The organism is Arthrobacter pascens, from assembly GCF_017052465.1.
GTDB classification, from domain to species: Bacteria; Actinomycetota; Actinomycetes; order Actinomycetales; family Micrococcaceae; genus Arthrobacter; species Arthrobacter pascens.
Map to the genome: position 1 here is coordinate 56,142 of NZ_JAFHKT010000151.1, position 57,671 is coordinate 113,812.

General features: G+C 64.2%; 46 protein-coding genes (2 of these 46 cut by a window edge). 15 read left to right on the top strand and 31 right to left on the bottom strand.

Annotated features, from left to right (window positions below; all coding sequences use genetic code 11):
- Nucleotides 1-130, bottom strand: the 5' end (the start) of a protein-coding gene (locus JYA52_RS18460; protein ID WP_307869440.1) for a TFIIB-type zinc ribbon-containing protein. It extends 239 nt beyond the left edge of the window; the window shows 130 of its 369 coding nt (coding positions 1-130); the start codon lies at nucleotides 128-130; its stop codon lies beyond the left edge, outside the window.
- Nucleotides 131-189: 59 nt separating this feature from the next.
- Nucleotides 190-816, bottom strand: coding sequence for a CE1759 family FMN reductase (locus JYA52_RS18465; RefSeq protein WP_205655265.1), 627 nt, complete (start codon nucleotides 814-816; stop codon nucleotides 190-192).
- A gap of 144 nt (nucleotides 817-960) precedes the next feature.
- Here JYA52_RS18465 and JYA52_RS18470 point away from each other — a divergent pair, with 144 nt between their 5' ends.
- Nucleotides 961-1,383 (top strand): DUF1801 domain-containing protein, encoded by a 423-nt coding sequence (locus tag JYA52_RS18470; protein WP_205654716.1) that lies wholly within the window; start codon nucleotides 961-963, stop codon nucleotides 1,381-1,383.
- 114 nt (nucleotides 1,384-1,497) lie between these two features.
- Here JYA52_RS18470 and rplI read toward each other — a convergent pair whose 3' ends face one another.
- The 5 genes from rplI to JYA52_RS18495 all read right to left on the bottom strand — a co-directional run bounded on the left by rplI (nucleotide 1,498) and on the right by JYA52_RS18495 (nucleotide 6,041).
- On the bottom strand, nucleotides 1,498-1,950 hold the full coding sequence (gene rplI, locus JYA52_RS18475; protein ID WP_205654717.1) for a 50S ribosomal protein L9: 453 nt from the start codon (nucleotides 1,948-1,950) through the stop codon (nucleotides 1,498-1,500).
- A gap of 17 nt (nucleotides 1,951-1,967) precedes the next feature.
- Nucleotides 1,968-2,207 (bottom strand): 30S ribosomal protein S18, encoded by a 240-nt coding sequence (gene rpsR / locus JYA52_RS18480; protein WP_003800144.1) that lies wholly within the window; start codon nucleotides 2,205-2,207, stop codon nucleotides 1,968-1,970.
- Between the two features lie 128 nt (nucleotides 2,208-2,335).
- The gene (locus tag JYA52_RS18485; protein ID WP_205654718.1) at nucleotides 2,336-2,911 is read right to left on the bottom strand and encodes a single-stranded DNA-binding protein; all 576 of its coding nucleotides are present in this window, start codon (nucleotides 2,909-2,911) and stop codon (nucleotides 2,336-2,338) included.
- 55 nt (nucleotides 2,912-2,966) lie between these two features.
- Entirely contained in the window at nucleotides 2,967-3,272 is a 306-nt protein-coding gene (gene rpsF / locus JYA52_RS18490; RefSeq protein ID WP_205654719.1) for a 30S ribosomal protein S6, read from the bottom strand.
- Between the two features lie 225 nt (nucleotides 3,273-3,497).
- Complete coding sequence (locus JYA52_RS18495; RefSeq protein ID WP_205654720.1) at nucleotides 3,498-6,041, bottom strand: hypothetical protein; 2,544 nt, start codon at nucleotides 6,039-6,041, stop codon at nucleotides 3,498-3,500.
- Between the two features lie 119 nt (nucleotides 6,042-6,160).
- Between JYA52_RS18495 and JYA52_RS18500 the strand changes: the two genes are divergently transcribed.
- Nucleotides 6,161-6,496, top strand: coding sequence for a YnfA family protein (locus JYA52_RS18500; protein ID WP_205654721.1), 336 nt, complete (start codon nucleotides 6,161-6,163; stop codon nucleotides 6,494-6,496).
- Nucleotides 6,497-6,637: 141 nt separating this feature from the next.
- Here JYA52_RS18500 and JYA52_RS18505 read toward each other — a convergent pair whose 3' ends face one another.
- From JYA52_RS18505 to JYA52_RS18580, 16 genes are all read right to left on the bottom strand, one after another.
- Nucleotides 6,638-8,059, bottom strand: coding sequence for an amino acid permease (locus tag JYA52_RS18505; protein WP_205654722.1), 1,422 nt, complete (start codon nucleotides 8,057-8,059; stop codon nucleotides 6,638-6,640).
- 246 nt (nucleotides 8,060-8,305) lie between these two features.
- Nucleotides 8,306-9,634 carry a M18 family aminopeptidase gene (locus JYA52_RS18510; protein ID WP_205654723.1) on the bottom strand — a complete coding sequence of 443 codons (1,329 nt, stop codon included), beginning with the start codon at nucleotides 9,632-9,634 and terminating at the stop codon, nucleotides 8,306-8,308.
- Nucleotides 9,635-9,655: 21 nt separating this feature from the next.
- Complete coding sequence (locus JYA52_RS18515; RefSeq protein WP_205654724.1) at nucleotides 9,656-10,591, bottom strand: intradiol ring-cleavage dioxygenase; 936 nt, start codon at nucleotides 10,589-10,591, stop codon at nucleotides 9,656-9,658.
- A gap of 87 nt (nucleotides 10,592-10,678) precedes the next feature.
- Entirely contained in the window at nucleotides 10,679-11,401 is a 723-nt protein-coding gene (locus JYA52_RS18520) for a response regulator (protein WP_205654725.1), read from the bottom strand.
- On the bottom strand, nucleotides 11,398-12,690 hold the full coding sequence (locus JYA52_RS18525) for a sensor histidine kinase (RefSeq protein ID WP_205654726.1): 1,293 nt from the start codon (nucleotides 12,688-12,690) through the stop codon (nucleotides 11,398-11,400). Before JYA52_RS18525 ends, JYA52_RS18520 begins: the two co-directional genes overlap by 4 nt.
- A gap of 20 nt (nucleotides 12,691-12,710) precedes the next feature.
- Nucleotides 12,711-13,592 (bottom strand): ABC transporter permease, encoded by an 882-nt coding sequence (locus JYA52_RS18530; RefSeq protein WP_205654727.1) that lies wholly within the window; start codon nucleotides 13,590-13,592, stop codon nucleotides 12,711-12,713.
- A gap of 4 nt (nucleotides 13,593-13,596) precedes the next feature.
- Complete coding sequence (locus JYA52_RS18535) at nucleotides 13,597-14,541, bottom strand: ABC transporter ATP-binding protein (protein ID WP_205654728.1); 945 nt, start codon at nucleotides 14,539-14,541, stop codon at nucleotides 13,597-13,599.
- Between the two features lie 140 nt (nucleotides 14,542-14,681).
- Nucleotides 14,682-16,184, bottom strand: a complete 1,503-nt coding sequence (locus JYA52_RS18540) for a bifunctional phosphatase PAP2/diacylglycerol kinase family protein (protein WP_205654729.1) — start codon at nucleotides 16,182-16,184, stop codon at nucleotides 14,682-14,684.
- A gap of 75 nt (nucleotides 16,185-16,259) precedes the next feature.
- A complete protein-coding gene (locus JYA52_RS18545; protein WP_205654730.1) occupies nucleotides 16,260-17,456 on the bottom strand; it encodes an MFS transporter in 1,197 nt (398 codons plus the stop codon).
- A 264-nt stretch (nucleotides 17,457-17,720) separates the two neighbouring features.
- Nucleotides 17,721-19,403: an ABC-F family ATP-binding cassette domain-containing protein gene (locus JYA52_RS18550; protein WP_205654731.1), complete on the bottom strand. Its 1,683-nt coding sequence runs from the start codon at nucleotides 19,401-19,403 to the stop codon at nucleotides 17,721-17,723.
- A 124-nt stretch (nucleotides 19,404-19,527) separates the two neighbouring features.
- On the bottom strand, nucleotides 19,528-21,531 hold the full coding sequence (locus JYA52_RS18555) for a penicillin-binding transpeptidase domain-containing protein (RefSeq protein ID WP_205654732.1): 2,004 nt from the start codon (nucleotides 21,529-21,531) through the stop codon (nucleotides 19,528-19,530).
- 169 nt (nucleotides 21,532-21,700) lie between these two features.
- Nucleotides 21,701-23,140: a phytoene desaturase family protein gene (locus JYA52_RS18560; RefSeq protein ID WP_205654733.1), complete on the bottom strand. Its 1,440-nt coding sequence runs from the start codon at nucleotides 23,138-23,140 to the stop codon at nucleotides 21,701-21,703.
- Nucleotides 23,133-24,602: a glycosyltransferase family 87 protein gene (locus tag JYA52_RS18565; RefSeq protein ID WP_205654734.1), complete on the bottom strand. Its 1,470-nt coding sequence runs from the start codon at nucleotides 24,600-24,602 to the stop codon at nucleotides 23,133-23,135. The genes JYA52_RS18560 and JYA52_RS18565 overlap by 8 nt, the downstream gene beginning before the upstream one ends.
- Before the next feature lie 201 nt (nucleotides 24,603-24,803).
- Complete coding sequence (locus JYA52_RS18570) at nucleotides 24,804-24,944, bottom strand: hypothetical protein (protein ID WP_205654735.1); 141 nt, start codon at nucleotides 24,942-24,944, stop codon at nucleotides 24,804-24,806.
- Nucleotides 24,945-25,552: 608 nt separating this feature from the next.
- Nucleotides 25,553-26,134 carry a histidine phosphatase family protein gene (locus tag JYA52_RS18575; protein WP_205654736.1) on the bottom strand — a complete coding sequence of 194 codons (582 nt, stop codon included), beginning with the start codon at nucleotides 26,132-26,134 and terminating at the stop codon, nucleotides 25,553-25,555.
- Nucleotides 26,135-27,652, bottom strand: a complete 1,518-nt coding sequence (locus JYA52_RS18580) for a CCA tRNA nucleotidyltransferase (RefSeq protein WP_205654737.1) — start codon at nucleotides 27,650-27,652, stop codon at nucleotides 26,135-26,137.
- Between the two features lie 195 nt (nucleotides 27,653-27,847).
- Here JYA52_RS18580 and JYA52_RS18585 point away from each other — a divergent pair, with 195 nt between their 5' ends.
- The 6 genes from JYA52_RS18585 (at nucleotide 27,848) to JYA52_RS18610 (ending at nucleotide 36,929) form a co-directional block, all read left to right on the top strand.
- On the top strand, nucleotides 27,848-28,348 hold the full coding sequence (locus JYA52_RS18585) for an NUDIX hydrolase (RefSeq protein WP_205655266.1): 501 nt from the start codon (nucleotides 27,848-27,850) through the stop codon (nucleotides 28,346-28,348).
- A 72-nt stretch (nucleotides 28,349-28,420) separates the two neighbouring features.
- Entirely contained in the window at nucleotides 28,421-30,571 is a 2,151-nt protein-coding gene (murJ, locus tag JYA52_RS18590; RefSeq protein ID WP_205654738.1) for a murein biosynthesis integral membrane protein MurJ, read from the top strand.
- A gap of 174 nt (nucleotides 30,572-30,745) precedes the next feature.
- Nucleotides 30,746-32,431: a protein kinase family protein gene (locus tag JYA52_RS18595; RefSeq protein ID WP_205654739.1), complete on the top strand. Its 1,686-nt coding sequence runs from the start codon at nucleotides 30,746-30,748 to the stop codon at nucleotides 32,429-32,431.
- Between the two features lie 257 nt (nucleotides 32,432-32,688).
- Nucleotides 32,689-33,645 carry a thioredoxin-disulfide reductase gene (gene trxB, locus JYA52_RS18600; protein ID WP_205654740.1) on the top strand — a complete coding sequence of 319 codons (957 nt, stop codon included), beginning with the start codon at nucleotides 32,689-32,691 and terminating at the stop codon, nucleotides 33,643-33,645.
- A 38-nt stretch (nucleotides 33,646-33,683) separates the two neighbouring features.
- The gene (gene trxA, locus JYA52_RS18605) at nucleotides 33,684-34,010 is read left to right on the top strand and encodes a thioredoxin (RefSeq protein ID WP_205654741.1); all 327 of its coding nucleotides are present in this window, start codon (nucleotides 33,684-33,686) and stop codon (nucleotides 34,008-34,010) included.
- A gap of 2,763 nt (nucleotides 34,011-36,773) precedes the next feature.
- Nucleotides 36,774-36,929 carry a hypothetical protein gene (locus JYA52_RS18610; RefSeq protein WP_205654742.1) on the top strand — a complete coding sequence of 52 codons (156 nt, stop codon included), beginning with the start codon at nucleotides 36,774-36,776 and terminating at the stop codon, nucleotides 36,927-36,929.
- A 3,692-nt stretch (nucleotides 36,930-40,621) separates the two neighbouring features.
- On the opposite strand, the gene JYA52_RS18615 is transcribed toward JYA52_RS18610, so the two are convergent.
- The 8 genes from JYA52_RS18615 to rpmH all read right to left on the bottom strand — a co-directional run bounded on the left by JYA52_RS18615 (nucleotide 40,622) and on the right by rpmH (nucleotide 46,262).
- Nucleotides 40,622-41,866 (bottom strand): ParB/RepB/Spo0J family partition protein, encoded by a 1,245-nt coding sequence (locus JYA52_RS18615; protein WP_205654743.1) that lies wholly within the window; start codon nucleotides 41,864-41,866, stop codon nucleotides 40,622-40,624.
- Nucleotides 41,867-41,933: 67 nt separating this feature from the next.
- Nucleotides 41,934-42,989: a ParA family protein gene (locus JYA52_RS18620; protein ID WP_307869441.1), complete on the bottom strand. Its 1,056-nt coding sequence runs from the start codon at nucleotides 42,987-42,989 to the stop codon at nucleotides 41,934-41,936.
- Nucleotides 42,990-43,076: 87 nt separating this feature from the next.
- Nucleotides 43,077-43,727 carry a 16S rRNA (guanine(527)-N(7))-methyltransferase RsmG gene (rsmG, locus tag JYA52_RS18625; RefSeq protein WP_205654744.1) on the bottom strand — a complete coding sequence of 217 codons (651 nt, stop codon included), beginning with the start codon at nucleotides 43,725-43,727 and terminating at the stop codon, nucleotides 43,077-43,079.
- 7 nt (nucleotides 43,728-43,734) lie between these two features.
- A complete protein-coding gene (locus JYA52_RS18630; protein ID WP_205654745.1) occupies nucleotides 43,735-44,298 on the bottom strand; it encodes a Jag family protein in 564 nt (187 codons plus the stop codon).
- A complete protein-coding gene (gene yidC / locus JYA52_RS18635) occupies nucleotides 44,298-45,272 on the bottom strand; it encodes a membrane protein insertase YidC (protein ID WP_205654746.1) in 975 nt (324 codons plus the stop codon). Before yidC ends, JYA52_RS18630 begins: the two co-directional genes overlap by 1 nt.
- Nucleotides 45,273-45,288: 16 nt before the next feature.
- The gene (gene yidD, locus JYA52_RS18640; protein WP_205654747.1) at nucleotides 45,289-45,684 is read right to left on the bottom strand and encodes a membrane protein insertion efficiency factor YidD; all 396 of its coding nucleotides are present in this window, start codon (nucleotides 45,682-45,684) and stop codon (nucleotides 45,289-45,291) included.
- A complete protein-coding gene (gene rnpA / locus JYA52_RS18645) occupies nucleotides 45,677-46,084 on the bottom strand; it encodes a ribonuclease P protein component (protein ID WP_205654748.1) in 408 nt (135 codons plus the stop codon). The genes yidD and rnpA overlap by 8 nt, the downstream gene beginning before the upstream one ends.
- Nucleotides 46,085-46,124: 40 nt before the next feature.
- On the bottom strand, nucleotides 46,125-46,262 hold the full coding sequence (gene rpmH, locus JYA52_RS18650; RefSeq protein WP_011776797.1) for a 50S ribosomal protein L34: 138 nt from the start codon (nucleotides 46,260-46,262) through the stop codon (nucleotides 46,125-46,127).
- A 470-nt stretch (nucleotides 46,263-46,732) separates the two neighbouring features.
- Here rpmH and dnaA point away from each other — a divergent pair, with 470 nt between their 5' ends.
- The 7 genes from dnaA to gyrA all read left to right on the top strand — a co-directional run.
- Nucleotides 46,733-48,154, top strand: a complete 1,422-nt coding sequence (dnaA, locus tag JYA52_RS18655) for a chromosomal replication initiator protein DnaA (RefSeq protein ID WP_205654749.1) — start codon at nucleotides 46,733-46,735, stop codon at nucleotides 48,152-48,154.
- A gap of 515 nt (nucleotides 48,155-48,669) precedes the next feature.
- The gene (dnaN, locus tag JYA52_RS18660; RefSeq protein WP_205654750.1) at nucleotides 48,670-49,794 is read left to right on the top strand and encodes a DNA polymerase III subunit beta; all 1,125 of its coding nucleotides are present in this window, start codon (nucleotides 48,670-48,672) and stop codon (nucleotides 49,792-49,794) included.
- Nucleotides 49,795-49,838: 44 nt separating this feature from the next.
- Entirely contained in the window at nucleotides 49,839-50,723 is an 885-nt protein-coding gene (gene gnd, locus JYA52_RS18665) for a phosphogluconate dehydrogenase (NAD(+)-dependent, decarboxylating) (RefSeq protein WP_205654751.1), read from the top strand.
- A 57-nt stretch (nucleotides 50,724-50,780) separates the two neighbouring features.
- Nucleotides 50,781-51,989: a DNA replication/repair protein RecF gene (gene recF, locus JYA52_RS18670; RefSeq protein ID WP_205654752.1), complete on the top strand. Its 1,209-nt coding sequence runs from the start codon at nucleotides 50,781-50,783 to the stop codon at nucleotides 51,987-51,989.
- A complete protein-coding gene (locus JYA52_RS18675; protein ID WP_205654753.1) occupies nucleotides 51,986-52,540 on the top strand; it encodes a DciA family protein in 555 nt (184 codons plus the stop codon). Before recF ends, JYA52_RS18675 begins: the two co-directional genes overlap by 4 nt.
- Before the next feature lie 408 nt (nucleotides 52,541-52,948).
- Entirely contained in the window at nucleotides 52,949-55,033 is a 2,085-nt protein-coding gene (gyrB, locus tag JYA52_RS18680; RefSeq protein ID WP_205654754.1) for a DNA topoisomerase (ATP-hydrolyzing) subunit B, read from the top strand.
- Nucleotides 55,034-55,092: 59 nt separating this feature from the next.
- Nucleotides 55,093-57,671: the 5' portion of a DNA gyrase subunit A gene (gene gyrA, locus JYA52_RS18685; protein ID WP_205654755.1), read on the top strand. Its footprint extends 103 nt past the window's final position; the window shows 2,579 of its 2,682 coding nt (coding positions 1-2,579); it begins with the start codon at nucleotides 55,093-55,095; its stop codon lies beyond the right edge, outside the window.

The following is a 57,671-nucleotide window of genomic DNA, read 5'->3' on the forward strand; positions in this document are numbered from 1 at the left end:
CCCCGAACGAGTCCGCGCGGTCGATGATCTTGTCCAGCTCGCCGCGGTCAAGCCATACCCCGCGGCACTGGGGGCAGTAGTCAATCTCCACACCGCTGCGTTCGCTCATGATCAGGTCAACAGAATCCACAGGACATTTCATGTCCCGCACAACGAGCGGCTGCCGGGAATAGTTCGCGGGGGCGCCCCTCAGTTCCCCGCGGTGATTCCGGCCAGCAACTGTTCAAACGGCTGGGACTCCAAGGACGGCTGTTTACTGCCGGGCTGCACACCGTCGAGAAGGTGGACAAACTCACCCGCCGCACGCTCGATTCGGTCCGAAAGCGGAGTTCCGCCGTCGTCCGTGTTTCCCCAGTCCTGGGGGCCGGCGAAAACGGCCGTCGCGGCCACACGGGCCCGCAGGTAGCTGAAGAGCGGGCGCATGGCGTAGTCGAGCACCATCTGGTGGCGGTCGGTTCCGCCCGTGGCAGCGAGCAGCACGGCCTTTCCGTCGAGCGACTTGGGGTCCAGCACGTCGATGAAGGACTTGAAGAGCCCGCTGTACGAGGCGCTGAAGACCGGGCTCACGGCGATGATGCCGTCCGACGCCTCCACTCCGGCGATGACCTCGGCGAGGCGGGGGCCCGCGTAGCCGGTGACGAAGTTGTTGGCTACGTCCACGGCCAGGTCACGCAGTTCCACCACATCGACGGTGACGGCGTAGCCGGCCGCGGACAGCTTCCGCGTGGCCCCATCTGCCAACTGGTCGGCCAGCAGCCGGCTCGACGACGGCACTCCCAGGCCAGCGGACAGAACGGTTATGCGGCGGGTTTCCACGGCGATCTCCTCAGGGTCGACTGCTTTGGACAGTACATGCGTTTGCATCTACCCCTGTCAACCCGGGCGCTCCGGCGTTTATTCCGGCTCAGAAGTTCAAAGGCTCTCAGCCCGTACCTGCAGAGACGGACGTACACTGCGTCCATGGCAGAAAACAAGACGCAGGTGACGGGCGCCTCGCCGGATGACTTCCTGGCCGCCGTGGACCACCCTGTCCGGCGCCGGGACGCGCTCCGACTCCGAGAGCTCATGGCAGAGCTGACCGGCGAAGAGCCCGAGATGTGGGGTCCGACGATCGTGGGATTCGGCCGGTACCACTACAAGTACGACAGCGGCCGCGAAGGGGACTCCGCGGCGGTCGGGTTCTCGCCGCGCAAAGCCAGCCTCTCCCTGTACGGCCTCAGCGCCGCACCGGAGGCCGCCGAGTTGCTCGCCCGGCTGGGCAAGCACAAAGTCGGCGCCGGCTGCGTCTATGTCAACAATCTCGAGGACATCGACGAAGATGCCCTCGCCGCGCTGATCCGCGCCGGTTACCGCTATTACACGACTGTGGTCCACCAGCCCTGAGTGCCAGCAGCTTAACGCGAAAGCCCCCGCCGCCAGATTCCCGGAGGAATCCGACAGCGGGGGCCGTCAGCAGTTCAGGACTGCGCAGCAATCAGGCGTGGGACGCCGGAAAGACTACTTGCCTGCGACTACGTCGAGTTCGATCACAGCGGCAACGTCGTCGTGCAGACGGACGTTGGCCTGGTAGGAACCAACCGACTTGATGTGCGTCGGCAGTTCAACCTTGCGCTTGTCGATGCGGCCAAGGCCAGCGGCCTCAACAGCGTCAGCAACGTCGGCCTGCTTGACCGTGCCGAACAGGCGGCCGCTTTCGCCAGCCTTGACAACCAGCTTGACCGGCTTAGCGGACAGAGCGGCGGCCTGCTTCTGAGCATCTTCCAGGGAAGCGTGCTCGCGGGCGACGCGGGCAGCCTTGATGGACTCAACCTGCTTCTCGCCACCCTTGGTCCAGGTCAGAGCGAAGCCGCGGGGCAGCAGGAAGTTACGTGCGTAACCGTCCTTGACCTCGATGACGTCGCCAGCAGCACCGAGACCGGTGACTTCGTGGGTCAGAATGAGCTTTGCCATGTTAGTTAATCCCTTCCTTAGCCGCGGCCAGCGCCGGAGTAAGGCAGCAGAGCAACTTCGCGGGCGTTCTTGATTGCCTGGGCGATCTTGCGCTGTTCCTGCACCGTGACGCCAGTGACGCGACGGGCGCGGATCTTTCCGCGGTCGGAGATGAACTTGCGCAGCAATGCTACGTCCTTGTAGTCGATGACGGTGATGTCAGCGGCCTTCAAGGGGTTGGACTTTGGTTTGGGCTTACGGAGTTCAGCCTTAGCCATCGTGGAGCTCCTATTCTATGGAGCCCGTGGATGTTGATCCACGGGATGGTGGTGGTCCGACGGCGGCAGTCACCTCGGTGCCTTATGGCACCCGGGCGGTCCCGGCGTCGGGCCTTTAATGTGTTGTTTTAGAAGGGAGGTTCGGAATCCGGGCCGTTGCCCCAGCCTCCGCCTGCACTGCTGACCCCGGGCGTGGCCCAGGGGTCTTCCTGCGCTGCGGGCTGGTTGCCGCCCCAGGTTCCTCCGGTATTGCCGCCCTGGTTTCCACCCTGGCCGCCACCGAATCCACCGCCGCTGTTGCCTCCGCCGAAGCCACCCTGGCCACCCTGACCGCCGGAGCGCTGGGTGCGGTTGACCTTGGCGTTGGCGTAGCGCAGGCTCGGGCCGATTTCATCGACTTCGAGCTCGATAACGGTGCGCTTCTCGCCTTCTTTTGTTTCGTAGGAACGGCTCTTCAGCCGGCCGTTGACGATCACGCGCATGCCCTTTGTCAGGGACTCGGCGACGTTTTCGGCCGCTTCGCGCCATACCGATGCGCGGAGGAACAGGGTTTCCCCGTCCTTCCACTCATTGGACTGGCGGTCGAAGGTGCGAGGCGTGGAAGCGATGGTGAAGTTCGCTACTGCCGAACCTGACGGTGTGAACCTCAGTTCGGGGTCATTGGTGAGATTACCGATGACCGTAATAGTGGTTTCGCCTGCCATCTACTGCCTCCTTGTTCGTTCCTGCGGGGTAAAGAATGAAAGCCGGGTGCTGAAATTACTCAGCAACGACCTTCTGCTCTTCGGGGCGGGTGATCTTGGTGCGCATGATGGTCTCGTTGAGACCCAGCTGGCGGTCAAGTTCCTTGGCGGTTTCCGGCTTGGCGGTGAAGTTCACCACGGCGTAGATACCTTCGGACTTCTTCTTGATGTCGTAAGCGAGGCGACGGCGGCCCCAGATGTCAACCTTTTCGATGGTTCCACCATCGTTGGTGATGACATTCAGGAACTTCTGAAGCGACGGCTCTACGGTACGCTCTTCGACCTCGGGGTCGATGATTACCATCAATTCGTAAGGACGCATATGTGAACCCACCTCCTTTGGGCTAAGCGGTTACGGCATTTCCGTAACAGGAGGTTCATTTGCGGTGCTGTGCATGCCCTTCTCCAAATTGGAGGGAGGACGCAGCACAGACTTCCCTATCCTAGTGCATCGCAGAGGGTTTCCGCGATTCATGAGCTGGTTTGAGGCTACCGCGGTGCTGACTCGGGCGTCAGCCGCGGCGGCCCGTATGTGGATAACGGCACGTCAGTACGCTGAGAGCTTCACCTGCACCTTGTCCGACGCTATCGAGACGGTGCCCCGGACGTAGAAATCCATCTGGTCCGTCTCCTTCTCCCACTCAGGACTGGTCTTACTGAAGGATGCATTCCGCTCGTACGCCACGGAGGCTTCGCCAGGCGTGCCGCCGCTGAGCCGCCACGTGCCGTCGAAGGACCGTTGCATCGTGTAGTCAGGTTCGGAGGTGATGGACCACTTCACGTTCCGGACATCTCCAAAGGCAAAGCGTGAAAACGGGCAGCCCTGCGGATCCATCTCCGTGGATTTCGCGCAGGCAGCCAATGCGGCGTCGACCTGCCGTGATGTCTCGGCCCGGAGTTGCTCCGACGCCGTCACCGTGAGCTTCGCATCGTCTGCAGACTGGGGTGCGGACCCGATGGCTACGAGCACTTCCTGTTGAGCGGCGGCGAGATACTTTTCGCCTTCAGGAAGACCGACGGAGTAGGAGCCCGGGAAGGCCGGCACGCTGAAGTATGTGGCGAACGCGTTCGGGTCCTCCTGCCCAGTTGGCACGGCGACACCGTTAATGGCGAGGGTCGGCACAGCCGCGTCGGCGGAAATGGCGACCCGCTGCAACGGGATGGTGCCGAGCTTCCAGTGGTCGTCCAGGAATTCCGGCCGGTTCTTGTAGAGACTGAACGCCTGCTCGTGCCGTCGCCCGCCCTGCCTGAGCTCGACGTGCACCACCGCTGAGTCACCGGAGACCTTGCTGGACAGCACCGAGAAGCCCTCGATGCGGTTCTCCGCCGCGCCGTAGACCTCGTTGGTCAGGAGGGACCTCTCCTCATTGGGAATGTCCGGATCCAGAATGGCAAGCGCCTTTTCGGCATCTCCGTCCACCAGGGCCTGAACGTATTCCCCCACCAGCTTGTCCGGGCCGGCCTTGACCGCGTTGACCGCCACCACCGAACCGACGGCGAGCACAATGACACTGCCGACGACGGCCAGCGCCACTAGGGCGTGCTTCTTTCCCCCGGCCGACAGCTCCCGGGCCGGGGCGGGTGGCGGAGCGGAACCAATCCCGGTTCCGTTCCCGGAAGCGGTTGCAAGTGCCACTTCCCCGCCGGAGGACGCCGAGCCGGAGGACGCCGGGCCGGAGGGCGAGGCTGCGGGGGCGGGGGCGGGCGGGAATGCGCGGACCAGCCGCTGCAGTCCGGCCGGCATCAACGGCAGCAAGTGCGGGGCGAGGAAGCGGGCGCACACTTCCACCAGCAGCCCCCAGGCGAGGAAGACCACGGGCGACCACCAGGCCGGGGCGAGAAGGTATTGCCCTGCAGCGAGGCCCGGGACGTCAAAGCCCGCCTGCGCGGTCAGGAGCGGCATCAGCAGCAGCCCCAGGACAAGGAAGCCTGCGGGCACAGGAATCCAGGACAGGAGGTTGGATGAGGCCACCTGTCCCCGGCGAACCAGGACAGCAATGCCGGTAGCAAGCGTGCAGGCCAAGGCCAGCACCAGGGCGGCCCAGGCCACGCCTGCCACGGCGCTGCCGGCGACGTCAGCGCCGAATCCGTACACCGTGTGATCCTCGCTCCGGCTCTCCTGGCCGCCCAGGATCTGCGATGTTTCCACCAAAACGCGCAGGCCCCCGAGATGCCCGGTCACGAGGCTGTAGCCCACCGCATTGCCGATCCACAGGGGACCGGACAGCAGGGCGGTCCAACCCCCGGACACGGCGGCGGTGATCCATGCCGCAGGAACGGCGGCCAAAGCAAAGAGGGATGCATGCACCGCGACGGCGGCCAGGGGCAGGTTCAGGATGCCAAGAAGGCGCACCGGATGGACGGGAGGAGTGCGGCGGGCAAGGACGCTGTTCCGTGACACCGCGGACACCCCCGCGCCGAGGAGGAACGCCACGAAGGCCGACCACGGATCCTCGGCGGAAATGGGCTCGACGGTGAACGCGTCAGTGACGGGAAAGCGGACGGCAGCCGCTGCCGCCACACCGTTGATCAGCAGGGAATACACCACACCGGTAACCACAGATTGGAGCAGGAGCTGGGGCCTGCCTGCAGAGGGAATTCTCCGTTCGGCGAGGCGGCTGCCGAAATAGACGCACAACACGCTGGCCAGCAGCAATGTCACGGGAACCGCATGGGCCAGCCCCTCCCCGCGGATCGTTCCAAAGAAGGGCAGCGCGCCCTGGACCACAGTGTCGATGGTGCCCAAATGCGCCATGGCAACCAGCTGGGCGGTGAGCTGCCCCAGCTGCGACCAGGCATCGGGAGTTTCCTGTGCGGGCAAGGCACCGTCAAGCGCAGGGACGAGCGTGCCTTGCCCGGCCGCGATGCCGGCAAGCGTGAGCACCATCAGGGCAAGGCTGAAGATCAACACCGCGATATAGGACGCCACCGAAACGGCGGCCCCTGCCCACAGCCGGCCGATATCCAGGGAGGCCGCACCCCGGGCCGGCTCGGAAGACGTTCCGGGCTGGTGTGATTCCGGAGGTGTTCCGGGCTGGTGCGGCGGCAGTTGCGGCGCGGCGTGCGCGGAAACAGGCGGTTGATGCGACATTTTCCCCAATTTTCTGTCGGACTCTGAGTGTCGCTGTGAATGTAGAGGGAAAACGGCTCTGGTTCCAGTCATATGACGGGTAAATGTGGATCAGTCCGGGTGATCGAAATACTGGAGCCATGACGATCGTGAAGTCGGTTCTGCTTTTCGCCCTTGCCGCGGCCGCTGAAATCGGCGGTGCCTGGCTCATCTGGCAGGCGGTGCGGGAAGACAGGGCGTGGTGGTGGGCCGGGCTCGGCGTCGTTGCGTTGGGAATCTACGGCTTTGTGGCCGCCTTCCAGCCCGATGCCAATTTCGGCCGCGTCCTGGCTGCCTACGGCGGGGTGTTCATTGCGGGCTCGCTGGTCTGGGGCATCATCCTTGACGGATTCAGGCCGGACCGCTGGGACCTTATCGGCGCCGCAGTGTGCCTGGCCGGGGTCGCGCTGATCATGTTCGCGCCCCGCCACAGCTGACTTGGCTGCGCCGGCGCCAGCGTTGAACTGCCCGCGTTTCGGCGGAGCAGGCGGGGAGCACAAAGCCGTCCGCCCGGCGGGCCGTTGCGGCCCGCCGGGCGGACGGTTCACTTGAGAGGTACAGCGCTGGCAGTCGGGAACCTACGACGCCGGCTCTGCCCCCACCTTGGCGGGTTCAGTTTCAGGGGCGGTCCCGACGGCGAGCCCGGCACCGGGCCCACCCTTGCGGTAGCGCCACACACCGAAGCCCACCACGACGGCGGCCAGGGCGAGCGACAGCATGAGCGACTCGCGGGTGGTGTCCAGGATCATCATGCCGATGATGAGCGCGACGATGCTCGCGATCGCGAGCCAGGTCAGGTAGGGGAACAGCCACATCTTCAGTGCGAGGTCCTTGGCGGCGGCACCCATCCTCTTGCGGAGGATCAGCTGGGACGAGGCAATCACGAGCCAGACGAACAGGGCGATGGCGCCGGACGTGTTCACCAGGAACAGGAACACCGTGTCCGGGGCGATGTAGTTCAGTCCCACGGTGACGAAGCCGACCACCGTGGAGGCCAGCACGGCTGCGGCCGGCACGCCGCGCTTGGAAATCTTTGTCCAGGACTTGGGCGCATCGCCGCGGGTGGAGAGTGAGAAGAGCATGCGGCTGGCCGTGTAGAGGCCCGAGTTCAGGCAGGACAGCACGGAGGTAAGCACCACAACGTCCATGATGGTGCCGGCGCCCGGGATCCCGAACAGTTCAATGACGGCCACATAGGGGCTCTTGGCAACGTTCGCGGAGTTCCACGGCAGCAGGGTGACCACGATGGCAATGGAGCCGATGTAGAACACCAGGATGCGCCAGACGGTGGACTTGACGGCCTTCTTGACGGCGTCGACCGGGTTCTCGGATTCGCCGGCAGCGATGGTAGCGATCTCCGCTCCGAAGAAGGCGAAGACCACCACGAGGATGCCGGCGAGCACGGCGCCCGGTCCGTTCGGCAGGAAGCCGCCGTTGCCAACCAGGTTGCTGAGCCCCGGGGCCGGAACGCCCGGGACGAGGCCAAGGATTGCTGCGACGCCGAAGACCAGGAAGAGGACGATGGCGGCCACCTTGATGGAGGCGAACCAGAATTCGAACTCACCGTAGGACTTCACGGATCCGAGGTTGGTGAGCGTGAGCAGCACCATGAGGATCAGGGCCCAGACCCACTGGTCGATGCCGGGCACCCAGCGGTGCATGATGGCGGCGCCGGCAGTGGCTTCGATGCCCAGCACGATGATCCAGAACCATGCATACAGCCAGCCGATGCTGAAGCCGGCCCAGCGGCCGAGTGCCTTGTCGGCGTACGTGGAGAAGGATCCCGTCTCGGGGTGGGCCGCGGCCATTTCGCCGAGCATCCGCATGACCAGGATGACCACGATCCCCGCAGCCATGTACGCCAGCAGGATGCCGGGGCCGGCCTGCTGGATTGCGGCTCCGGAGCCGACGAACAGCCCTGCCCCGATGACGCCTGCGATGGCGATCATGGACAGGTGCCGGGGTTTCAGGGATTTCGAGAGTTGCTGGTCAGCGTGCATGGATGCGCCGTCCTCTTGTTGATTTAAGGTCTTTTGCTGTGGGGCCGGAGCCGGCAGGGGCGTGTGCCGCGTCCCACATGGTGCGTCTCACACTAGGTGAGCAGCGGTCGGCGAAGTCTTATGCAGTCGCACAATTTACGTGCAGCCAAACCGGGCAGATCCCCAGGATGAAGCATCATGAGGCAACTTTGGTTGCCTGTTGTGCAGTTTTGTAACGGCGCGGAAATGTCCGCCCTCAGGGTGGAACTACGCCGCGACGCGGAAGAATCGCTCTGTCACCTTAGCAAGAGCGTAGGGATCCTCCACGCCGCACAGTTCCCGGGCGGAGTGCATGGACAGGAGGGGCACGCCCACGTCGACGGTCCTGATGCCCAGCCGCGTGGCCGTCAGCGGTCCGATGGTGGAGCCACACGGCATGACGTTGTTGGACACGAACTCCTGGTACGGAACGTCCGCTTCACCGCAGAGCCGCGCCCAGAGGGCGGCACCCGCTGCGTCGGTGGCGTACCGCTGGTTGGCGTTGATCTTCAGCAGTGGCCCCCCGTTTAGGACGGGGCGGTTGACGGGATCGTGCCGTTCCGGATAGTTCGGGTGGACGGCATGGCCGGCGTCGGCAGAAACACAGAACGACGCCGCAAACGCCTGCCGCCGCTGGCTCGCCGACGCTCCGAGGCCGTCTGAAATGCGGACCAGGATGTCCTCGAGGACGGGGCCGCAGGCACCTGAGCGTGACGCCGACCCGATTTCCTCATGGTCGAAGGCAGCCAGCACGGCGATCGGGGCCTGCTCTGTGCCCCGGCCCGCCCCTCCGGTTGAGCCTGCCGACGCGTGCGCGATAAGAGCAGCCAATCCGGCATGCGTCGCCGAAAGGTTGTCCAGGCGGCCGGAGGCAAAAAACTCATTCTTCGCTCCGAAAACCGCAGGTGGCTGCGTGTCCGCGATAACGACGTCGTATCCGCCGATCTGCGCCGGGTCAACGGGGCCGGTGCCGGTGACGCGTTCGGCCAGCAGTCCCAGCAGGTCCTCGCCGGCGGGGTCGCCGAGCCCGAAGACAGGGTTCATGTGCTGCTGCTTGTCCAGCGTGAGGCCCTCATTCACCGCCCGGTCCAGATGGACGGCCAGCTGCGGAAAGCGCAGGAGCGGGCCCGTGGCGGTGAGATGCTCGGCGCCGTCGAGCAGAACAAGGCGCCCGGCGAGCTGCAGTTCACGGTCCAGCCATGAGTTCAGCAGGGGTCCGCCATAGATTTCCACGCCGGCCTGCAGCCAGCCGAATTTGCCGGTGGTGGGCCTGGGCTTGAGCTTGAACGACGGGGAATCGGTGTGGGCGCCCAGGATGTTGAAGCCCGTGGTGGGGCCGGCGCCTTCCGGGGTCACCCATGCGATCAGGGCCCCGTCCCGGACAACGTAGAACTTGCCGGCCGCTTCGTCCCACTGGTCCAGTTCGGACAGCTCGGAGAAGCCTGCCTCATCCAGCCGGCGTGACGCCTCGTGCACTGCATGAAAGCTCGACGGCGACGCACTGACATAGTCGCCCAGGTCCCGGATGTGGTCTGTGGCAGAGGAGTGGAGAGGCATGGCTCCGAGTCTAGCGCTGCCCTAGACGGTGACGTTGAGCCCGGCGGTGTATCCGGCCTGCACTGATCCTGACATGGTGGCCAGCTGGTAGATGCCGCCGTCGTCACCGAAGACGTTGTCCGACTTCAGGGTGGTATTCGGGAAATTCCGGGCGCTGGTCTCGTAGCCGGAGGAGGCGTAGACCTCCTTGCAGGCGGCGTCGGTCAGTGCGATCTGCGAGACCGCCAGGACCTGCCCGGCTGCGGTGGCGTTGTTCATGGATTCGAAGACCTCGAAGTGGATGTGCGGCCAGCGGCCGTTGTAGGCACCCGGGTAGATGGTCTTGAAGGTGACCTGGCCGTTGGCGTCCGCCTCCTGCACGCCGCGGAGGTAGTTCTCGTTGTCCAGCCCGGAGTCGTACAGGGAGTACTTTCCGTCGCGGTCACAGTGCCAGGCATAGACGGCGGCGCCCGCCAGGGGCACGCAGCCGTTGGCGTTGTCGAGCAGGGTCAGCGTGACGGTCAGCGGCACGCCGTCGACCTTCGTGGTGGACGTGCCGAAGCTGGACGTGATGTCCTGCCGCACCACACCGGACGCCTCGAGGACGTTCGGCCCGTTGGACCCGTCGCCCGGGTACGGTCCGGCCGTTTCCTGCGGAATCTCCACGCCGCACTCGGCGATCGCCCGGGTCACCGTGGGGCTCGCGGTGGCGGAGGCAGCAGCGGAAGCCGCGGGCGCCGTCGTCGTTGCCGTGGATCCGGCGGCGGCGGACGTTGTTCCGGCAGGGGAGGAAGCGCCGGCGGTGGATCCGCCCGGCGTGCACGCCGCCACGGCGGCGGCCGCTGTCCCGGCGCCAAAGAACATGCCCAGGGAGCGGCGGGTCATCAACGTGGAGAGGTCGAACTCAAGGCCGCGGTCATGGTCGGGGTGTGGTTCCTGCTGGGGCTGCTGCCCGCCAGGGGCGTGTGTTGTGGTCATGGATCTATGAAACGCCAGGCGGCTATGGCCGGCATAGGGCAATCCTGTGAGGAAGCTGTGTTCGGCGGAAGCCCGCCGAACATCGGATCAATAATCGGGATTGCTGGGCGTCACGAGCCCCGTTTCGTAGGCGTAGACCACTGCCTGGACGCGGTCCCGCAAGTGCAGCTTCGTGAGGATCCGCCGGACGTGCGTCTTGACCGTGGCTTCCGAGAGGAAGTACCGGTGCGCGATTTCGGCGTTGGACAGCCCCTCGGCCATCGCTTCCAGCATTTCGGTTTCCCGCGGTGTGAGGTCCTCCAGGAGCGGGTCCCGGTGCGCCGGCGCCGCGGGAGCTACCGGTGCTGTGTCGCCGGAAGCGGCACCCGCACCGTCGCCGCGGACGTAGGTGTCCAGGAGCCGCTGGGTGACGCGGGGTGCCACGACGGCGTCGCCGCTGGCCACCACGCGCACTGCCTGGACGAGCTCGGTCGGTGCCACGTCCTTGAGCAGGAAGGCTGACGCTCCGGCCTGCAGCCCGGCGAAGGCGTACTCGTCCAGGTCGAAGGTGGTGAGGATGATGATCCTGGACCGCGAGCCGGATCCGGTGATGGCGCGGGTTGCCTCGATGCCGTCCACGACCGGCATCCGCACGTCCATCAGGACGACGTCCGGCTCCAGTTCGCGGGCCTGCCTGACGGCCTCGGCTCCGTCGGACGCCTCGCCCACCACTTCGAGATCGTCTTCGCCTTCCAGGATGAGCCGGAAGCCCATCCTCAGCAGCGGCTGGTCGTCCGCCAACAGAACCCGGACCTGTCCGGTTTCGCTCATTTTTCCCCCTTGTTGCCGTTCAGCGTCAGGACGGCCCGCACCCGCCATCCGCCGTTGACGGTCCGCCCCGCCTCCACCGTACCCCCGTAAATCCCCGCCCGTTCCTTCATCCCGGTGAGGCCATGTCCGCTGCCCAGACCGCCGGCGGCGGTCTCCGCGGCGCCCCTGCCGTCGTCGACCACTTCAATGCTGACCATGGAGCCGTCCCGCCGCACTGTGACGTCCACGCGGCTCAGTGCCCGGCCGTAGCGCAGCACATTGGTCAGCGACTCCTGCACTATGCGGTAGACCGTCAGCTGGAACGCGGCATCGGTCGGCAGCGCAGGTCCGGTGTGGGAGTAGTGCACGGGGAGGCCGGCCGTACGGAAGCCGTCGAGAAGCTTGGCGAAGCTGTCCCCGGAGGCCAGCGGCTGGCGGGGAGCCTGCCCGGCGGCGGAGGCGTCGTCGCGCAGGACACCCAGGACCCGGCGCATGTCCGCCAGCGCCATCCGCCCGGTCCTGGACAGTTCGGCCAGCACTTCCGCGGCGCGGTCAGGGTCCTTCTTGACGACGACGGCGGCCCCGTCCGAAAGCGTGACCATGACGGTCAGCGAGTGGGCCACTATGTCGTGCATTTCCCGTGCGATGCGGTTCCGCTCGTTGACGGAACCGAGGCTGGCGGCCTGGGCGGCCCACGCGGCGACCTCTTGTTCGTGCTCCCGGCGCTGGCGCACCGAGATCCCGATGCCGGTGGCGACGATGTTGGACAGCGCGATGCTCGTTCCCGCGGCAATGCTGGAAATTAGCTGAAATTCCTGCGGTGACGACGCGTGGGCCGGCAGTTCCCTTTCCAGCGGACCCACAGCCGCGAAGAAGTACAGCAGCGCCAGAGGGGCGGTCGCCAGGGCCAGGGTGACCAGCGCGAACCGCCTGGTGTGGACCACGGCCACGGCATAGAGCGAAAACCAGAGTCCTGCCGAAACATTGGATCCCCAGGGGTGCAGCAGTGTGACGGCCACCTCCACCGCTGCGATGAACGCAACGAGGGCCACCGGATGGCTCCGCCGGAACAACAGGGACAGTGCGACGGCGACGAGCAGGCCCGTCGCCAGCCATCCGCCGCCGCGCACCGCGTCCACCATCGTGGGTGTCACCAGCAGCAGGTAGCAGCCGGTGACCACCACGTCCATGAGGCGCGGGTGCCTGTGCAGGTAGCGGCGGAGACGGCCGCGGCGCCGGGCGGCGATATCTGCCAAGGACGCACCGGCCAGCCCGGCCGGTGCGTCCTTCACGGGTACAGCTTCAATCATGGGGCGAGCCCGGTGCGGGCCTACACATCCCGCTTTTTCAACAGGACCATGGCCAGGACCAGCGGCACCACTACCCAGGCACCCAGCACGAGCGCCGCTTGCCAGGCTTCGAGCGTGTCCGGGACGTGCTCCACGGCGGTCAGCGGATTGATGGTGTTGCCCGGCAGGTACTTGCGGGCTTCCTCGAAGAACTCGCCGGGAATCAGCTGGAAGGCGATGGGTGCCACGAAGAACAGTCCCACGAGGCTCATGATGCCGCCTGCCGAGTTCCGGACGAGCGTCCCCATGGCCATCCCGATGGCGGCCACGGAGGCTACGTAGACGCTGTTCACGAGCAGCAGCTTGACGGACTGTGCGCTGCCCAGATCCAGCTTGAGTCCGTAGTTGTCCAGGATGGGGACCGATACCAGGCCTGCGATGTAAGTGGACACGGCGGTGAGGAGGAAGGCGCTGACCATCACCACCACGAGCTTCGCGAGGAAGGCGGGGATCCGCTTGGGCACGGCGGCAAAGGTGGAGCGGGCCATTCCCGTGGTGAATTCCGAGCTCATCAACAGCACGCCGAGTGAGCCAAGGATCAGCTGGGCGAAAGCGATGCCGGAGGTGGGAACAGTGACGGCCAGGTCCCCGCCCTGGGCTGCCATGGCTTCCGCCGCCGAGGGGTCGGACGCGGCCGCATCAGCGAACTGGCCGGTTCCCCACGCGGACAGGGCGCCGAATCCCACCATGACCACAGCGGTGGAGGCGAGCAGGATCAGCGTGGACAGGAGCGTCCGGAACTTGATGAATTCCGAGTTCAGCACGCGGAAGAAGCTTGGGCCTGGTCGCGGGCGGGCGTTCCCGGAGGTGTTGACGGGGCCGGTACTGCCGGACCCTGGCTGGACGAAGGTTGATGTGCTCATGGCTTTAGTTGCCTCCGGGCTGGGCGGGAACAGGGGCTCCCGTGGTGATCAGCGAGTGGTATTCGACCTCATCCTTGGTCAGTTCCATGTAAGCCTCTTCCAGGCTGGCCTGCAGGGGAGTGAGTTCGTAGATCATGACGCGGTTGTCGAGCGCTGCGCGTGCGATCGTGCGGGGGTCCAGGCCTTTGACCTCGAGGAGTTCATGGTCCTGCACCTCAATGGAGACTCCGTTTCCGGCGAGGACGTTCATGAGCTGATCCGGCTGGTCGGTGCGGACGCGGGTCCGGCCCTGGCCGTTGCCGGTGATGATGTCCTTGATGGGTGCATCGGCGATGATCTTGCCGCGTCCGATCACGATCAGGTGGTCTGCCGTGAGGGCCATCTCGCTCATAAGGTGGCTGGAGAGGAACACCGTGCGGCCCTCGGAGGCCAGGTACCTGACGAGGTTGCGGACCCACACGACACCCTCGGGATCGAGGCCGTTGACGGGTTCGTCCAGGATGATGGTCTGCGGGTCGCCCAGCAGCGCGGCGGCGATGCCGAGGCGCTGCCCCATGCCGAGGGAGAAACCCTTCACCTTCTTCTTGGCGACGTCGCCCAGGCCCGTCATCTCGATGACTTCGCGGACGCGCTTCTTGGGGATGCTGTGGGTGGCGGCCATCGCCAGCAGGTGGTTGTAGGCCGACCGTCCCGTATGGACGGCCTTGGCGTCCAGCAGGGCTCCGATCTCACGCAGCGGGGCCGCGTGCCGGGCGAAGGGCACACCGTTCACGGTGACCGTTCCCGCCGTCGGGCTGTCCAGCCCCATGATCATGCGCATAGTGGTCGATTTGCCGGCCCCGTTGGGGCCCAGGAAGCCGGTGACCCGTCCGGCCTGGACGGTGAAGTTGACGGCGTCGACGGCGGTTTTGTCGCCGTAGACCTTCGTCAGGCCTTGTGCCTCAATCATGGAAGCGGTCCTTTGCGTGCTGCGGAGTGCCGGTTGGTGTGCACTGTCCACGCTACCGAGGGCTCGGGCGGATTTCGCCGGTCTCAGGGATGATTCAGGGTTGAATCAGGGTCCCCTGGTGTCATCCGGACGGATGAGCCTCAGCCCTCGCCGCGCGGTGAGTAGTAAGTCAATGCACCCAGCTTGAGGGTGAATTCGGCCCCCCTGACGCCGGGCACGGTTTCGCCGTCCACGGCGAGCACCATGGGTGCTGAGCCGGCTTCAATCCGGACATGGGTGGCCTCCCTCAGATGGGTGAGTCGGGAGGTGCCCACGGTGCCTGTCAGCACCGACCACAGCATGCGGACGCGGGCGAAGGATTCATCCGCGGTGATCATCCGGACGTCCAATACGCCGTCATCCAGCACCGGGCGGAGCAGCGGGGCGTGGTCCCTTGGGTAATAGCGGCCACGGCCCAGATACATGATCCACACTTTGTGCCGCACCTCGTCCACGACGATCGTGATGGGCTTTTCGGCGGCGAACGTCCGAAACATCGCCACCACACCGGCCAGCGGTTTGCCCAGTGCCGGCTGGAGTTGCTCGCGCCGGCGGACCAGGTTCGGGTAGAGGCCGATGCTCGCGGTGTTGAGCATGATGAGCTCTGCCCTTTCGGGGTCGTCCGCCAGTCCCCGCTCAACCCTGACGATGCCCACGTCCGCCCGGGCAGCCTGGCCTTCCGTGGCGGCTGCGACCGCATCCCTCAGCGACTGCGTGCCGGCGTCGCGGGCAAAGTGGTTGAGGGTTCCGCCGGCGAGTACCAGAAGCGGGAGGTTGAGCTGGATGGCGGCGGCCGCGGCGGTGCCAACCGTTCCGTCGCCTCCCCACACGCCCAGCGCGCGGATGCCGGGCCTGGTAGCTGCCACTTCCATCTGTTCGGCAACATCATGCTCAGGTTCGATGATCGTTATATGCGCCAAAGGGAATACTTCCCCGAGGGCTGCGGCGGTCTCCTCGGTAAACGAGCCGCCCAGTGTATTGACGGCGATACTGAGGCCCTCACCTCCGGGCAGCTTCGCCGCTTCGCCGCGGCTCCTCGTCGTGGGCGGAAACGGCGGACGGACGGGCCACCATGTCCTGGTCACCAGGGCGGCGCAGGCACCGATGGCCGAACCGAAAAGGACATCGGAAGGCCAGTGCGCTCCTGTATGCACGCGGGAGTATGCAACGCCCGCGGCGATGGGAGCCACGGCCGCTCCCAAGGCTGGCTGTACGAATCCTGTGCCCAGTGCGAAGGCAACTGCCGATGCCGAATGTCCCGACGGCATCGACGAACTCGTCGGCTGCGGATGCACGAAACGGAACACCGGCAGGTGCTCCGGCAGGGGGCGTCTGCGGGGCAGCAAAGTCTTGAAGCCGAGGTTGGTGACGGCGGATGCCACGCCCTGGGCAAGAAGACCGTGAACGGCTGCCCGGCGGGTGCGTCCGGGAACGAGGGCGGCCCCGGCGGCGACGGCGAACCAGAGCTTGCCCTTGTTCGCGGAGGCGGACAGCCTGCGGAAGAAGGCGTCATGGTGACCACCCGGGAAGGCCGAGATCGACCGCAGCAGTGCACGGTCCAGGCCGGCCACCCAGCCCGGGCCCCTTCGCAGCATTCTTCGCATTTCCCCACCCTACCGCCGGTGTCCCTGAAGGGAACTGCCCCTGAAGGGAACGGGCGCCACGGCGCGCCCGCGGGGCTACTTCCGGGAAGAAAGCGGCTTGGCCACGCCGGCAAGCAGCAGTGCCACCAGGATGGGGGCACCGATTGCCAGGAGTGCCAAGTGGATTCCGGTGAGGTCGCCCAGATAGCCGAGCAGCGGAGGGCCGGCAAGGAAGGCAACGTATCCGATGGTGGAAACGACCGACACCCGTGCCGCCGCGTGCTTCGGATCGTCCGCTGCTGCGGACATGCCCATGGGGAACGCCAGGGCGGCTCCAACGCCCCACAGCGCCGCTCCGACGGCGGCAAGCCAGACGTTGCCGGCGAAGACGAACAGCCCAAGCCCGGCAGCCGCCGCTGCCATGCTGGACCGCAGCACCGCCACGCGTCCGTACCGGTCGATGACGCTGCCGCCAAAGAACCGCATGCCCGTCATGGCCAGAACAAACAGCGCAAATAGCAGCGCGCCGGTGGACTCCGACGTGCCGAGGCCGTCGACGGCGGCTTTCGCGATCCAGTCGTTGCCGGCCCCCTCCGTCAGCGTGGCACCGAGCACCACCACGCCAATGAGCAGGGTCCGTGAGTCACGCCAGGCAGAGGGGCCACGGTCCGGTTTCGTCTCATCGGCGGACTGCGCCTGCGGTGCGGCATGCGGAAGAAAATAGCGCGGCGTGATGAAAGTCAGGACGGCAACCACCGCGGCGATGACCAGCAGGTGCTGGGGCAGCCCGACTCCCAATCCGGAAAGCCCGGCACCGATGAGTGCCCCCACAAAGGCGCCGCCACTGAAGGCCGCATGAAACTTGGGCATGACTGTGCGCCTCAGGCGATGTTCGACGTCGGCGCCTTCAACATTCTGGGAAACATCCCAGAGTCCGATGCCAATGCCAAAAAAGAACAACGCCACAGCGGTGCCCGGAACCGACTCCGCCAGAAGTGAAACGGAGATTGCCACCGCTGCCAGCGCGGCCAGAAAACCGCTGGCCCGCACGCTGTTCGACGTGCCGATCCGACCGATGACGTGCCCTGCCGTGGGCAGGGCAATCAGTGAGCCGACCGCGGTGCACAGCAGCAGCGTCCCCATCTGGCCGGACGAAATGTGAAGAGTCTCCGTGACCGCCGGAATACGCGCCGCCCAGCTGGCGAAAACCAGGCCGTTGGCGCCGAAAATGATAAACGTGGCGATGGCTGCGGAGGATACCTGCCGGTCGACAAGCTGCTGGGTGGTAGTCATTGGATAACTCTAGCGATCCGCCGCCAAGCGCAAGACCTTCAAGCAGCCCCGACGCTCCCTCACCTTTCGCTGCAAAACAGCCAACCCTCCCTCACTTTTCGCAGGAAATCCCAGAACCCTCCCGCAGTTGGTGCGGGGGCAATGCAGGATCTGCGGGAGCGTCCGCCGGAACGCTGCAGGATCTGCGGGAGCGTTCCCTCGGAGAGCTGCAGGATCTGCGGGAGCGTCCGCCGGAACGCTGCAGGATCTGCAGGAGCGTTCGTCTTACCGGGCGCGCTCTACCCGCTTTTCGTCCCACACGGGCTCTGCGGATTCGTAGACGCGGCCGTCGGAGCCGAACACCATGAACCGGTCGAAGGTGCGGGCGAACCAGCGGTCGTGCGTCACCGCCAGGACGGTGCCTTCGAAGTGGTCGATGGCCCGTTCCAGCGCCTCCGCAGAGTGCAGGTCCAGGTTGTCCGTCGGCTCGTCGAGCAGGAGGAGCGTGGCGCCGGAGAGCTGCAGCAACAGGATCTGGAAGCGCGCCTGCTGGCCGCCCGAAAGGGATTCGTACTTCTGCTCTGACTGGCCCGCGAGCCCATAACCGTCCAGTGCCCCGGCGGCCGCTTCGCGGGCGAGGCCGGAGCGGTGTTCGTCGCCGCGGTGCAGGATTTCGAGCAGCGTTTTGCCAAGCAGGTCGGGACGGACATGGGTCTGGGCGAAGAATCCAGGGCGGATGCGGGCGCCGAGCTTCACGGTGCCTTCGTGCGGCACCTCGGCGATTTCGACGTCGGACACCGGCAGGTGCTCCCGCTCCGGGTCGGTGCCGCCGGTGGCGAGCAGGCGGAGGAAGTGGGATTTTCCGGATCCGTTGGAACCCAGCACGCCCACCCGGTCACCGAACCAGATTTCCGTGGAAAACGGCTTCATAAGGCCGGTCAGCTCGAGCTTTTCCGCGACGACGGCGCGCTTGCCGGTGCGGCCGCCCTTCAGCCGCATCTGCACGTTCTGTTCGATCGGCAGGGCCTCGGGCGGGCCGACTTCCAGGAATTTCGCAAGGCGGGTCTGGGCAGCGTGGTAGCGGTTGGCCATGTCCGAGCGGAACGCCGCCTTGTTCTTGTACATGTTGACGAGTTCCTTGAGCTTGACGTGCTCCTCGTCCCAGCGCTTGCGCAGCTCCTCGAAGCGGGCGTTGCGGTCGGCACGGGCCTCCACGTAGGAGCCGAACCCGCCGCCGTGCACCCAGGCTCCGGCGCCGTTGATGCCCGGCTCCAGCGTGACGATGCGGCCGGCGGCGTTATTCAGCAGCTCCCGGTCGTGGCTGATGAAGAACACCGTCTTCTTGGACTCGTTCAGCTTGGACTCGAGCCAGCGTTTGCCCGGGACGTCGAGGTAGTTGTCCGGTTCGTCCAGCAGCAGGAGCTCGTCGGGACCGGCGAAGAGTGCCTCCAGCACCAGCCGCTTCTGCTCGCCGCCGGAGAGGCTCGACGCCGGGCGGTGCTGTGCGCGGTCGAACGGGAGCCCCAGCGCGGCCATGCAGACTTCGTCCCACACAGTCTCGACGTCGTAGCCGCCGGCGTCGCCCCAGTCGACGATCGCCTGGGCGTACTGCATCTGGGTGGGCTCGTCGTCGTGCTCCAGCATGGCCAGTTCGGCGTCGTCCACTGCACGGGCGGCGGCAGCCAGGCCTGCAGGGGCTGCCGAGACCAGGAGGTCCTTGACTGTGGAATCGTCCCGGACCTGGCCGACGAACTGGCGCATGATGCCCATGTTCCCGGACCGTCCGATGACGCCTTCATCCGGGGTGAGGTCGCCGGAGATGATGCGGAACAGGGTGGTCTTGCCGGTGCCGTTGGGTCCGATCAGCGCTGTCTTGGTGCCGTCTGGGACTTTGAAGGTCACCCCGTTCAGCAGCTGGGTGCCGTCGGAGAGGAAGTAGTCGATGCCGGAAACGTCAATATGGGCCACTGATCAATCTTCCCACGGCTGCCTCCAACCCTCCCTCACATCGCGTCGCCGTACGCCGAACCCTCCCGCAGTGAGTGCGGGAGGGTTGGCTGGAAGGCGGCGAAAACTGAGGGAGGGTCCCGGGTCAGCCGGCGGCCGTGAGGAACTTCTTCAGAAGCGGCCCGGACGTCGTGGCACCGAGGCCGCCGTCCTCCACAAAAACGGCCACGGCCAGGTCGCCGTGCGTCGCGATGATCCAGGCGTGGGTCTTGGGCGGGTTGTCGTTGCCGAATTCGGCCGTGCCCGTCTTCGCACCCACGGGTGCGCCCGGCACTTCAGCGAGGAATCCGGCGTGGCCCGACGTCACCACGGCGCGCATCATGTCAGCGAGGGACGCGGCTTCGGCTTTGGTCAACGGTTTTTCCGCGGCGGGGGCGGGAGTCTCGGCGGTAACGGTCGACGACGGCGCCGCACCATCTGCGGGCGGCGCACTGGCCGTCTCGCTTGGCGATGGAGAAGCTCCGGCGGCGGCGTCCGGGTTAAGGACCAGCACCGGCGAGACCGGCGCGCCCTTTGCCACCGATCCTGCCATGATGGCGGCAGCCAGCGGCGACATCAGCACCTTGCCCTGGCCGATCATGGCTGCAGCGTGGTCAGTGCCTTCGGCTTCAGCGGGAACTGACCCCAGGAACGCGTCTGCGCCCAGTTTCGGCGCCTCCACCGCCACGCCGAGGGACGTGGCCGCGGATTCCAGCTGGGCCTGGGTCACCTTGTCCCGTGCAGCCATGAACGCGGTGTTGCAGGAGTGCGCAAAGGCGTCGCGTAGCGTCACCGAACCCAGCGAATCCTTGGGGTAGCCCTCGGCGTTCTTGAACGTGCGCCCATCCACGGTGAGCGTGGGCGTGCACTCCACCTTCGACTCGGGGGTGAGCCCGTTGCGCAGCATGGCCAGGGAATCCACCACCTTAAACGTGGAACCGGGTGCATACTGCCCCAGCATGGCGGTGTTGTAGCCGTTGCTTCCTTCACCCGACGCTGCGGCGAGCACCGCTCCTGTGGACGGACGGAGGGCCACGATGGCGGAGGCAGGCTTGACGCCCGCCAGCGTGTCCTCAGCAATTTGCTGCAGCTTGGGGTCGAGGGTGGTCTTGAGCGGTGTTCCGGCCGTGGCCTGGATTTCGAAGACCGTCCGGCGCGGGTCTGTGGCTGCATCCCGGATCTCCGCTGCGGTGAGGTCGGCGCGCTGGACTCGAATGACGATGCCGTCCGTGCCGCGGAGCTGGGCGTCGTACTGCTGCTGCAGTCCGCCGGTTCCGATCACGTCACCGGCGGTCAGGGCGCCGTCGGACTTTTCGATCTGTTCCGCACTGGCCTCACCCACGGTCCCAAGAACGGCACGGGCGAAGTTGCGCGTGGGGGCGAGGGGCAACGAGTCCTTGATGGCGCGGCCACCCGGAATGGCCGCGATCTCCGCGTCGGTTACGGCGCGCCCGGCGGTATCGCGGAGCGTGATCGCGGGAACGAAGGCTTCAGGTCCGGACGCCTCGACCTGCTGGACGTAGGCGGCGGGGTCGGCGCCCACCAGTTTCGCCAGTTTCGTGGCCGAATCGGCTGCGTCCGCAGTGCCAAGCTGCGGCTTATTGATGCCGACGTTAATCACGGGCCGGTAGGTCACGAGCTGGACATCCTGGGCACCCAGGATGTCTGCCCGCTGCGGGGACTGCGTGGCTTTGCTGAGGATCTCGCCTTCGGCGAGGTCCGGAACGAGCATTCCCGGAGACCATACGGTGAGCCACTTGTCGCCGGACTTCCGCAGGTGGGCGTTGACTGTGTACTTCCATTCGCTGGACTCAATCTTCCAGCTGTAGTTCAACGGGATTTGGGCCGTGTCCCCGTCGAGCTGGAGCTCACCCGTGTCAACGGACGGCTTGACCGGCTGGAGCGCTTTGAATACCTGGTTCAGGTGGTCGTTGGCGACGGTGGAGTCGCGGCCGTCAAACGCGACCGGCCGCACGTCCAGCCCCGCCACGGCCGAGGCCAGTTGCTTGGCGGCAGCCTCGGCGCCGCCGCGGCCGTCGTCGCAGGCGACCAAAGCCGTTCCTAGTATCAGTCCAATGAGAGCGAGTGAAAGATTTTTGGTGTTCCCCATGGCGCCATTATCCCCCGGGGGGAGACGGCTGCCGGCCACGCCACCCGGGAGCGCCCAGCATCAGCGGGCACCCGGGCAAACCCTCCACCCCCTCAGGCGCGAACGGACACTTGGGGCCCTGGGATCCGCGGCCCTAGGGGGCTTAAATGCCCGTTCGCGCTCTGTGGGGTCAGATGCCGAGGGCGGGAACGCCGAGGCCGAATATGTCTTTCAGTGCATATTTCGCCGCATGGAATCCTGGCATCCCGGTGACACCGGGGCCCGGCGGCGTGGACGAGGAACAAAGGTACACGCCACGGGAAGGCGTTCGCCACGGGACCGGCGACACCACGGGGCGCTGCAGCAGGCCGCGGACATCCAGCAGGCCGGCGCTGAAGTCGCCGCCGATGTAGTTTTCGTTGTACGCCGCCAGCTGGGCGGCGGTGGTCACCTTGTATTGGAGTACCACGTCCCTGAAGCCCGGCGCGAAGCGCTCCAGCTGGTCAATGACGGACTGGCCCATGTCCACCGCGGAGCCGGGGGGAACATGGCAATAGCTCCAAAGGATGTGCTTGCCGGCCGGCGCCCGGCTGGCATCAACAGACGAGGGCTGAGACACCAGGACATACGGCCGCTCGGGATGCCGGCCCTCCGCAACCTCGTGTTCGGCCTGCGCTATTTCGGCCCGCGTGCCGCCGACGTGGACGGTGCCGGCGTCGGCGAGGCCCGGGGCCGCCCAGGGCACCGGGCTGGACAGGATGAAGTCCACCTTGCAGGCGGCACTGCCGAAACGGTAGGACTCCAGTGATCGGCGGTAGGACGAGGGCAGCCGGCTTCCTGCAATCCGGGCAAGCGCCGGCGGTGCCACATCCAGCAGCACAGCCTTGACGGGCTCAAGTTCCGCCAGCGAGGTGACGGTGAATCCTGGCTGGATTGTTCCCCCGTGTGCCTCAATATCCTTGACCATCGCGGCGGCGATCGCCGACGATCCGCCCACAGGAATCGGCCAGCCGTCCCCGTGAGCGAGGGCCGTCAGGAGGAGGCCCGCTCCCGCCGCCGCAAGGGACGGCAGGCGCCCCACCGCGTGGGCCGCCACCCCGCTGATAAGGGCCGGTGCCAGGTCCCGCCGGAACCTGAGATTCCAGAGCGGCGATCCCTGTTCGAGTGTCCGGATGCCGAGGACTGCGGCGGACAGCGGGTCGGACGGAATCCGCAGCAGCTGGTCCGATGTGGTCTCGACGATGCCGTCCAAGTGCCGGACCAGCGGAGCCATAAGCCTGCGGTAGGCGCGGCCGTCACGGCCCAGCTCGTCGGCCGTACGGTCCAGGGAACGGTATGCGAGTGCCGAGCGCGCACCGTCCAGCGGCGAACCAAACTGGATCTTGGGCAGGGCCAGCCCGATGCGACGCGGCAGCTCGAACGCCTTGAAAAATGGAGAGGCGAGTGCCATGGGGTGCACGGCGGAGCACACGTCGTGCCAGTGGCCCTCCTCGATCACCTGCGACGTCCTGGTGCCGCCGCCGATCTCTGCCGCCGCCTCGTACACATGCACCTTCAGCCCGGCGCGGGCCATGACCACGGCCGCGGCGAGGCCGTTTGGTCCGGATCCGACGACGGCGACATCAGGCACCGCGCGCCGCCGTCCGCCAGGGAAGCACTGACGCCGACGGGCGCAGGGGATCCAGCCGAAGGCGGTCCGGCGCCTCATCGAACGGTCCTCCATGGGGATCGTCGAGGAAGTGGCGGCGGATGGGGTCGTACGTCGGGTCCCAGATATCAAAGGCCACACGCATCATGAGATATGCCGTTGCGAGCATATGTGCGGCCACAGCCAGGACGTAGTAAGGCATGTCGATGTTGTGCTGTGAAACGCCGCCGCTGGTCACTTGGCCAAGATACATCCAGATGGCGGCCCAGTGCAGCCCTTCGATGCCCTGCCAGATGAGGAAGTCCCGCCACCGCGGCCGTGCCAGCGCGAGCAGGGGGACCAGCCAGATGACGAACTGGGGGGAGTACACCTTGTTGGTCAGGATGAAGGCCGCCACGATCAGGAAGGTCAGCTGCGCGAGGCGTGGCCGCGTTGGTGCCGTCAGGGCCAGCACGGCGATGAAGACGCAGGCCAGCAGGAAGAGGTTCAGGGCCAGCGTGTTGATGGCCTCTGGTGTGAGCACCGTCCACCGCACCCGCTCCGCCACGAGGTTATAGGCGAACCAGGGAGAGCTGAACCCTGCCGGCCGGTCCTGTGTGAATTCGAAAAAGTACTTCCAGCCGGCCTGATCCCTTAGCGCGAAGGGGACGTTGACGGCCAGCCATGTCCCGGCGGCCGCCACGGCGGGGACGACGAAGGCACGGATTTTTCCGGTGCGCAGGGCCAGCAGGAAAATCGCTCCGAAAACCAACACGGGGTAGAGCTTGGTGGCGGTCCCCAGCCCTATCAGGATGCCGGCCAGCGCCGGGCGGTCCCTTGAGAAGAAGTACATGCCAAGGGCCAGCAGGGCCACGGCCCACATGTCCCAGTTGATCACCCCGGCCAGGACGATGCCGGGGGCCAGGGCCACCATGGCGGCGTCCCACGGGCGGCGCCGGGTCATCCGGGCGGTTGCCAGCACGGTGACGATCCAGACGGCGGTTATCAGTGTTGCGTTGACGTCGAAGTAGCCCAGAACCCGAGCATCGGTGGCGCCTGTCCCCGGGACCATCCACGCTGTTGCGCCGGCAATGAGGCCCATCAGGACCGGATACTCAAAAAAGGTGCCCTCGGTAAAGAACGGGAAGGCGCCATCGCCGAGGCCGCGGCTGCGGAACAGCTCGGGATAGTCGGAGTAGCAGGTGGAGTAGTACTGGGAGGGCGTTGCCCAGCCGTTGACCCGGCAGTAGCCCTTGATGGCGATCCCGGCCAGGGCGGCGAGCACGGTGAGGATGATCAGTACCCGCTCGACCGTGAAGAAGCCCGGAGCGACGATCCCAGGCGCCGAATGCCTTCCCAGGGGGCCGCCGACCAGTTCCGTGAAGTTCTTCAGCAGGCGGTCGCTCCGGCTCGGCACCACCAGGCGCGCACGCTGACGGTGGGGCGGCGGCTGAGTCTCCTGCATGGCTCCGAGCTTACCGGTGCACTCCCGGGCGCCACGAAACACGAAGGCGGCAAAAACTGCAGGCGGAGCGGCTGTTTTCTCTCCGCGGCGGGAGCCCGCGCACAGTCGCGCGGGCCCCCGGGGCAATGCTGTCGCCGGTGCAGCCCATGAGGCCTCCCTGTAAAGCGCAAACGTGCTGATCGGACAGCGCGCTGAGCGGTCTCAGCGCAGGCTGCTCATCTGCTGGTGCATGCGGGCGTAGACGTCTTCCCGGTTCTGGTCCAGCAGCTGGCTGTTGAACTGTTGCTGCCGGTCTGCCGCGGTAAGGCGGCTAAGGAGAAGCTCTTGGAGTTTGCGGAGCATGGTCGGTTCACCTCCTTTCGGCTGGAGTTGGAGTTGGTGGGTGGCAGGAAAAAGCGCCGGGAATTACGGCATGACAAATAAAGCCATTTGCGACCGCCGGAAATGGGCACAAATGAACAAAGGAATGCCCGGAAATAGGGAAATGCGGCGATCCAGAATGGCGTGAAACGGAAGCGCTGAGACCCCAACAAGAAGCAGGTTCTGAATTATGGGGGCGCTGCGCAGCCGCCAGGGTTCCGAGAGGTCAGACGGTCAAGGTCAGACGGCCGAGGTCAAGAGCCTCTCAAGCGGGGCAGGATCATCGTCCTGTAGCCACTGGCCGGTGCGGGCACCGGGGGCAGGGGTCAGGAGACGGCGAGTCCGCGAAGAGGGCGCAGGCCAGCAACGGAGGCGGGGAACGCGGTGATGGTCATCTTCCATCCGCTAGTCAAAGTAATCATTTTCCCAACCTCCTTTTCTGCTCTGCCGTGTCCCGGCTGACTGGCCGGGCAACGTGCGCCCATGACCCCGGCAGATCGCTCTGGGGTCAAAAACAAAAGTACACCAGGAATGACGCAGTTGACTACCTAATTCTTAAACAATTTTCAGAATGAGGTACAAAGTATTTGTTAGAGGCCCCAGCGGACAATGGCCGGTGTCCTTTTATCCCAGCCCAAAGTGCAGACTTTAGCGGTGCCGAGAATGAAGTGCCGGCCTTCTTCGGGGGCGAGTTCCAGCCACCGTGCCGTGAGGATGCGCGAGAAGTGCCCGTGCGCCACGATCAGGACGTTATCCAGGCCAGACTCCAGGACCCTGGCCACTATCTTGTCCGCGCGGGCCGCCACGTCCTGCAGTTTCTCACCGTTCGGAACCCCGTGGGTCCAGATCAGGTAGTCCGGGTTGTCCTTGCGGATCAGGTCCGAGCTGATGCCCTCGTAGTCGCCGTAATCCCATTCGACGGCCAGAGGTTCGTGCACGGCGTCGGGGAATCCGGCGAGTTCGGCGGTCCTGCGGGCGCGGCGGAGCGGCGAGGTCAGGACGAGGTCGAAATCCACGCTGTCCAGCACCTTGCGGGCTTCCACCGCCTGCTGTTCGCCTTCTACTGTCAGCGGCAGGTCGGTCAGCCCCGTGTACTGGCCGCTCTTGGACCACTCAGTTTCACCGTGCCGCAGGATCCAGAGCTGGGGACGGGCGATGTGGGCGGCGTTCACTTAGGACTCCTCAGTTGGGGAAGGTTCGACGACGGCGGGAGGCACTGCGGGTCCGGACGCCGCGGGCTGTGCTTCGGGTTCAGATTCAGGCTGCCGCGCCCACCACGCGCGCAGCTTCGACTCCGCGACGGACGACTCCATCGGGCCGTTTTCCATTCGTTCCTCCAAGAGGAACTTGTAGGCCCGTCCCACGACAGGCCCGGGCTTGAGATCCAGCAGGGCCATAATCTGGGCGCCGTTGAGGTCCGGCCGTACCGCATCCAGGGACTCCTGCTCACGAAGCGCCGCAATCCGGTCCTCGAGGTCGTCATAGGCGAATGCCAGCCGCTCGGCCTTGCGCTGGTTGCGTGTGGTGACATCCGACCGTGTCAGGCGGTGCAAGCGCTCCAGCAAAGGTCCGGCGTCGGTGATGTAGCGGCGGACAGCGGAATCGGTCCACCCGGCGTCGCCATATCCGTAGAAGCGCATGTGAAGCTCCACGAGGCGCGCAACTGCCTTGATGGTGTCGTTGTCGAAGCGGAGGGTCCGCATCCGCTTCGCGGTGAGTTTGGCACCCACCATGTCATGGTGGCGGAAGCTGACCGCGCCGCCCGGTTCGAAACGGCGCGTAGCCGGCTTCCCGACGTCGTGCATCAGGGCCGCGAACCGCAGCACAAAATCGGGGCCGGGCACGGGGCCATCCGCGTCGGTCTCCAGGGTGGCTGCCTGTTCCAGGACCTGGAGGGAGTGCTGGTAGACGTCTTTGTGGCGGTGGTGCTCGTCGGACTCCAGGCGCAGCGCAGACACCTCAGGCAGCACGAATTCCGCCAGGCCGGTGTCCACCAGCAGATCCACGCCCACCCGGGGGTGGCGGCCGCAGATGAGTTTCACGAGTTCATCGCGGACCCGCTCGGAGGAAATGATGGCGATCCTGTCGGCCATCTGCGTCATCGCGAGCCGAACATCGTCGTGGACGGAAACGCCCAGCTGGGATGCAAAGCGGGCAGCACGCATCATCCGCAGGGGATCATCCGAAAAGGAAGCCTCGGGGGCGCCGGGGGTGGCCAGCACGGAACCATGGAGGTCGCGGACCCCGCCAAAGGGATCCACCAGCTCCATCGAGGGCAGCCGCAACGCCATGGCATTGATGGTGAAGTCGCGCCGCAGCAGATCATCGGTCAGCGAGCTTCCGAAAGCCACCACGGGCTTACGGGACTCCGGATCGTAGGCCTCGGCGCGGTACGTGGTGATTTCGATCTGGAAGCCGGCCTTGCGCATGCCGATGGTGCCGAAGGCGCGCCCGATCTCCCAGAAGTTGTCGGCCCACTTCTTGATGAGGGCGACCGTCTGATCCGGCGTGGCGTCGGTGGTGAAATCAAGGTCGGGAGAGGTGCGGCCCAGGAAGAGGTCACGGACCGGCCCGCCGACGAGCGACAGCTCATGTCCGGCGTCCACGAAACGCTGGCCGAGCTCCAGGACCACCGGGTCCACCTGGAAATCGACGGTGTGGAGATCAGTCTTTTGATGTGCGTGCGCCATAGTTACTTAAGCTTGTCAGAAAACCCCGCCCAACCACACCAATCACGGTGATCGCAGGCGTTTGGGGGGAAACGGCGTCATACGCAGTCCATCTTGAAGCCATGTTCCAGTCATCATCACGGGACAAGAGTCGTTAGAGTGGACTGCATGGCCCATCCAGTACCGAGCGCCCCCGGCAGGAGGACAAACCCACCGCTGCCGTCGGCAATCGGTGCACATGTCGCGCCTGCACCGCACTCGGCTCCGGCCTCCCTTCCGACCGTGGAGGAAATCTCTGCCGGCGGCGTCGTGGTGGACACGTCCGACGACGAACTGCGGGTTGCGATTATCGCCCGCCTTAATAGGGGCGGACGTCTGGAATGGTGCCTGCCGAAGGGCCATCCGGAAGGCCGGGAAAACAACGAGCAGGCCGCCGTGCGCGAGATCGCCGAAGAGACTGGCATCGATGGCAGGATCCTGGCTCCGCTGGGGAGCATCGATTACTGGTTCACTGTGAGCGGCCACCGTGTCCATAAGACCGTTCACCACTATCTGCTGCGCGCCACCGGCGGCGAGCTCACCATCGAAAACGATCCTGACAAGGAAGCCGTGGATGTTGCCTGGATACCCATCCACGAGCTCGCCCGCAAGCTCTCCTTTCCCAACGAGCGCCGCATCGCGGATCTTGCCCGCGAAGTCCTGCCCGAACACCTCTAACGTCCCCTTAGCCCGGGACGGGTCGGCCGCGGGTTACCGCAATATGTCCGCCCGGGTGAGACGATGAAGACGATGTCAGCAGCCAATCCATCATCCGAGCAGCCCGGCCAGTCCGGCGAATCGCCTCCCGGCGTCCCGCCTGCTGCTGCCGCGCCTGCCGGCGAGGCCGCCTCCAGCGCCGCCCAGCCCGGCGAAGCCCGTTCCAGCGCCATCATGGCCGCCGGGACTCTGGTCTCGCGCATCCTGGGCTTCGGCAAGACCTGGATGCTTGGCGCGGCCCTGGGACTGGGTTCCACGGTCAATGACACGTTCATCAATGCAAACAACCTGCCCAACCTGATCTTCCTGCTCGTGGCCGGCGGTGTCTTCAATGCCGTGCTTGTGCCGCAGATCATCAAGGCAAGCAAGGCGCCCGACAGGGGAGCGGACTACATCAGCCGGCTCCTCACGCTGGCCGTGCTGGTACTGCTGTCCCTGACCCTGCTGGTGACGCTGCTGGCTCCCTTCGTCATCGAACTGACTACGCAGGGATATTCACCGCAGCAGAAGGCCCTTGCCGTCACGTTCGCCTTCTGGTGCCTGCCGCAGATCTTCTTCTACGGCCTCTATGCCCTCCTGACGCAGGTCCTGAACGCCAACGGCGCCTTTGGCCCGGCCATGTGGGCGCCCATCCTGAATAACATCGTGGCCATATTCGGTCTGGGCATGTTCATCTGGATTTTCGGCGCAAACGTGGCCAATCCGCATACCTTGGACAGCTGGGGCGACACCCAGACCTTCTTCGTGGCCGGTTTCTCCACCATCGGTGTCATCGCCCAGACTGCCATCCTGCTGATCCCCGTCTTCCGGCTGAGGCTGGGGCTGCGGCCTCGTTTCGGCTGGCGTGGAGTGGGACTTGGCCACGCAGCGAAGCTGAGCGTCTGGACGCTCCTGACCGCCGCCGTCGGCCAGCTCGCCTTCCTGTATGTGATGCGCATCGCCACCATTCCGGGTGCCGAGCGGCTCCGCCTCCAAAAGGCCGGCGACGTCGACGCCGCGGCGCTGCTTCCCGGCAACGCCGTGCTTGAGGTGGCCAGCCAGCTCTACCTGCTGCCGCATTCGATCATCGCCCTCTCGCTGGCCACGGTGCTCTTCAACCGGATGACCCACGCCTCCCAGGAGGGGAACCGCGACGAACTGCGCAATGCACTGTCCCAGGGGCTGCGCACCATGGCGGTCGCGACCGTTTTCGGTGCTCTCGCCCTCTTCGCACTGGCGGGGCCGCTGGGCATGTTCTTCTCCGGCGGGCTGCGGACGGACGGGATCATGCTGGCGCAGACCCTCACCATCCTGGCGCTCAGCACGCCTTTCATGAGCGCAAACTTCATGATGTCGCGGGTTTTCTACGCCAACGAGGATGCGCGGACCCCGTTCTACATCCAGCTGGTCCTGGCGCTGGTGAACGTGGTGGCGGCGTTCTTCATCCAGTTCCTCCCGTTCGACCAGATCATCTTCGCCATCGCCATTCTTTACACGGGCGGCAACATTTTCTCGGTGATCGTCAGTGCGTTCTTCCTGCGCCGGCTCCTGGGGCATCTGGACGGGCCGCGGATCGCCAACTCGTATATACGCATGGGGTACGCCGCCCTCGGTTCCGCCGTTGCCGGCGTCGGCGCCCTGTGGCTGCTGGGCAACTACAGCCCGGTTGGCTTCGCCTGGAGCAACCGCCTGACGGCGCTGGTGACCATCATCGTCGTCGGGCCCGTGATGCTGGCAGCCTACCTGCTGCTCCTCAAGCTGTTCCGCGTCACCGAGCTGCGAGACCTGCTCCGCCCGCTGCTCGGACGGCTGGGCCGCGGCGCCCCGCCCGCAGTACGGGGTGAGGCTGCTGCCACCGCCGCGGATGCGGCGCTGCACACCGATTCCGCCACGCCCGGGCCGGGTTCCGGTTCTACGGAACGGCCGACGGCGGAACGCGCCACGGTCTCAGTGGATACCGGCTTGATTCCGCGGATCTCGGGCGAATTCGATGCGGCGTCATTCCGTGCCGGACCGGCCCCGATGCCGGAGGGAGAGGACGGCGGACGCTCCGGCAAATCGACGTACCTGCCGGAGGAAGAGTCGCCCAGCAGCGCCCGCGGCAGCGCACTGCGCGAGGAGATCCCCTTGCCGGGCCGGAGGACGTTCCAGGGGAAACCCGGGCAGAACCCCTACTTCAGGCGCGGACGCAACAAGAAAAAATAAGACGCCGGCCGGGGCTCATCCAGCCCCGTCTCACCCGGCCGTTGCACAGCATCGGATAGGATCGAAAAAGAACAAGGGTAGTTGCGGGTCAGGTATCAGCCGGCTTGCCGGATGTCTTTCCGCGGTGGCGGCACACCCAGCCCGCGCAATTCCCGGACAGCCTAGGAGGAACACGTGTCCCACCCGATCGATGTCGGATCAGTACTTGGCGGCCGCTACAAGGTCACGGCCACAGTACTGACCTCGCATGACGAGGATCTGGTGCTGGATGGTACGGACCAGGTGCTCAACAGGCCGGTCAGCATTCTGGTGGCCGGTCCCCACAACGCTGACCAGGTGGCGCAGAGCGCCCGCGAAGTGGCCACCGGGGAACGCCCGGGCAGCGTGCAGATCCTTGACCTCGGCGTCAGCGACGCCACCACGTACCTGATCACCAACCACACGTCGGCCGCGGACCTGCTGGACCTCGTGGTTGCATCCAACCCGCCGTATGTTGAACCGTTCTTCACTGACACACTGGGCAGTGAGATTTTCGGGCAGGCCCGTTCTCACGAACCGGAACTTTACGATGACGAGGAAGAGGTCGACGCCGGCTACATCACCTACGGCGACGCGCACCGGAGTCAGGGTGACGCGTATCTTGCGGCCCGGCCCGGCCGCAGCTCTGGCCACAGTGCGGAGCAGCAGGCCGGCGCCGCCGCTCCGAGCGCTCCGGCCCGCAAGGCTCCCATCGTCCCTCCGCTGCCGCCAGGCCGCCCGGGCGTACCGGCGGCAGGCGCCGGTACGCCCGCAGGCACCGCCGCAGCCGCAGGAGCTGCAGGAGCCGCAGCTGCATCCCAGGGAAGGCCGCGGACTGACGTTCCGGAGACCACGGCGCCGCAGCCCGTCCAGCGCGAGAACGTCGAGCAGGCGCTGCTCCACCGTGAACGGAACCGTTCCGCGGACACCACCGACGGCTCACACGAGAGTGACGCAGTGGCGGCTGGTGGCAGGGATGAACAGCCGAAGGTATCGCTGTGGTCCCAGGACGACTATGTCGAAGTCCCCGATGAGCAGTACACAGAGGGTCATTACACCGACGATCATTACACCGACGGTGTGGACAGCCGCCACGGGGACCGGCACGCGAGTAGCTTCCCTGCTGCTGCCGGGACCGGCCTTGCTTCTGCCGGCAGCAACTACGACGATGACGACGATGAGCCTCGGCAGGAACCGCGATCCATGCGGTGGCTGGTGGGCGGCTTGCTGGCTGCAGTGCTGGTTGTCGGACTGATCTTTGCCGTCACCAACCTCGGCAGCCTGATCAAGCCTGCGCCGCAGTCCCAGGAAACCCCGGGATCAGTGGCAACGACGCCAGGCGAGGCAGCCACTGGAAGCCCCTCGCCAAGCCAAAGCACCGCTGCAGCGGCCGGACCGCCGGCCGTGGAAGGCGTTACACGGCTGGGGACCTTCGACTTTGCCTCCACCTACGACGGCGACCTCACCAAGACGTTCGACGGCAACTCGGCCAGCTACTGGTCGGACATGGAGTTCGCGACGGACAACTGGGGTGGTCTGGCGCCCGACGGCGTGCCGCTCGTGGTCAAGCTGAAGGATCCGTCCAAGATCTCCTCCATCACCCTGAACCAGCTGGGTGCGTCGGGCGGTAACATCAGCGTCTTCACCAACGACCGCCCGTCGCTGGACGGTGCCAAGCAGGTGGGCACCAACAGCTTCACCTCGCCCGATCTGACCATGCCGCTCGCTGAACCTGTCACGGCCGAGTACGTGATCGTGTCCATCAAGAACCTGCCCCGGCTCGCTGCGCCGAAGACCCGCTACGGCTTCGGACTGCGGCTGGCGGAAATCAAGGTTCAGTAGGGCGGTTCAGGAGGTCGGTTCAGGAGCCGGTCTGCCGGCTGCACGTTTCGGCCCGGGAGCCATGCCAGGTAACGGGCATGCTCTGACACAGCCCGAAACGGTACCCTTGGGGAACGTCTTGTGATGGCGCATGCTTGCAGGTTCCAGACCCTGCACCTGGCCTCCAATTCGTCTGGAATATTCGGCACCGCTATTCAGTTGTGCCATGTGGCCGGTCGAAAACTGGCTCATCGACTAAGGAAGAGGTTCACCGTTCAGTGAGCAACGCAGAAAACAGCGCGTCAGACGTACGTGATGTCATCATCGTCGGCTCCGGTCCGGCAGGCTACACCGCGGCCGTCTATACGGCACGTGCCAACCTTAAGCCGCTGCTTCTGGCCGGTTCCGTCACTGCCGGCGGCGAACTGATGAACACCACCGACGTCGAAAACTACCCCGGCTTTCCCGACGGCATCATGGGTCCGGACCTGATGGAGAACTTCGAAAAGCAGGCCGCCCGTTTCGGAACGGAAATCCAGTTTGAGGACGTCACGGCGCTGGATCTCGACGGTGACATCAAGACGGTCACCATCGCTACGGGGGAGACTTTCCGCGCACGGGCCATCATTCTGTCCACCGGCTCGGCATACCGTGAACTTGGCCTCGCCAATGAGAAACGTCTCTCTGGCCACGGCGTGAGCTGGTGTGCAACCTGCGATGGTTTCTTTTTCAAGGACCAGGACATCGCAGTCATTGGCGGCGGCGACTCTGCGATGGAGGAGGCCCTGTTCCTGATAAAATTTGCCAAGTCCGTAACGGTTGTCCACCGCCGCGACACGCTGAAGGCGTCCAAGATCATGGGTGACCGCGCCCAGGCTCACGAGAAGATCAACTTCGTCTGGAACACGGCCGTGGAGGATGTGCTCGGCGGTGACAAGGTGACCGGTCTGAAGCTGAAGAACCTTGTCGACGGCACTGAGTCGGAACTGGCCGTCACAGGAGTCTTCGTCGCCATCGGGAACGATCCCCGTACGGAACTTGTCAAGGACACCCTCGAGATGACCGACGCGGGAACTATCGCCGTGGAAGGCCGCAGCTCCCGGACAAGCATCAGGGGCGTCTTCGCCGCCGGCGACGTCGTCGATCCCACCTACCGCCAGGCCATCACGGCGTCCGGATCCGGCTGTGTTGCCGCGATCGACGTCGAGCACTACCTTGCTGACCTTCACGCCTGAGCGGCGCTGAAAACCATCCGAAAGAGAGAGACAGGATTATGAGCAACGCAAAAGATGTGACAGACGCAAGCTTCAGCACAGACGTTCTCGCTGCTGACAAGCCGGTAATCGTGGATTTCTGGGCCGAATGGTGCGGCCCCTGCCGCAAGCTCGGCCCCATCCTGGACGAAATCTCGGTGGAATACGGCGAAAAAGTCGAGGTCGTCAAAGTGAACGTAGACGACAACCCGGCCATCGCAGCTGAATACGGTATCACCTCGATTCCGGCCGTGTACCTGTTCCAGGGCGGCGAAGTAAAGAGCACCGTCATCGGCGCAAAGCCGAAGCAGTTCTTCGAAAAGGAATTTGCAGACGTCCTGTCCTAACCAGGCGTCCATCCTTACTAATGGGAAATCCTGCCTCCACCAGGGGCAGGGCTCGGCCACCACTCCAGGGGAGTGGTGGCCATCCTTTTGTGCGGCCATGGGCTTCGGGCTTCCGTGGAGATTGAACGGCGGGCGGCCGGTAGGGGCGTGCAGAATTGCCGGCGAGCTATGGCGGTCCGCGGAATGGGGGCAGCGGAGGTACTTGCCCCTCACTGTTGATCTAGCTGGGAACTCCGGTTTCTGCGGTTTTTCCCAGCTGCTGATCTGATCCGAGGGCAGACGTGGCGTGAGCCGCATGGCGGATACCAGGCACTCGACAGCACACTGAATGAGAGAAGCCGTCCGCTGGGTCGGAGCCGGGTCTCCGCTGGTGCTGGTGCTAGTGGCGGCGCTAGGTCGTGCTGAGCCATCTGATGGGCTAACTAAACCGAATTTCATTTCCCAGACCTACTTACTTCACTGAGATGACCTGAGAGTTGTGCTGTCGCCCCGCGGCAGTGCGGGCTAAGGTGATTTGGGCTGCGGGACGAGGTGAGGGCGTCTCAGACCGATGGGGCGGGTTCTCGTCTAATCTCTTCACGGCGTCGATGTGCTGCCGTCGGATACCAGTTCATTGTTGCCGTTTCACGTGAAACGGGCGCAGACGATGGGGGACTCCTAAGGCCGCCCCCAGGGAACGGCCAGCATGCGCCTTTTGACCACCGACAGCGGGTCATGCCCACTGCACGGACCTTGCGACTATCAGCCCCATTGCGCGAATAGTCAGATGCTCCTAATTTCGCGCGACTAAACTGTTCACTTTTGGAGACTACCGTCTGGCCCTGCGTTCATTTGCATGGCGTGTTTTGGCAGTTGGACGTGGCGCGTGTGGGTCTTGGCCCTCCGCGATGATCGCTTCTTCACAGAAGATCGCACAGATATGGTTACCGCAACCAAGGGAGAAGGACACAAACGCGATCCAAGTCAGGGCTTCCCGTCCCGCTCCTCTGCTGTTTCTCAGTCCTCAACCCCGCATGCGTGCATGCTCCCCACGGCGTCCCCGCGTCTATGCTCTAGGCAACAGCACCGGGAACAACATAACCACGGCCCCTGACCAATCCATGCGCCGACATGGTTTCACGTGAAACGCACCGTGCAGCCACGACGAAACTGTGAGTTCGTAAGGTAGAGGCGCACGGCACAACTCCCGGCCACGCACCTACGCCCCTACGCACCTACGCACCTATAACGCGATCGTTCACGGTTGCCGTGCCCCGCTGCCGTTCACCGTTTCACGTGAAACATCCACCCACGGCAGCTGTAAACGATAGCTACCAGTCCGAAGACACCGCTGGGCTGGAGAATCTCATCAGACGAAGCAGATCTGATTTAGACGAATCTCCCTGGAAAGCCACTTTCAACCGCAAAGCGGCAAACACTGCACGGACATCAGCAGCGGTTCCTCACCCAGCGGCCACAACGCCGTTTAGAACAACGACTAGGTATTACGAAAGCCGGCTTAAAGTCCGCGCGCCAGCGATCGGCAGCGCGCCGCAGCGGACGCTTTCACGAAGTCCACCCCAGCGCACAACATGGCTTCGATTCCCGGGAATTTGGGCCGACTCCGACGCCTCCGGACCATCACAACCTAAGAGCCGGGCACTTTCTATTGGTGCGGCCGGGAGCGACGCAAGCTGGCGCCGGCGCAACGTGGCGCTCCCGACTGGGCCAGGGCAACGGAGCGGAGGTGTTGCGAACCCGGCGTCTCGATCAGGCCGCGGCCATTTACTACCAAGTTGCACGCGTTTCGTTGTCTCGAGCGGGCCCGTCCGGCGACTCGGGGTCCAGGATGGAGTGCAACGTAGTCTGGCAGGGGTGTTGCGGATGGGGGAGCCATTCCCCGCAGCCCTGTACCTTGCAACCCTGTCCCTTCCAACCCCGTCCCGCCTATCTGTTCCTCTTGCCGTCGCGGATTGAAGCACGGGAGGAAATAGCCACACAGCGTACATAGATACGTGAATTAATGATCAGTCGGTCGCGCACTGACCGTACTTCCCCTGGCCAACACCGCAAAACTGGTGGCCGCCGCCGTTCCGCCGGCTGCGCGATGCTGCTCTGCTGCTTTGCTGCGGCAGCCTGACCGCGGCAAGGTTTCACGTGAAACAAGCCTCCAGCCGTGTTGCCACGTCTCTCTCCAGAAGACAAAAATGCGTTCAAGGCTGGGACCAAACTCAGTCCCGCAATTTGGGAGGGCTCCACGCGCTTTTACGGGGCCGAGAGGAGCGAATGCAGACCGAGGACCAGAAGGTCGTGCCGGAGGGCGCAGAACTCCCGCACGGCAGCTGCCTGCCGCCCCTGCGCGGTGTACCCCCTTCAACTCAGAGCTGCCACAGGAAGTCCCGACGCTCGCGAGCCTGATCCGTCAGCTGGAAGAGATGCGGAACATGCCCGGATGCCAGTCCCATGCACCCGGCCGGATCCTGCGTGCCCAGGGGCAAAAAACGCGACTGTTCACCGGTGAACAATTGAAGCGAAAGTCCGACTGGAATGCCCGATCAAAGTCCCGTCACCTGGCTTGCACAAAACAACTGAGCCACATGCTCGGCCGGTCTCACACAGTCGGTCTCACACAGTCGGGATTCGACGAGCGGTGGCGGGGTCCACTCCAACACAAAAGCCCGCCCCCAACAAGGCTGTCCACTCCCTGGCATGCCGACTGCCGGCTAGCGATGTTTCACGTGAAACGGTGGATGGAATTTAACGGACGCCAAGGACACTGCCCGAGTGAAGATCCTTCGCCGCGCGTCTTGCTGGACCCGCGCCCCATTGGCAGTCCGGGACGCCGCCTCCGTGGACCCCGGAGAGCTGCGCGCCCCAACGTTCGAGGTAGCCGCATCCCACAGGTCCGACCTACGCCAGTACGACAAGCTTCACGCCTAGCCAAGCACACACCTCGCGAAACATACGGCGCCCAGGGATACGGCGACAGTCCAGACCAGCCTTGGGGGTTACAACAGCCTATGCCCAGTCGCCGAGACTCACAGCCGGTTGCTGGTTTCGGAAACTGAGAAAACACACAGACGCTTCCGAATATTGAATGAAGCCCCGGCCGCCGACGATGGCCTAGGGCACAGTACGCGCCCGGGTCTTCAGTGGTTGGTCGTTATGTTGCTGGGGTGTCCCGCTGCGACAACAGGCATCCCGCGTGGTCCTGTAGCGACTTCCAATGGTGACGATTCCTTGTCCCCACCGGTTGGTCATTATGTTGCTGGGGTGTCCCGCTGCCACAAAAGCCATCCCCGTTCGCTGCACCCGCAGCGTCCTCCGACGCTGGAGACCCCATGTCACGACGGGGATCCGGTTCAGGAGCGGCGCCCCCACAGCCGTGAACCCGGCCATCGACCGGCCCTCATCGGATCGGAGAGTAGTCGGGCTGGACTGGAATGCGGATCGGGAATGGAGGCGGAAGCACAGTAGCCACAGATATTTGCCCGGAGCCGACGTTGCCAGACTAGGTTTACGACAGGCTTGCCGCCAGCGGATTGCCCGACTCCGGGGGATTTTCCGATCGTTGGCCGTGACATTATTCACACCGTTATCCACAGGTGAATCCACAGGCTTCTACACAGCAGCCCCCGCGGGCGCGGATTGATGCGGGTCTACTGGGGCCTGGGGTGCACGACCGAACTGCCGGCTTCAACGACGGGATCGGACCGTCGGCACTTTACAGGGCTCTCGGCGTCGCCTCCACTAGCAGCACAAACCGTCCAGGAGTAAACCAAATTCGCTCAACTGCCGCCTTCCTGCGCCCGGTTCCGGGGGTGTCAGGGATAGGAGGTAGATCCTGCTCGCCGTTTCACGTGAAACATTTGCCACGGTTGCCGTGCGTCTGCTTCGCTCGAAGCTCAGCCGGTGACGCGAAAGTCTTGAATTGAGGCACACGCTGAGTGGCATCGGCCGGTACTTATCCCCAAAGTTATCCACAAGGTTTTCCACCACGATATCCACACACTTTTCCACACGTGAGCTGGGTGACTTGGAGAGGGATCCTACGTCGCAGGGAAGGCGGATGGGCCGGCCGGCGGACCGCGTCGTTGAAGTTGGAGTAGCCCTGCGCTTCCCTTCTCGTGGCGTCCCTCCGCTACGATCATTATCACCAAGACGGAATGCGGTGCTCTAGCCCAGTTCCACAGACTCGCGCTGTCACACAGGCTCTGCGTAGGGTCTGCAGGTCGCCCTTGCTCCAGGGCATATCGCGGTTCAAACCGATTGCCCGGGCTCACCTGACCGGCTGCAACCGGAAGCAGATCCGGCAAGCTAGGCAATGCGACTCGGACCGTACACTGAACATGCGCGCTGTAGGATCAACGGCTGCGCTACGTCCTGCAGATTGTGAGAACCGACCCCGGCCGGATGAACACAGAGCCCGGGGGAGCCGCTCCGCATCGGAGCCAGCACGACTCGCAACTTTCGATCGACGGAGACTGGCGCTACCAGCGAAGGCGCGAGGGTAGGAAGAACTCACAAGCTAACAAGTCGAGGTTACCTGCCATGCAGCCGCACACGAAGTAGTACCGGCTACGCGGCTACCGTCAGCGTCCACAACACCAGTGTTACCTATCCGGAGATCCATCTCGACGAGAAGGACGGTGCACTCCAAAGGGAGAAGGGCGGGCGGCTACCGAGCCTGCACGGAGGCCGCACCACCAAACGCGTACTGGCAGACGCCTACGGAACGTTTCACGTGAAACGGGAACCAAGGGGTTTCACGTGAAACACACTGGCCGTCCGGTTATCCGTCCATCGGTTCACGCTACCGTCACCGGCACGGAGGAGAGGCCATGAGCATACGCGCCTGCCCGGAAACTGCTCCAGAGGTGCCGTACCCGACCCGACGCATGTACAAGTCTGCTTGGACGAGCCCGTCGAGTGGGCCACCGACTATTCCACCAATCTTCAGTGCCTTGACCGTGCACCACCACGGACTTGCCTGATGCGGAACGGACAGGCCAAATCTCGAAACTACCGCCCACGTGGGCCTGGGGGACTACGGCGAACTGTCCGAGGCTGGATGGTGCACCTGCCGAAGGCGCCTCTTTCGTTCATGGGACATACCGACCACAGGAGTCGCCTCCGCTGCTGGACCAGCCGAGGCTGCAGCTCCGCACGTTGTCCGTCCAGCTCGACAACGGCACCAGCAAGAGGACCCATCCCGGACGGAGGAGGTAGGCGCCAAACAGCTTCCCGAGCGTCACATCGCAATTCTTCGAGCTAAGGGCGTGGAGTCCACTAGAGCACTTCCAGCGAGTCTCGTCCTAGGAGCGGGAAGCCGTTGCGGAGACCGACCTACTACTTATCCGTTCATCGCTCTGCAGCCTCGCACCAAGAGAAGGGGTGCTCGGAGTAATCCCGCCGCACGAAGCCCGGGATGCCCCGCGCAACTGCAGAACGAGGACGGGATCTCATTCCTGAATATCCCTGAGCCCAGGAGACGGATCTACTCCAGGCAGGCAGGCGCATATCTCCAGGGCGCCTTTCACTTGTTTCACGTGAAACGTAGACCGTGTTGGGAACACATCTTGCTGGATATCCAGGCTCGTTATCGCACCCCTTCGCTTCAGAGCGGGGAGCCTTTGCCGACCTGCTAGCCCGAAAGTAGACAAGGCTTCGTTACGCGTCGTGCCACGTCGCGCGGCGAAATCCTCTACGGACGGCCCGTCGAAGAACCTCTTCAGCGGCGTTTCACGTGAAACAAGCGGTGGCGAAAAGCCACGAATAGCTATGTCGCGCGCCGCCGCCCCCGCCAAATCCAGCATCCGAAGACGCCTTTTCCCTGAGAGCAGCCCGGATACACGGCCATGCAGGTCGGCCGGTTATCCAGTTTCGTACAGGGGGAGCGATTAGGGGGCGGCATCAGGGACATCAGAGCAGCTCGTACTGGGTTAGGGGCGCCATAAGGCTACCGGACGCAGAAAGAGCACTGAGGGACGCTCCCGCGCCAGGGAGGCGCTGTCGCCGTCTCAATCAGCACCTGAAGGGTGCTGTGGGCAACGGGAGGGATTCAGGCCCATTGAACCTCGCCCACTATGGTGGAGAGCTTCGAAGGACCGACCAGCGCCGCAAAAGGCCCCTACACCCGAGAAAGGTGGGCGCCTAGTCCGCAGAATGGCGTCTGGTTGTCACCATCATCAGGCTTCTCATCGCATTGACGCCATTTCGAGTGTTTGGCTGACCGTCGTGGCGTGCGCGTACTCAGCCTTCGGAGCGCCGGCGCACGCTCTAAGCCCCATCACCGCGTCCGTTGTAACAAAGCCTGGTCCGCTGAGTGCACTTTCACCTACAGCACACTCGCCAGCAGCACAGTACCGCTTGCGATCACGACGGGTAGGTCAGCACGTACATCCAAGACAATGAGGGCCTACCAAACAACAGGGTGTCGACCTATTAAACAGCAGAACCGTCCTTATTGATCAGCATGGTGGCGCCCGTGTAGACAACGGGATAGGCGCTCGAGCGGACGCACAGGAGCAAATCAACGCATCGCGGGCGAAACCGAGCCCCACCAGAAGCCGAGCCACACAAAAAAAGGGGTCCGTTTCACGTGAAACGGACCCCAGACGAAAACTCAGAATCTAGCTCTCGGACCCCGGAGCCAGGACGTCCATGATGCGATTTAGGTCCTCGACGCTCGCAAATTCGATGCTAACGCGGCCCTTCCGCGCACCCAGAGAAATCTTGACGTTCGTGTCCAAACGATCCGACAACGAGGACGCAAGATAGTCCAGGCGCTCATGACGGGCACCGGGACGAGGAATGTTATTCTTGGGCTGAGCCGACGGCTCACGGTGCAGGGTTACTGCTTCCTCGGTGGCCCGCACAGACATGCCCTCAGCAACAATCCGCTGGGCGAGACGTTCCATCGCGGCGGCATCGGGCAGGGACAGAAGAGCGCGGGCGTGGCCGGCGGACAGTACGTTGGCGGCAACCCGCCGCTGCACCAGCGGCGGCAACTTAAGAAGGCGCAGCGTATTGGAGACCTGCGGACGGGACCGGCCGATGCGATCTGCCAGCTGCTCGTGCGTGGTGCCAAAGTCTTCCAGCAGCTGCTGGTAGGCAGCTGCCTCTTCCAGGGGATTCAGCTGGCTGCGGTGCAGGTTCTCGAGCAACGCATCCCGGAGGAGGTCGTCGTCGGTAGTATCGCGGACGATCGCGGGGATCGTGGCAAGGCCAGCGGCCTGGACCGCCCGCCACCGGCGCTCACCCATCACCAGCTCATATGGTTCTCCACCGGATTCGGTTGAAGTACGCACCACAATTGGCTGGAGGACGCCTATTTCGCGGACAGAATGCACGAGCTCCGCCATGTCGTCCTCATCGAAGACGGTACGAGGCTGCTTTCGGTTCGGATGGATGTCCGCCACGGGGATTTCGGCGAAACGCACGCCGGGCACCTCGACGAGTTCCACATCGTCAGCTGTCCTTGGACGGCCGCCGTCACTGGAGTCCGATTGCTCCGCCGGCGAACCCGCTTCACTCTCGGTCACCCCGGCAGTATCAGCAGTTTCAGCAGCTGGCTGTGGTTTCGCCCGGCCGGCCGCGTCTGTTTCCTGGCCAGCTGTCTTGGTGGCCTTCGCCCCTACCTTGGTGCCAGCCGGTCGAGGTGCGGCAGTCTTGGCGGCAGGCTTTTCAGTCTGAGCCTCAGCAACTTCAGGGTCAGTGGCATCGGGGGCGTCGGGGCGTGCAGTCTTGCGGGCTTCCGGAAAGAAGAGATCCACTGGGCGTGACGGCGCTGCTCCGTTGCCGGAAGCGCTTGCGGCGGCGGAACTTGGAATGAGTGCGCCAAGACCGCGACCGAGCCCGCGTCGCTTATCGCTCATGGATAAATCCCTCCATTGGAAGAGCCCGGCTATGCCGGGCTCCGGCTGTTGCAGTGTTTGGAAAATTCTAACGCTCAGCGATTTCCGCTGCGGCTTCCAAATAGGAAAGTGCACCGCTGGAGGACGGATCGTACGTCATGACTGTTTGCTGGTAACTCGGTGCTTCCGAGATCCGTACGGAGCGGGGGACAACGGCCCCCAACACCTGATCGGGGAAATGCTGCCGAACCTCGGCCGCCACCTGTGCGGCCAGGTTGGTGCGGCCGTCGTACATGGTCAGCAGAATTGTCGAGACGACCAGATCTGCGTTCAGGTGCTTCTGGATCATCTCGATGTTCTTGAGGAGCTGGCTCAGCCCCTCAAGGGCGTAGTACTCACACTGGATCGGGATCAGGACTTCGCCGGCAGCGCAAAAGGCGTTGACCGTCAGCAGACCGAGACTCGGCGGGCAGTCGATGAAGATGTAGTCCAGCCGCTGTTCGCCCTTTTTCTCACGTGCCTTGGCGTAGACATCGATCGCGCGGCGGAGTCTCTGCTCCCTGGCCACCAGGGACACAAGTTCAATTTCCGCGCCGGCAAGGTGGATGGTGGCGGGGGCACAAATGAGGTTGCTGATGTCGGGGCACGGGGCCACGACATCTTCCAGCGGAACGTCGTTGATCAGGACGTCGTAGATGCTGTCCACGTCCGCATGGTGTTCAATGCCCAGCGCGGTGGAGGCGTTGCCCTGCGGGTCGATATCTATGACCATGACGTTCAGTCCGGCTGCCGCGAGCGCGGCTGCGATGTTGACCGTGGTGGTGGTCTTGCCGACGCCGCCCTTTTGATTCGACACCGTGAAGATACGGGTTTTCTCGGGTTTGGGAAGGTTGCGGCCCAGCAGCCTTTCGCGGCGCCTGTTCTCGTGCGCAAGCTCGCGGGCGATGGGGCTCGAATCGTCCAGCGTGTCCAACACGTTCGTCCGGCCACCTGTTTCACGTGAAACTTTCGCCACATCTGTCTTGCCTGCAACCGGATTCAGGTGATTGGAGGCTGCAGCGACGGTGGGTGCAGCTACGGCGCGTGCCGACCCCAGAGACACGAACGGGGGTATCCGCTGTGTGAAGGTTTCGCTACTGGTCACTGGGACACACTCACTCTCGTTCGGCTTTTGCTGCCGCTCTCTAGCCTAACCGCTCCGCCGTCAAGACCTGCGGCAACGGGCCTTGGGCTAGGCGATCTTTTGGGACTTCTTCACGACGATGCGCACCACTGTAGTCGGTTCCTCAAGCAGGTCCTCGCCTACTGTTACGACCGAAGTCTGTACGCCGCCGAGCTTACGGATCACCTTGGTGGCCTTCTCGATTTCATCTGCGGCGCTGCGCCCCTTGATGGCCACGACCTCACCCTCCCCGTCAAGGAGGGGGATGGTCAGCCCTGCCAGGTTGCTGAGTGCCGACACTGCCCGGGCCGTGACGACGTCCGCCTTCACCATGCCCACAGCCTGCTCGGCCCGAGCGCGCATGATGGTGACATTGTCCAGCCCGAGGTCATCGACCACTTCCTGGAGCCAGATCACCCGGCGTTCGAGCGGCTCAATAAGAGTGAGTTCCAGATCCGGACGGGCTATGGCAAGGCAGAGACCCGGCAGTCCGGCGCCGCTTCCGACGTCGGCCACATGGCTTCCCTGAGCAATCTCGCTCTCGATGACAGCGCAGTTCAGCACGTGCCGCCCCCACAGTCGCGGTATTTCCCGCGGACCGATGAGTCCGCGCTCGGTTCCCGATGTGGCCAGGTGCTCGACGTACCGTTCCGCCAGGGCGAGACGGTCGCCGAAAATCTTCTCCGCCGCCTGGCGCTCAGCAGCCGTAATTTCTACCATCAGTTAGTCAGTCGACAGAGACGACGATGTGGCGGCCGGCGCCTTCGCCCTCGGACTCGCTCACGAAACCCAGATCGGCAACGGCGTCGTGAACGATCTTGCGCTCATAGGCACTCATGGGTTCAAGGGCCACGGGCTCACCGGTTTCCTTGGCGGTCGCGACAGCGTCCTCCGCGATCTTCTGCAGGTGGCCGGCACGTTCCTTGCGGTACCCGTTGATGTCCAGGACGAGGCGGGAGCGGTTTTCCGTGGCGGAGAGCACCGAGAGCCGGGTCAGTTCCTGCAGCGCCTCGAGGACTTCGCCGTCGCGGCCTACCAGGCTCTCCAGTCCAGCGGATTCTTCCTCGGTGACGATGGAGATGTAGGTGCGTCCGTTGCGGACCTCGATGTCGATGTCGCCGTCGATGTCGGCGATATCCAGCAGTTCCTCGAGGTAGTCGGCTGCGACGTCGCCTTCTTCTTCCAGGCGGCTTACAGCAGTTCCCTTGTCGGTAGCCACAGCCTCGGTGGTGTTGTCCTGGTCTTCGCTGGTTGCAGCGGAAAGTGCTTGTTCTGAGCTTTCAACAGACATTACTTCTTCTTCCTGTTCTTGCGTTGTGGCTGGATGCGCTGGGCCTTGGCTTGCGCTACCGCAGCGGCTGCAGCGGCCTCTGCCTCGACGTCGGCCTTCTTGCCTCCCAGGATGGGGAGGGCCGGGAGGCCCTTGGCGGCGCGGCGCTCGGCGAGGGCCTTGGCGGCGGGGGATCCCGGCGTCGGCATACGGCGGATCACGAAGAACTGCTGACCCATGGTCCACAGGTTGGTGGTGGTCCAGTAGATGAGGACACCGATCGGGAAGTTAATGCCACCCACGCCGAAGACGATGGGCAGGATGTAGAGCATCATTTTCTGCTGGCGCATGAACGGGCTGGCCATGGCTTCTTCAGACATGTTCTTAGCCATGATCTGCTTCTGCGTGATGAACTGCGACGCTGTCATCGCAAGGATCATGATGATGGAGAGGATCCACACAGCAGTGAGGTTGCCTTCGCCGCCGTGCAGCAGCGATGCGGACAGCGTGGCCCCGAAGATGGTGGACTCATCGAACTGCACCACTTGGTCGTGGCTCATCGCACCGATGCCGTTGCCTTGGTCACGGGCCGTGCTGATGCCGGAGAGCACCGTGAACAGCGCGAAGAAGAACGGCATCTGGATGAGCATGGGCAGGCAGGCCGAGAACGGGTTGGTGCCGTGCTTCTTGTACATGGCCATCTGCTCCTGCGCCATGGCCTGGCGGGACAGCTGGTCAGTCTTGCCCTTGTACTTGTCCTGCAGCTTCTTCAGGTCCGGCTGCAGCAACTGCATCCCGCGCTGTGCCTTGATCTGCTTGACGAAGACGGGAATCAGGGCGGCGCGGATCACCAGCACGAGCCCGATGATGGACAGCGTCCACGTCCAGCCGCTGGCCTCGGGAAGTCCGATGCCGCTCAGGCCCTCATGGAAGCCCACCATGATGATGGACACAAGCCATTTGAACGGAAACATGATTGTTTCAAAGAAGTCCATACGATATCCCTATTCGTTAGGCCGCAGCGCGGCCTTCTCCATCAGTCCGAGCAGCCAGGTACTTGTCCGGGTTGTTCAGCACAACAATTGTGGGGGTCTGGTTGTCAGGCCACTCCCGGTGACCGGCGGGGACGTGGTCCACACCGCCGGCATTCCAGGGATGGCAGCGCGCCAAGCGCTTCGCCGCGAGCCAGCTTCCTTTTACGGCACCGTGGACGGTGATGGCCTCAAGCGCGTACGCCGAGCACGAAGGAAAGAATCGGCAGACCTGTCCGTACAAGGGTGAAATCACCTTGCGGTAGGCCATGAGCAGAAGAATGAGGATATTGCGAGGCAGGTTCCAGACGAATCTGCCGGCGGCCGCTGCTGCGGACTTTGCGGAACGGACGACGGCGGCAGTCAGGTCAAGCACGCTGTGTCCCTTCCTGTGTTGTTCCGTTCGAACCAGTTCCAGCCGACCGTTGGCGGCCCTGCAGCCGCTTCATGGTGGCTTCCAAGGCAGCGTTGTAATCCGCTACCAGTTCCTGCCAGCTGGCAGTCGCAGACGCGGGCAACGCACGCACCACAATAGCGAACCCGGTCCCGTACTCGCGCAGCGAGACAGCACCGGCTTCCCTAAGTCTCCTCTTAACGAGGTTCCTGGCAACAGCGTTCCCGACACCCTTGGAAACGATGAACCCGATCCGGCTGGGTTCATCGGCCCCGATGGTTGCCGTATATAACACTACGTTCCGGCGTCCATTGCGGACACCGGAACGTACAGTTGTTGAAAAATCGGTTGAGGTCCTAAGACGGTTCCTGGTGGCCAGCACCGTTAAACTCGCAAAGGAAGGATCACCGACGAGTCAGTATTTAGGCCGACAGTTCGACGCGGCCCTTGCCGCGGCGGGCAGCCAGGATGGCGCGGCCGGCGCGGGTACGCATACGAAGGCGGAAGCCGTGCTTCTTGGCTCGACGGCGGTTATTCGGCTGAAAAGTCCGCTTGCTCACGTTAGTTACTCCAGTGGATCAAAGGTGCGCCCACCCGATCAAAGGGGAAGAACTGGCCGACGCTAAGTTTTTGTATGTGTCTGCATTCCCCCGGTTTTCCGCAACGCTGGGCGTCCGGAAGATCCAAAATGGGGTCAGAAAGCAGGCACAAAGGACTCCACAACGTTAGTTCAAAGCGCGTTGCTGAGTCAAACCGGCAGCGCCGGCCACGCCTATCCCCAGCTGTGGTTAAGTACCGGCTCCAGCCTGTGGATGAAGTGGCTCACAAGGGCCGATTTCGAACCACAACGGTGTAATTATCCACAAGCTGCTTCCCAGCTATCTTCTGGCCTTTTCATCCCCTAGAGTGTCCCAGTAGCCGATTATCCACGGACTGTGCATAACCCTGTGGATTGAGCCGGGCCAGCACCCTGGTTTCGGGCTTGTGGCTGCATGTAATGCAGGTAAGCAAGCTTTGAGGAACCCGATTGATGACAGTAGACGAAGCCAACCACGCCAATACTGTCGGAAGTTCCTGGCGCCGCGTGGTGAACCTTCTCGAACAGGACGACCGGGTGTCCCCGCGGCAGCGCGGTTTCGTTATCCTCGCCCAGGCACAGGGCCTCATCGGGTCGACGCTCCTTGTGGCGGTACCCAACGAACTGACGCGCGAAGTGCTCCAGACCCAGGTGAAGGATGCACTCGACGACGCCCTGCACAACGTCTTTTCGGATGACATCCGGTGCGCGATCGACGTGGATACCGATCTGGTGCCCCTCCACGAAGAGCCCGAACCCGCCGTCGAGCTTTCGCTCGCAACTGACCAGTCTGTTGAACTGAAGCCGCAGCCGATGCTGCCGAGCACGTCTCACGAGTTCGGCAGGCTGAACCCCAAGTACGTTTTTGACACGTTCGTCATCGGCTCCTCCAACAGGTTTGCCCACGCCGCGGCCGTGGCTGTGGCCGAAGCTCCGGCCAAGGCATACAACCCGCTGTTCATCTACGGAGATTCCGGACTGGGCAAGACCCACCTGCTCCACGCGATCGGCCACTATGCCCGGCGGCTCTACAGCGGCATCCGTGTCCGCTACGTGAACTCCGAGGAATTCACCAATGACTTCATCAACTCGATCCGTGACGACGAGGGCGCCAGCTTCAAGACCACGTACCGGAATGTCGATGTTCTGCTGATCGACGACATCCAGTTCCTGGCGGGCAAGGACCGGACGCTCGAGGAGTTCTTCCACACGTTCAACTCCCTGCATAACAACAACAAGCAGGTGGTGATCACCTCCGACCAGCCGCCCAAGCTGCTGGCAGGCTTCGAGGACCGCATGAAATCACGCTTCGAATGGGGCCTGCTGACGGACATCCAGCCTCCGGAGCTCGAAACCCGCATCGCGATCCTCCGCAAGAAGGCACTGAGCGAGGGCCTCTCCGCTCCGGACGACGCACTGGAGTACATCGCCTCCAAGATCGCCAGCAACATCCGCGAACTCGAGGGCGCCCTGATCCGGGTCACAGCGTTCGCCAGCCTGAACCGCCAACCCGTCGATGTGGCCCTGGCCGAGATGGTTCTCAAGGACCTCATCACCGATGACAACGCGCAGGAGATCACGTCCAGCCAGATCCTCACGCAGACCGCGGATTACTTCAAGCTCAGCATGGAAGAGCTGTGCAGCAAGTCCCGCACCCGCACATTGGTGACTGCGCGGCAGATCGCCATGTACCTCTGCCGTGAGCTGACAGACATGTCGCTTCCCAAGATCGGCCAGGAACTCGGCGGCCGCGACCACACCACGGTCATCCACGCGGACCGCAAGATCCGCGAGCTGATGGCCGAGCGCCGTGTGATCTACAACCAGGTCACCGAGCTCACCAACCGGATCAAGCAGCAGCAGCGCGACTCCTGAGCCCAGGTTCTTAACCTTATTAACAGGCGCGTGTGGATAACCCTGTGGACAGTTAAGGGGACAACCGCGGTTAATGGGCTTAAAACCCTTAAGGTGTCTGTGGATTGCCGAAACGGCCAAAAATGTTATCCCCATCCACAGCCTGTTTAAAACCTGCTCCACCCACAGCCCATGAACAGGGCTTAACCCCGGATTCCTGCCGCCAGAGGGAGTTATCCACAGTTTCCACAGCAGTTATTAACACTACTAATCCCAAAAAATCGAAATCCCTCAAACAACAATCTCGGTTCCCTGCCCATGTCGCCCCCAGCCGCAGACCAGGAACGGGCTGGCTGGTGGGGAATTCCCCGGTCTTCGGGCTAAGCTGTCAGCAGCGCTCCCATCCTTGGGTCTTCCTGTGGTTCAGCAAGCGCGGACCATGCAGGTTCCGGTGGTTGGGGGCACAGGTTTTGTGAACTCCCTGCGGGAGTTCCCCTTCAGCAAATGGCAGCAGCAATGAAAGGCGGCACCCTTCCGTGAAGTTCAGAGTCGAACGGGACGTCCTGGCAGAAGCCGTCACATGGACAGCCCGGTCGTTGTCTCCGCGGCCGCCCGTCCCCGTCCTCTCGGGCTTGTTGCTCAAGGCTGAAGCCGGAACGGTGAGCCTATCCAGCTTTGACTACGAAACGTCGGCCAGGCTGGAGATCCCTGCTGACATCGCAGACGAAGGCACCATTCTTGTCTCGGGCCGGCTGCTCGCCGACATCTGCCGCAGCCTTCCATCCGCCCCCGTGGACATCGAGACAGAAGGCAGCAAGGTGACGCTCACCTGCCGCCGAAGCAGTTTCCACCTCGCCACCATGCCCGAGGCCGAGTATCCTCCGCTGCCCGCACTGCCCACCATCAGCGGCACCGTGGCCGGAGACTCCTTTGCACAGGCGGTATCCCAGGTCATCATTGCCGCCAGCAAGGACGACACGCTCCCCATCCTCACGGGCGTCAGGATGGAAATCGAGGACGACCTCATCACGCTTCTGGCAACGGACCGTTACCGCCTCGCCATGCGCGAAGTGCCGTGGAAGCCAGTCACCCCGGGCATTTCCACCAGTGCCCTGGTCAAGGCGAAGACCCTCAACGAGGTGGCCAAGACCCTCGGAGGCAGCGGCGACATCAGCCTCGCCATCGCTGACGACGACTCACGGCTCATCGGCTTTGAAAGCGGCGGGCGCACCACGACGTCCCTGCTTGTCGACGGCGATTACCCGAAGATCCGCTCCCTGTTCCCGGACTCAACTCCGATCCACGCAACAGTGCAGACGCAGGAACTCGTCGAAGCGGTCCGCCGTGTCTCCCTCGTTGCGGAACGGAACACCCCTGTGCGCCTGGCTTTCACCCAGGGCCAGCTCCACCTCGATGCCGGCACCGGCGAGGATGCGCAGGCTTCCGAAGAAATCGAAGCCCAGCTCTCCGGCGAAGACATCACCGTGGCGTTCAATCCTCACTACCTCGTTGAAGGTCTGAGCGTCATCGAAACAAAGTACGTCCGCTTTTCCTTCACCACCGCGCCGAAACCGGCCATGATCACCGCCCAGGCAGACGCCGACGGCGAGGACCAGGACGACTACCGCTACCTCGTGATGCCTGTACGCCTGCCCAACTAGACTTCCCGACCCGCCACCTCCCCAGCGCAGAAAAGAGTTCACCCGTGCACATCGGACTGATCGGCCTTGGAAAAATGGGTTTCAACATGCGCGAACGGTTGCGCAAGGGAGGCATCGAGGTCACGGGCCTGGACCGCAATCCGGAGGTGACGGACGTTTCCTCGGTGGATGAGCTCGTCGCCGCAGTGCCTGCGCCTCGGCTCGTCTGGGTCATGGTCCCGGCCGGCGACATCACGGACGCTGTCATCACTGAACTTGGCACCAAACTCGAACCCGGTGACCTGGTCATCGACGGTGGCAACTCCCGCTTCACAGAGGACCAGAAGCACGGCGCTGCTTTGGCCGAAAAAGGAATCCGCTTTGTGGACTGCGGCGTATCCGGCGGGGTCTGGGGTCTCCAGAACGGTTATGGCCTCATGGCCGGCGGAAACGCCGACGATATCGAGAGTGCCCTGCCTGTGTTTGACGCCCTTCGCCCCGAAGGAGACCGCGCGGACAGCTTCGTCCATGTGGGCGGCGTGGGCGCGGGCCACTACGCCAAAATGGTCCATAACGGCATCGAATACGGCCTCATGCAGGCATACGCGGAAGGCTATGAACTGCTCGCCGCCAAGGAGATCGTCACCGATCTTCCCGGCACCTTCCGCGCCTGGCAGAAGGGAACAGTGGTCCGCTCCTGGCTGCTGGACCTGATGGTGAAGGCGCTGGACGAGGATCCGGGACTGGCATCCATCGATGACTACGTCGAGGACTCCGGTGAAGGACGCTGGACGGTGGAGGAAGCCATCGCCAATGCGGTTCCCGCCCCGGCCATCACCGCCGCCCTCTTCGCACGTTTCTCCTCCCGCGAGGACAACTCGCCCGCCATGAAAATGGTCTCCGCACTGCGCCACCAGTTCGGCGGGCACTCCACCCGTCCGGCCAAGTAGCATCCGCCCCGGGACCTGCGCGTCCCGGACGAGAGTCCCGAGAATCCTGAAGAACGCGTGTACTTAGAGCACTTGTCCCTGACCGACTTCCGCAGCTATGCCCAAGTGGATCTCCGGCTGGAACCCGGCGTTACCGTCCTGGTCGGCTCCAACGGGATCGGCAAGACCAACCTCATGGAGGCCGTCGGGTACCTTGCCACCCTGAGTTCGCACCGCGTCAGCGCCGACGGTCCGCTCCTTCGCTTCGGTACGGAGCGCGCCCTGATCCGGGCCAAACTGGTCCGCGGGGAACAGTCCACTGTGCTGGAACTGGAGATCAACAGCGGCCGGGCCAACCGTGGGCGGATTAACCGCAGCAACCCCGTCCGGGCCCGGGATCTGCTGGGCATCTGCCACACAGTCCTGTTCGCACCCGAGGACCTGGCCCTCGTCAAGGGGGATCCGTCGAACCGGCGGCGCTTCCTCGACGAGCTGCTCGTAAGCTTGATCCCGCGGCACGCCGCCACACGAAGCGACTATGACCGCGTCCTGAAACAGCGCAACGCCCTGCTAAAGTCGGCGCGGGCCGGCAAATTCACGGCGGGCCATGAAGCCACCCTGGATGTCTGGGACCAGCACATGGCCCGCGCCGGAGCGGAACTCACGCACGCCCGCCTGGAGCTCGTGGAGCGGCTCCGCCCCCACCTCAACAATGCCTATGCCCAGCTGACAGACGGTTCCAAGGCTGCAGATGCCGCGTACCGGTCGACGCTCCAGACTCTGATGGACGACGACGGCGCGCCGGCCGGCGTGGGCGGGGAACCTTCTGCCGACGCAGACCAGGTGGAGGACCTGCGGCTGCTTTCGGTGGACGACCTGACCGATCGCTATGTTCGGGCCTTCGCGGCGTCCCGCCGCAGGGAACTTGAACGCGGCATCTCGCTTGTCGGTCCCCATCGCGATGAACTGCAACTAATCCTCGGCCAGGCACCGGCGAAGGGCTATGCCTCACACGGCGAAACCTGGTCGATGTGCCTTTCCCTGCGGCTGGCCTCCTACTACGTCATGCTCGACGACGCACGCACGGGCGGTTCGGCACCCATCCTGATCCTCGACGACGTTTTTGCCGAGCTTGATGTGCAGCGGCGGCGTAAACTGGCCGCAATAGTCTCCAGCGCCGAACAGGTCCTGGTGACTGCCGCCGTCGAAGCTGACATTCCAGAGGAACTGGCCGGGCGGCGGGTGAAGGTCGTCCCGGGAGGAATCGATGATCCGGAATCTCGATGAATAGCACCGACGGTGGCCTCCAGCCAGGCCGCGACCCTGACGAAATCGATGCAGCCCAGGCTGCACTAAACCGGATGCGCGATGCCGCGGCCGCCCGCGGAGAAGTGCGGCGTGCTGCCCCGCGCGCGGGTGGCACCCAGAAGCAGCGCACGGCGGGGCGGAGCACCCGCGGCTTCAGCCAGTTCCACGCCACCGGGCGTGACCCGCTGGGGCTGGGAAAGGTCGTGGGCAGGCTCGTGGCCGAACGCGGCTGGACCTCACCGGTGGCAGTTGGCTCCGTCATGGCCCAGTGGGCCACTCTGGTGGGTCCCGAAATCGCCGCCCACTGCACTCCTGAGAGCTTCACCGACACCACACTGCATGTGCGTTGCGACTCCACGGCCTGGGCCACACAGCTTCGCCTGCTGAGCATCAGCCTGCTGGAAAAGTTCCGTACCGAGCTCGGCGACGGCGTGGTCACCAGCATCCAGGTGCTGGGTCCGGCTGCCCCGAGCTGGCGCAAGGGCGGCCGCACTGTCAACGGCCGCGGGCCCCGGGACACCTACGGGTAGACCCTGGCCGCGGGCGTTCGGATACCCGTCCGCCGACTGACCTATTGAATTATGCTCAAACGGCGTGTAGGCCGTTCAAACCGCCGTCAGCCGTATAGGAACCTGAAGACGGTACCTCGGGAGCCTTGCAGGCGCGGCCAATGGCCAGCGAGAGGCATATTGACCCCCGTTCGCGGCCCTGGAATGCGGGGATCAGCCACTTTTCACGATAGAATCGCTGTAGATAACTGGGCGCCGGTGAAACGTTGACTGAGTCCGTTTTCCGACGCTTTTCCAGCGAGCGGAAGACGGTTCCGCCAGTCGACCGAGTAGTCGGCGCTATCAGTGACGTGCCTGTTGGCAGACGCCTTTCCCTTGGGAGACGGCATCGGCCGGCCATTATCAATCAAAGAGGAGTCGAGAGCGCCTGTGGCTAACGACAATGCAGATATCCAGGCAGTGGAACCCGCAATGGAGGATGCCCCGACGCCTGACACGCCGGCGCAGGCGGTGACCCCGCGCGAATACGGTGCCAGCGACATCACTGTTCTTGAGGGCCTTGAAGCTGTGCGGAAGCGGCCCGGCATGTACATCGGTTCCACGGGCCTGCGCGGATTGCACCACCTCGTGTACGAAGTGGTGGACAACTCCGTTGACGAGGCGCTGGCCGGATACTGCACGCACATTGAAATCGTCCTGCAGGCCGACGGCGGCGTAAAAGTCACGGACGACGGCCGAGGCATTCCGGTGGACATCCACCCCACCGAGGGCAAGCCCACCGTTGAGGTGGTCATGACCATCCTTCACGCCGGCGGCAAGTTCGGCGGCGGCGGATACGCTGTATCCGGCGGCCTCCACGGCGTTGGTATCTCTGTGGTCAACGCGCTCTCCAGCCGGGTGGAAACCGAGGTGCGCCGGCAAGGCCACGTCTGGCGCATGTCGTTCGCCGACGGCGGCAAGCCCCAGGGCAGCCTGGTCAAGGGCGAGGAAACAGACACCACCGGCACCACCCAGACGTTCTACCCGGATGAGGGCATCTTCGAGTCGGTCGAATTCGACTTCGAGACACTGCGTGCACGCTTCCAGCAGATGGCGTTCCTCAACAAGGGCCTTCGCATCACGCTCACGGACGAGCGCGCCACCGCTGCCGGTGATGACGATGACCTCGACCTTGACGCCGTCGCTACCGAAGGTGAAGTCAGTGCGGACCACCGCACCGTGGTCTACCAGTACAACGACGGCCTCCTGGACTACGTCAAGCACCTGAACTCGGGCAAGAAAGTGGACGTGGTCCACGAGGACGTCATCGCCTTCGAGACCGAGGACACGGAACGCAAAATCGCCGTGGAAATGGCCATGCAGTGGACCAGCGCTTACTCCGAGAGCGTCCACACCTATGCCAACACCATCAACACCCACGAAGGCGGCACCCACGAGGAAGGGTTCCGGGCTGCGATGACTTCCCTCATCAACCGCTACGCCCGGGAGAAGAGCATCATCAAGGAAAAGGAAGAGAACCTCACGGGTGATGACATCCGGGAGGGCCTCACCGCCGTCATTTCCGTGAAGCTCGCCGAGCCGCAGTTTGAAGGCCAGACCAAGACCAAGCTGGGAAACTCCGAGGTCAAGGGGTTCGTGCAACGTGTGGTCACCGATCAGCTCGGCGACTGGCTGGAACGTAACCCCGGACCCGCCAGGGACGTCATCCGCAAGGCCATCTCGGCCGCGCAGGCGCGCATGGCCGCACGCAAGGCCCGGGACAATGCCCGCCGCAAGAGCCCGCTGGAGTCCTTTGGCATGCCCGGCAAGCTCTCCGACTGCTCCTCCAAGGATCCGTCGAAGTGCGAGGTCTACATCGTAGAGGGTGACTCCGCCGGCGGTTCGGCCAAGCGCGGCCGGAACCCGGAGACTCAGGCCATCCTGCCCCTGCGAGGCAAGATCCTGAACGTCGAACGGGCCCGGCTGGACAAGGCCCTGGGCAACAACGAGGTCCAGTCCATGATCACGGCGTTCGGCACGGGCATTGGCGAGGACTTCGATCTGAGCAAGCTGCGGTACCACAAGATCGTCCTGATGGCCGATGCCGACGTCGACGGCCAGCACATCACCACGCTCCTGATGACGCTCCTGTTCCGCTACATGCGCCCGCTGATTGAAAACGGCTATGTGTACCTGGCCCAGCCGCCGCTCTACCGGATCAAGTGGTCCAACGCGCCGCACGACTACGTCTACAGCGACCGTGAACGCGACGCCAGGCTGGTGTCCGGGCAGGCCGCGGGGCGCCGCATCCCCAAGGACAACGGCATTCAGCGCTACAAGGGCCTGGGCGAGATGGACTACACGGAGCTCTGGGACACCACCATGGACCCGGACAACCGGACGCTGCTCCAGGTCACCATGGAAGACGCCGCCGCTGCGGACCAGATCTTCACCGTGCTGATGGGCGAGGACGTCGAATCCCGCCGCAACTTCATCCAGCAGAACGCCAAGGACGTCCGGTTCCTTGATATCTAGCGGTAAATCCGCAGTGATATTCCCGAACCGACATATACCTGAAACGGAAAATATAGACTATGAGTGACGAAACCCCTGAGGTTCCTTCGGACTCGGCAGAAAACCCCGAAGTGGTATTGGAGGGGGACGTGCTGATCGACCGCGTGGAGCAGGTTGACCTCCAGACGGAGATGCAGAGATCGTACCTCGACTACGCCATGGCCGTGATCGTGGGCCGTGCACTGCCTGATGTCCGGGACGGTCTCAAGCCTGTGCACCGCCGCGTGCTGTACGCGATGTTTGATGGCGGTTACCGTCCGGACCGCTCGTTCAACAAATGCGCGCGCGTCGTGGGCGAGGTCATGGGCCAGTACCACCCGCACGGTGACACCGCCATCTACGATGCGCTGGTCCGCCTGATCCAGGACTGGACCATGCGGTACCCGCTGGCCCTTGGACAGGGCAACTTCGGTTCTCCCGGCAACGACGGTGCGGCTGCGCCGCGTTACACCGAAACCAAAATGGCGCCCCTGGCCATGGAAATGGTGCGGGACATCGACGAGGAAACCGTCGACTTCCAGGACAACTACGACGGCAAGAACCAGGAGCCCACGATCCTCCCGGCACGGTTCCCGAACCTGCTGGTGAACGGCTCCTCGGGCATCGCCGTCGGCATGGCCACCAACATTCCGCCGCACAACCTCCGCGAGGTGGCCGACGGCGTCCAGTGGTACCTGGCCAACCCCACCGCCAGCCGGGAGCAGCTGCTCGAAGAGCTGCTGCTCCGCATCAAGGGGCCGGATTTCCCCACCGGCGCGACGATCCTCGGCCACAAGGGCATCGAAGATGCCTACCGTACGGGCCGCGGCTCCATCACGATGCGCGCTGTGGTTAACGTCGAGGAACTCCAGGGACGCACGTGCCTGGTGGTCACCGAGCTGCCCTACCAGGCCAACCCGGACAACCTGGCCATCAAGATTGCCGAATTGGTCAAGGACGGTAAGGTCCAGGGGATCGCCGACCTCCGCGACGAAACCTCGGGTCGCACGGGCCAGCGCCTGGTGATTGTCCTGAAGCGCGACGCCGTCGCGAAGGTGGTGCTGAACAACCTCTACAAGCACACGCAGCTGCAGGAAAACTTTGGCGCCAACATGCTGGCTATCGTGGACGGCGTGCCGCGGACGCTGAGCCTCGACGCCTTCATCCGCCACTGGGTCACACACCAGTTGGACGTCATTGCACGCCGCACCCGCTACCGGCTGCGCAAGGCCGAGGAGGAAGCGCACATCCTGCGCGCCCTCTTGAAGGCCCTGGACATGCTGGACGAGGTCATTGCCCTGATCCGCGCCTCCAACACCACCGAGGCGGCACGTGACGGCCTGATGCAACTGCTGGACATCGACGAGCTTCAGGCCCGGGCCATCCTGGACATGCAGCTCCGCCGCCTGGCCGCACTGGAACGCCAGAAGATCCAGGACCGCCACGCTGAACTCGAGGCGCTGATCGCCGAGTACAACGCGATCCTTGCTTCGGAAGAGCGCCAGCGCGAGATCATCAGCAACGAGCTTGCCGAAATCGTGGCCAAGCACGGCGATGACCGCCGCACCAAGATCCTCATGGGCTACGACACCGACATGTCCATGGAAGACCTCATTCCTGAAGAGGAAATGGTGGTCACCATTACCCGCGGCGGCTACGTCAAGCGGACCCGCAGCGACAATTACCGCTCCCAGCAGCGCGGCGGCAAGGGCATCAAGGGCGCCCAGCTGCGCGGCGACGACGTTGTGGAACACTTCTTCGTCACCACCACGCACCACTGGCTGCTCTTCTTCACCAACCTGGGCCGCGTCTACCGCGCCAAGGCGTACGAACTTGCCGAGGGAAGCCGTGACGCAAAGGGACAGCATGTGGCCAACCTGCTGGCATTCCAGCCGGACGAGCACATCGCCCAGGTGCTGGACCTGAAGGACTACCAGCACTCGCCGTACCTCGTGCTGGCCACCAAACGGGGACTCGTCAAGAAGACCCGGCTGGAAGACTACGACACCAACCGGACCGCGGGCGTCATCGCCATCAACCTGCGCGACGAGGATGAACTGGTCTCCGCACAGCTCGTCTCCGAAACGGACGATCTCATGCTGGTGTCACGGAAGGGCCAGTCCATCCGCTTCACCGCGACGGATGACGCGCTGCGGCCAATGGGCCGTGCCACCTCAGGCGTGACGGGCATGAAGTTCCGTGAGGACGATGAACTTCTCGCCGCGAATGTGGTCACGGACGGTTCGTATGTCTTCATCGTCACGGAGGGCGGCTACGCCAAGCGGACCGCCGTCGAGGAGTACCGTCTCCAGGGACGCGGCGGACTGGGTATCAAGGTCGCCAAGCTCGCCGAGGAACGCGGCGACCTGGTTGGCGCCCTGATTGTCCAGGAAGAGGACGAAGTCCTGGTGGTCATGGAGGGCGGCAAGGTGGTCCGTTCGACCGTCGCCGGCGTTCCCGCCAAGGGCCGCGACACCATGGGCGTCATCTTCGCGAAACCCGACAAGAACGACCGCATCATTGAGGTGGCGCGGAACAGCGAACGCGGACTCGAGGGAGAGGAATCTCCGGAGGATGACGTAACGTTGGCTGAAGATACCGGATCAGCAGACGGGTCCGC

What these genes read in the sequence shown, in the direction of transcription:
- JYA52_RS18510 (WP_205654723.1), bottom strand. Translation starts at nt 9,634, where the DNA reads ATGCCTCTCCACTCCTCTGCCACAGACCACATCCGGGACCTGGGCGAC.
- dnaA (WP_205654749.1), top strand. Translation starts at nt 46,733, where the DNA reads ATGACAGTAGACGAAGCCAACCACGCCAATACTGTCGGAAGTTCCTGG.
- JYA52_RS18500 (WP_205654721.1), top strand. Translation starts at nt 6,161, where the DNA reads ATGACGATCGTGAAGTCGGTTCTGCTTTTCGCCCTTGCCGCGGCCGCT.
- JYA52_RS18515 (WP_205654724.1), bottom strand. Translation starts at nt 10,591, where the DNA reads ATGACCACAACACACGCCCCTGGCGGGCAGCAGCCCCAGCAGGAACCA.
- JYA52_RS18525 (WP_205654726.1), bottom strand. Translation starts at nt 12,690, where the DNA reads ATGATTGAAGCTGTACCCGTGAAGGACGCACCGGCCGGGCTGGCCGGT.
- JYA52_RS18495 (WP_205654720.1), bottom strand. Translation starts at nt 6,041, where the DNA reads ATGTCGCATCAACCGCCTGTTTCCGCGCACGCCGCGCCGCAACTGCCG.
- murJ (WP_205654738.1), top strand. Translation starts at nt 28,421, where the DNA reads ATGTCAGCAGCCAATCCATCATCCGAGCAGCCCGGCCAGTCCGGCGAA.
- JYA52_RS18555 (WP_205654732.1), bottom strand. Translation starts at nt 21,531, where the DNA reads ATGGGGAACACCAAAAATCTTTCACTCGCTCTCATTGGACTGATACTA.
- JYA52_RS18545 (WP_205654730.1), bottom strand. Translation starts at nt 17,456, where the DNA reads ATGACTACCACCCAGCAGCTTGTCGACCGGCAGGTATCCTCCGCAGCC.
- rpsF (WP_205654719.1), bottom strand. Translation starts at nt 3,272, where the DNA reads ATGCGTCCTTACGAATTGATGGTAATCATCGACCCCGAGGTCGAAGAG.
- JYA52_RS18565 (WP_205654734.1), bottom strand. Translation starts at nt 24,602, where the DNA reads ATGCAGGAGACTCAGCCGCCGCCCCACCGTCAGCGTGCGCGCCTGGTG.
- JYA52_RS18485 (WP_205654718.1), bottom strand. Translation starts at nt 2,911, where the DNA reads ATGGCAGGCGAAACCACTATTACGGTCATCGGTAATCTCACCAATGAC.
- trxA (WP_205654741.1), top strand. Translation starts at nt 33,684, where the DNA reads ATGAGCAACGCAAAAGATGTGACAGACGCAAGCTTCAGCACAGACGTT.
- JYA52_RS18505 (WP_205654722.1), bottom strand. Translation starts at nt 8,059, where the DNA reads ATGCACGCTGACCAGCAACTCTCGAAATCCCTGAAACCCCGGCACCTG.
- JYA52_RS18675 (WP_205654753.1), top strand. Translation starts at nt 51,986, where the DNA reads ATGAATAGCACCGACGGTGGCCTCCAGCCAGGCCGCGACCCTGACGAA.
- JYA52_RS18570 (WP_205654735.1), bottom strand. Translation starts at nt 24,944, where the DNA reads ATGCTCCGCAAACTCCAAGAGCTTCTCCTTAGCCGCCTTACCGCGGCA.
- rplI (WP_205654717.1), bottom strand. Translation starts at nt 1,950, where the DNA reads ATGGCAAAGCTCATTCTGACCCACGAAGTCACCGGTCTCGGTGCTGCT.
- JYA52_RS18630 (WP_205654745.1), bottom strand. Translation starts at nt 44,298, where the DNA reads ATGTCTGTTGAAAGCTCAGAACAAGCACTTTCCGCTGCAACCAGCGAA.
- JYA52_RS18530 (WP_205654727.1), bottom strand. Translation starts at nt 13,592, where the DNA reads ATGAGCACATCAACCTTCGTCCAGCCAGGGTCCGGCAGTACCGGCCCC.
- rsmG (WP_205654744.1), bottom strand. Translation starts at nt 43,727, where the DNA reads ATGGTAGAAATTACGGCTGCTGAGCGCCAGGCGGCGGAGAAGATTTTC.
- rpsR (WP_003800144.1), bottom strand. Translation starts at nt 2,207, where the DNA reads ATGGCTAAGGCTGAACTCCGTAAGCCCAAACCAAAGTCCAACCCCTTG.
- JYA52_RS18615 (WP_205654743.1), bottom strand. Translation starts at nt 41,866, where the DNA reads ATGAGCGATAAGCGACGCGGGCTCGGTCGCGGTCTTGGCGCACTCATT.
- JYA52_RS18540 (WP_205654729.1), bottom strand. Translation starts at nt 16,184, where the DNA reads ATGCGAAGAATGCTGCGAAGGGGCCCGGGCTGGGTGGCCGGCCTGGAC.
- JYA52_RS18580 (WP_205654737.1), bottom strand. Translation starts at nt 27,652, where the DNA reads ATGGCGCACGCACATCAAAAGACTGATCTCCACACCGTCGATTTCCAG.
- yidC (WP_205654746.1), bottom strand. Translation starts at nt 45,272, where the DNA reads ATGGACTTCTTTGAAACAATCATGTTTCCGTTCAAATGGCTTGTGTCC.
- JYA52_RS18470 (WP_205654716.1), top strand. Translation starts at nt 961, where the DNA reads ATGGCAGAAAACAAGACGCAGGTGACGGGCGCCTCGCCGGATGACTTC.
- JYA52_RS18520 (WP_205654725.1), bottom strand. Translation starts at nt 11,401, where the DNA reads ATGAGCGAAACCGGACAGGTCCGGGTTCTGTTGGCGGACGACCAGCCG.
- JYA52_RS18535 (WP_205654728.1), bottom strand. Translation starts at nt 14,541, where the DNA reads ATGATTGAGGCACAAGGCCTGACGAAGGTCTACGGCGACAAAACCGCC.